Annotated in this window: 56 protein-coding genes (1 of these 56 running past the window's edge); 36 read left to right on the top strand and 20 right to left on the bottom strand. The window is 73.4% G+C overall.

The annotated features are described in order from the left end of the window. Positions 1–187: 187 nt before the first annotated feature. Positions 188–1,396 (bottom strand): DUF349 domain-containing protein, encoded by a 1,209-nt coding sequence (locus ACGF4F_RS21480; RefSeq protein ID WP_357433423.1) that lies wholly within the window; start codon positions 1,394–1,396, stop codon positions 188–190. A gap of 201 nt (positions 1,397–1,597) precedes the next feature. On the opposite strand from ACGF4F_RS21480, the gene ACGF4F_RS21475 reads away from it, so the two are divergent. The 3 genes from ACGF4F_RS21475 to dapF are packed head-to-tail and all read left to right on the top strand — an operon-like array spanning position 1,598 to position 4,084. Then, the gene (locus ACGF4F_RS21475) at positions 1,598–2,323 is read left to right on the top strand and encodes a hypothetical protein (protein ID WP_393079526.1); all 726 of its coding nucleotides are present in this window, start codon (positions 1,598–1,600) and stop codon (positions 2,321–2,323) included. Further along, a complete protein-coding gene (miaA, locus tag ACGF4F_RS21470) occupies positions 2,302–3,231 on the top strand; it encodes a tRNA (adenosine(37)-N6)-dimethylallyltransferase MiaA (RefSeq protein ID WP_393079837.1) in 930 nt (309 codons plus the stop codon). The genes ACGF4F_RS21475 and miaA overlap by 22 nt, the downstream gene beginning before the upstream one ends. Positions 3,232–3,238: 7 nt before the next feature. Then, positions 3,239–4,084 (top strand): diaminopimelate epimerase, encoded by an 846-nt coding sequence (dapF, locus tag ACGF4F_RS21465; protein ID WP_393079523.1) that lies wholly within the window; start codon positions 3,239–3,241, stop codon positions 4,082–4,084. Between the two features lie 236 nt (positions 4,085–4,320). Here the strand turns inward: dapF and ACGF4F_RS21460 are convergent, their stop codons facing one another. Next, on the bottom strand, positions 4,321–5,793 hold the full coding sequence (locus ACGF4F_RS21460; protein WP_073832656.1) for an NAD-dependent malic enzyme: 1,473 nt from the start codon (positions 5,791–5,793) through the stop codon (positions 4,321–4,323). Between the two features lie 194 nt (positions 5,794–5,987). Between ACGF4F_RS21460 and hflX the strand changes: the two genes are divergently transcribed. Further along, a complete protein-coding gene (gene hflX, locus ACGF4F_RS21455) occupies positions 5,988–7,451 on the top strand; it encodes a GTPase HflX (protein ID WP_393079520.1) in 1,464 nt (487 codons plus the stop codon). A 50-nt stretch (positions 7,452–7,501) separates the two neighbouring features. Beyond that, a complete protein-coding gene (locus ACGF4F_RS21450) occupies positions 7,502–9,163 on the top strand; it encodes a hypothetical protein (protein WP_393079517.1) in 1,662 nt (553 codons plus the stop codon). A 44-nt stretch (positions 9,164–9,207) separates the two neighbouring features. On the opposite strand, the gene lexA is transcribed toward ACGF4F_RS21450, so the two are convergent. After that, positions 9,208–9,993 (bottom strand): transcriptional repressor LexA, encoded by a 786-nt coding sequence (lexA, locus tag ACGF4F_RS21445; RefSeq protein ID WP_357433411.1) that lies wholly within the window; start codon positions 9,991–9,993, stop codon positions 9,208–9,210. A 562-nt stretch (positions 9,994–10,555) separates the two neighbouring features. Between lexA and nrdR the strand changes: the two genes are divergently transcribed. From nrdR to ACGF4F_RS21425, 4 genes are all read left to right on the top strand, one after another. Then, a complete protein-coding gene (gene nrdR, locus ACGF4F_RS21440) occupies positions 10,556–11,050 on the top strand; it encodes a transcriptional regulator NrdR (protein ID WP_393079514.1) in 495 nt (164 codons plus the stop codon). Positions 11,051–11,117: 67 nt separating this feature from the next. Next, positions 11,118–13,973 carry a vitamin B12-dependent ribonucleotide reductase gene (locus ACGF4F_RS21435; protein ID WP_393079512.1) on the top strand — a complete coding sequence of 952 codons (2,856 nt, stop codon included), beginning with the start codon at positions 11,118–11,120 and terminating at the stop codon, positions 13,971–13,973. 350 nt (positions 13,974–14,323) lie between these two features. After that, positions 14,324–15,052, top strand: a complete 729-nt coding sequence (locus tag ACGF4F_RS21430; RefSeq protein ID WP_393079509.1) for a nucleotidyltransferase domain-containing protein — start codon at positions 14,324–14,326, stop codon at positions 15,050–15,052. Further along, entirely contained in the window at positions 15,049–15,984 is a 936-nt protein-coding gene (locus tag ACGF4F_RS21425; protein WP_393079507.1) for a DUF2332 domain-containing protein, read from the top strand. The genes ACGF4F_RS21430 and ACGF4F_RS21425 overlap by 4 nt, the downstream gene beginning before the upstream one ends. Here ACGF4F_RS21425 and ACGF4F_RS21420 read toward each other — a convergent pair. Beyond that, positions 15,968–16,423, bottom strand: a complete 456-nt coding sequence (locus tag ACGF4F_RS21420; RefSeq protein WP_393079504.1) for a DUF6010 family protein — start codon at positions 16,421–16,423, stop codon at positions 15,968–15,970. The genes ACGF4F_RS21425 and ACGF4F_RS21420 overlap by 17 nt on opposite strands. A gap of 83 nt (positions 16,424–16,506) precedes the next feature. Between ACGF4F_RS21420 and ACGF4F_RS21415 the strand changes: the two genes are divergently transcribed. After that, positions 16,507–17,499, top strand: coding sequence for a GlxA family transcriptional regulator (locus ACGF4F_RS21415; RefSeq protein ID WP_393079501.1), 993 nt, complete (start codon positions 16,507–16,509; stop codon positions 17,497–17,499). Here ACGF4F_RS21415 and ACGF4F_RS21410 read toward each other — a convergent pair. Then, the gene (locus ACGF4F_RS21410) at positions 17,412–18,644 is read right to left on the bottom strand and encodes an RNA polymerase sigma factor (protein WP_393079834.1); all 1,233 of its coding nucleotides are present in this window, start codon (positions 18,642–18,644) and stop codon (positions 17,412–17,414) included. The two genes, ACGF4F_RS21415 and ACGF4F_RS21410, sit on opposite strands and share 88 nt — an antisense overlap. A gap of 65 nt (positions 18,645–18,709) precedes the next feature. Beyond that, the gene (locus ACGF4F_RS21405; protein ID WP_393079498.1) at positions 18,710–19,051 is read right to left on the bottom strand and encodes a YciI family protein; all 342 of its coding nucleotides are present in this window, start codon (positions 19,049–19,051) and stop codon (positions 18,710–18,712) included. Between the two features lie 183 nt (positions 19,052–19,234). Here ACGF4F_RS21405 and ACGF4F_RS21400 point away from each other — a divergent pair, with 183 nt between their 5' ends. The 6 genes from ACGF4F_RS21400 to ACGF4F_RS21375 all read left to right on the top strand — a co-directional run bounded on the left by ACGF4F_RS21400 (position 19,235) and on the right by ACGF4F_RS21375 (position 24,182). After that, entirely contained in the window at positions 19,235–20,023 is a 789-nt protein-coding gene (locus ACGF4F_RS21400) for a hypothetical protein (protein ID WP_393079495.1), read from the top strand. 126 nt (positions 20,024–20,149) lie between these two features. Further along, the gene (locus ACGF4F_RS21395) at positions 20,150–21,577 is read left to right on the top strand and encodes an alpha/beta fold hydrolase (protein WP_393079492.1); all 1,428 of its coding nucleotides are present in this window, start codon (positions 20,150–20,152) and stop codon (positions 21,575–21,577) included. 11 nt (positions 21,578–21,588) lie between these two features. Beyond that, positions 21,589–22,278 (top strand): class I SAM-dependent DNA methyltransferase, encoded by a 690-nt coding sequence (locus ACGF4F_RS21390; RefSeq protein ID WP_393079489.1) that lies wholly within the window; start codon positions 21,589–21,591, stop codon positions 22,276–22,278. Further along, positions 22,275–23,252, top strand: a complete 978-nt coding sequence (locus ACGF4F_RS21385; RefSeq protein WP_393079486.1) for an asparaginase — start codon at positions 22,275–22,277, stop codon at positions 23,250–23,252. The genes ACGF4F_RS21390 and ACGF4F_RS21385 overlap by 4 nt, the downstream gene beginning before the upstream one ends. 55 nt (positions 23,253–23,307) lie before the next feature. Continuing rightward, a complete protein-coding gene (locus ACGF4F_RS21380; RefSeq protein WP_073835349.1) occupies positions 23,308–23,550 on the top strand; it encodes a DUF5522 domain-containing protein in 243 nt (80 codons plus the stop codon). Between the two features lie 83 nt (positions 23,551–23,633). Further along, positions 23,634–24,182 (top strand): hypothetical protein, encoded by a 549-nt coding sequence (locus ACGF4F_RS21375; protein ID WP_393079484.1) that lies wholly within the window; start codon positions 23,634–23,636, stop codon positions 24,180–24,182. 33 nt (positions 24,183–24,215) lie between these two features. On the opposite strand, the gene ACGF4F_RS21370 is transcribed toward ACGF4F_RS21375, so the two are convergent. Continuing rightward, positions 24,216–24,902: a metal-dependent transcriptional regulator gene (locus tag ACGF4F_RS21370; protein WP_393079481.1), complete on the bottom strand. Its 687-nt coding sequence runs from the start codon at positions 24,900–24,902 to the stop codon at positions 24,216–24,218. 98 nt (positions 24,903–25,000) lie between these two features. Here ACGF4F_RS21370 and ACGF4F_RS21365 point away from each other — a divergent pair, with 98 nt between their 5' ends. The 3 genes from ACGF4F_RS21365 to ACGF4F_RS21355 are packed head-to-tail and all read left to right on the top strand — an operon-like array spanning position 25,001 to position 29,667. Next, complete coding sequence (locus ACGF4F_RS21365; protein ID WP_393079478.1) at positions 25,001–25,858, top strand: sulfurtransferase; 858 nt, start codon at positions 25,001–25,003, stop codon at positions 25,856–25,858. A 47-nt stretch (positions 25,859–25,905) separates the two neighbouring features. Further along, positions 25,906–27,087, top strand: coding sequence for an acetoin utilization protein AcuC (locus ACGF4F_RS21360; RefSeq protein ID WP_393079475.1), 1,182 nt, complete (start codon positions 25,906–25,908; stop codon positions 27,085–27,087). 24 nt (positions 27,088–27,111) lie between these two features. After that, entirely contained in the window at positions 27,112–29,667 is a 2,556-nt protein-coding gene (locus ACGF4F_RS21355) for a GNAT family N-acetyltransferase (RefSeq protein ID WP_393079472.1), read from the top strand. A gap of 90 nt (positions 29,668–29,757) precedes the next feature. Here the strand turns inward: ACGF4F_RS21355 and sigB are convergent, their stop codons facing one another. Next, on the bottom strand, positions 29,758–30,774 hold the full coding sequence (sigB, locus tag ACGF4F_RS21350; RefSeq protein WP_387276525.1) for an RNA polymerase sigma factor SigB: 1,017 nt from the start codon (positions 30,772–30,774) through the stop codon (positions 29,758–29,760). 221 nt (positions 30,775–30,995) lie between these two features. Here sigB and ACGF4F_RS21345 point away from each other — a divergent pair, with 221 nt between their 5' ends. Beyond that, positions 30,996–31,784: a sporulation protein gene (locus ACGF4F_RS21345; protein WP_393079831.1), complete on the top strand. Its 789-nt coding sequence runs from the start codon at positions 30,996–30,998 to the stop codon at positions 31,782–31,784. 84 nt (positions 31,785–31,868) lie between these two features. Here ACGF4F_RS21345 and dtd read toward each other — a convergent pair whose 3' ends face one another. Next, a complete protein-coding gene (gene dtd / locus ACGF4F_RS21340) occupies positions 31,869–32,291 on the bottom strand; it encodes a D-aminoacyl-tRNA deacylase (protein WP_393079469.1) in 423 nt (140 codons plus the stop codon). Next, complete coding sequence (locus ACGF4F_RS21335; RefSeq protein ID WP_393079466.1) at positions 32,291–33,775, bottom strand: methyltransferase; 1,485 nt, start codon at positions 33,773–33,775, stop codon at positions 32,291–32,293. Before ACGF4F_RS21335 ends, dtd begins: the two co-directional genes overlap by 1 nt. A 178-nt stretch (positions 33,776–33,953) precedes the next feature. Between ACGF4F_RS21335 and ACGF4F_RS21330 the strand changes: the two genes are divergently transcribed. Together ACGF4F_RS21330 and ACGF4F_RS21325 are read left to right on the top strand one after the other, a co-directional pair. Further along, entirely contained in the window at positions 33,954–35,174 is a 1,221-nt protein-coding gene (locus ACGF4F_RS21330) for a S8 family serine peptidase (protein WP_393079463.1), read from the top strand. Between the two features lie 109 nt (positions 35,175–35,283). After that, positions 35,284–35,859, top strand: a complete 576-nt coding sequence (locus tag ACGF4F_RS21325; RefSeq protein WP_357433372.1) for an HhH-GPD-type base excision DNA repair protein — start codon at positions 35,284–35,286, stop codon at positions 35,857–35,859. A 104-nt stretch (positions 35,860–35,963) separates the two neighbouring features. Here ACGF4F_RS21325 and ACGF4F_RS21320 read toward each other — a convergent pair whose 3' ends face one another. Together ACGF4F_RS21320 and ACGF4F_RS21315 are read right to left on the bottom strand one after the other, a co-directional pair. Beyond that, positions 35,964–36,275: a hypothetical protein gene (locus ACGF4F_RS21320; protein ID WP_387276537.1), complete on the bottom strand. Its 312-nt coding sequence runs from the start codon at positions 36,273–36,275 to the stop codon at positions 35,964–35,966. Next, the gene (locus ACGF4F_RS21315) at positions 36,265–36,576 is read right to left on the bottom strand and encodes a hypothetical protein (RefSeq protein WP_357433368.1); all 312 of its coding nucleotides are present in this window, start codon (positions 36,574–36,576) and stop codon (positions 36,265–36,267) included. Before ACGF4F_RS21315 ends, ACGF4F_RS21320 begins: the two co-directional genes overlap by 11 nt. 105 nt (positions 36,577–36,681) lie before the next feature. On the opposite strand from ACGF4F_RS21315, the gene ACGF4F_RS21310 reads away from it, so the two are divergent. Further along, positions 36,682–37,032 carry a DUF3099 domain-containing protein gene (locus ACGF4F_RS21310; RefSeq protein WP_357433366.1) on the top strand — a complete coding sequence of 117 codons (351 nt, stop codon included), beginning with the start codon at positions 36,682–36,684 and terminating at the stop codon, positions 37,030–37,032. Positions 37,033–37,067: 35 nt separating this feature from the next. Here the strand turns inward: ACGF4F_RS21310 and ACGF4F_RS21305 are convergent, their stop codons facing one another. Both ACGF4F_RS21305 and ACGF4F_RS21300 read right to left on the bottom strand, forming a co-directional pair. After that, positions 37,068–37,967: a carbohydrate kinase family protein gene (locus ACGF4F_RS21305; protein WP_393079458.1), complete on the bottom strand. Its 900-nt coding sequence runs from the start codon at positions 37,965–37,967 to the stop codon at positions 37,068–37,070. A 13-nt stretch (positions 37,968–37,980) separates the two neighbouring features. Beyond that, positions 37,981–38,916 carry a pseudouridine-5'-phosphate glycosidase gene (locus tag ACGF4F_RS21300; protein ID WP_393079455.1) on the bottom strand — a complete coding sequence of 312 codons (936 nt, stop codon included), beginning with the start codon at positions 38,914–38,916 and terminating at the stop codon, positions 37,981–37,983. Positions 38,917–39,003: 87 nt separating this feature from the next. On the opposite strand from ACGF4F_RS21300, the gene ACGF4F_RS21295 reads away from it, so the two are divergent. The 3 genes from ACGF4F_RS21295 to ACGF4F_RS21285 all read left to right on the top strand — a co-directional run bounded on the left by ACGF4F_RS21295 (position 39,004) and on the right by ACGF4F_RS21285 (position 41,818). After that, positions 39,004–39,222 carry a DUF3039 domain-containing protein gene (locus tag ACGF4F_RS21295; RefSeq protein WP_357433360.1) on the top strand — a complete coding sequence of 73 codons (219 nt, stop codon included), beginning with the start codon at positions 39,004–39,006 and terminating at the stop codon, positions 39,220–39,222. A gap of 40 nt (positions 39,223–39,262) precedes the next feature. Continuing rightward, complete coding sequence (locus ACGF4F_RS21290) at positions 39,263–39,913, top strand: trimeric intracellular cation channel family protein (RefSeq protein ID WP_357433358.1); 651 nt, start codon at positions 39,263–39,265, stop codon at positions 39,911–39,913. A gap of 180 nt (positions 39,914–40,093) precedes the next feature. Then, positions 40,094–41,818: a DEAD/DEAH box helicase gene (locus ACGF4F_RS21285; protein ID WP_357433356.1), complete on the top strand. Its 1,725-nt coding sequence runs from the start codon at positions 40,094–40,096 to the stop codon at positions 41,816–41,818. Between the two features lie 299 nt (positions 41,819–42,117). Here the strand turns inward: ACGF4F_RS21285 and ACGF4F_RS21280 are convergent, their stop codons facing one another. Beyond that, positions 42,118–42,351 (bottom strand): hypothetical protein, encoded by a 234-nt coding sequence (locus tag ACGF4F_RS21280; RefSeq protein WP_073835435.1) that lies wholly within the window; start codon positions 42,349–42,351, stop codon positions 42,118–42,120. 247 nt (positions 42,352–42,598) lie between these two features. Then, the gene (locus ACGF4F_RS21275; protein WP_357433354.1) at positions 42,599–44,209 is read right to left on the bottom strand and encodes an RNA polymerase sigma factor; all 1,611 of its coding nucleotides are present in this window, start codon (positions 44,207–44,209) and stop codon (positions 42,599–42,601) included. A 285-nt stretch (positions 44,210–44,494) separates the two neighbouring features. Between ACGF4F_RS21275 and ACGF4F_RS21270 the strand changes: the two genes are divergently transcribed. Beyond that, positions 44,495–45,316 carry an inositol monophosphatase family protein gene (locus tag ACGF4F_RS21270; RefSeq protein ID WP_393079450.1) on the top strand — a complete coding sequence of 274 codons (822 nt, stop codon included), beginning with the start codon at positions 44,495–44,497 and terminating at the stop codon, positions 45,314–45,316. Here ACGF4F_RS21270 and ACGF4F_RS21265 read toward each other — a convergent pair whose 3' ends face one another. Further along, a complete protein-coding gene (locus ACGF4F_RS21265; RefSeq protein WP_357434283.1) occupies positions 45,317–45,835 on the bottom strand; it encodes a LytR C-terminal domain-containing protein in 519 nt (172 codons plus the stop codon). Positions 45,836–46,269: 434 nt separating this feature from the next. On the opposite strand from ACGF4F_RS21265, the gene ACGF4F_RS21260 reads away from it, so the two are divergent. Together ACGF4F_RS21260 and ACGF4F_RS21255 are read left to right on the top strand one after the other, a co-directional pair. Further along, positions 46,270–46,566 carry a DUF4193 domain-containing protein gene (locus tag ACGF4F_RS21260; RefSeq protein ID WP_073835372.1) on the top strand — a complete coding sequence of 99 codons (297 nt, stop codon included), beginning with the start codon at positions 46,270–46,272 and terminating at the stop codon, positions 46,564–46,566. Positions 46,567–46,699: 133 nt separating this feature from the next. Continuing rightward, on the top strand, positions 46,700–47,590 hold the full coding sequence (locus ACGF4F_RS21255) for a hypothetical protein (RefSeq protein WP_393079447.1): 891 nt from the start codon (positions 46,700–46,702) through the stop codon (positions 47,588–47,590). Between the two features lie 112 nt (positions 47,591–47,702). Here ACGF4F_RS21255 and ACGF4F_RS21250 read toward each other — a convergent pair whose 3' ends face one another. Continuing rightward, the gene (locus ACGF4F_RS21250) at positions 47,703–48,197 is read right to left on the bottom strand and encodes a DUF3093 domain-containing protein (protein ID WP_357434281.1); all 495 of its coding nucleotides are present in this window, start codon (positions 48,195–48,197) and stop codon (positions 47,703–47,705) included. 92 nt (positions 48,198–48,289) lie between these two features. Here ACGF4F_RS21250 and dut point away from each other — a divergent pair, with 92 nt between their 5' ends. The 4 genes from dut (at position 48,290) to ACGF4F_RS21230 (ending at position 50,750) form a co-directional block, all read left to right on the top strand. Next, positions 48,290–48,787 carry a dUTP diphosphatase gene (gene dut, locus ACGF4F_RS21245; protein ID WP_393079444.1) on the top strand — a complete coding sequence of 166 codons (498 nt, stop codon included), beginning with the start codon at positions 48,290–48,292 and terminating at the stop codon, positions 48,785–48,787. A gap of 25 nt (positions 48,788–48,812) precedes the next feature. Further along, complete coding sequence (locus ACGF4F_RS21240; RefSeq protein ID WP_393079442.1) at positions 48,813–49,496, top strand: DUF3710 domain-containing protein; 684 nt, start codon at positions 48,813–48,815, stop codon at positions 49,494–49,496. A gap of 193 nt (positions 49,497–49,689) precedes the next feature. Next, entirely contained in the window at positions 49,690–50,070 is a 381-nt protein-coding gene (locus ACGF4F_RS21235; RefSeq protein ID WP_357433347.1) for an OB-fold nucleic acid binding domain-containing protein, read from the top strand. Next, the gene (locus tag ACGF4F_RS21230) at positions 50,067–50,750 is read left to right on the top strand and encodes a DUF3159 domain-containing protein (protein ID WP_073835376.1); all 684 of its coding nucleotides are present in this window, start codon (positions 50,067–50,069) and stop codon (positions 50,748–50,750) included. Before ACGF4F_RS21235 ends, ACGF4F_RS21230 begins: the two co-directional genes overlap by 4 nt. A gap of 50 nt (positions 50,751–50,800) precedes the next feature. Here the strand turns inward: ACGF4F_RS21230 and ACGF4F_RS21225 are convergent, their stop codons facing one another. Further along, positions 50,801–51,490 (bottom strand): TrkA family potassium uptake protein, encoded by a 690-nt coding sequence (locus tag ACGF4F_RS21225; protein ID WP_073835377.1) that lies wholly within the window; start codon positions 51,488–51,490, stop codon positions 50,801–50,803. A 3-nt stretch (positions 51,491–51,493) separates the two neighbouring features. After that, positions 51,494–52,159, bottom strand: a complete 666-nt coding sequence (locus ACGF4F_RS21220; RefSeq protein ID WP_357433344.1) for a TrkA family potassium uptake protein — start codon at positions 52,157–52,159, stop codon at positions 51,494–51,496. Positions 52,160–52,317: 158 nt separating this feature from the next. Between ACGF4F_RS21220 and ACGF4F_RS21215 the strand changes: the two genes are divergently transcribed. From ACGF4F_RS21215 to dxs, 3 genes are all read left to right on the top strand, one after another. Next, on the top strand, positions 52,318–54,372 hold the full coding sequence (locus ACGF4F_RS21215; RefSeq protein ID WP_357433342.1) for an APC family permease: 2,055 nt from the start codon (positions 52,318–52,320) through the stop codon (positions 54,370–54,372). After that, positions 54,369–55,610: a class I SAM-dependent RNA methyltransferase gene (locus tag ACGF4F_RS21210; protein WP_393079439.1), complete on the top strand. Its 1,242-nt coding sequence runs from the start codon at positions 54,369–54,371 to the stop codon at positions 55,608–55,610. The genes ACGF4F_RS21215 and ACGF4F_RS21210 overlap by 4 nt, the downstream gene beginning before the upstream one ends. Positions 55,611–55,728: 118 nt before the next feature. Continuing rightward, a protein-coding gene (dxs, locus tag ACGF4F_RS21205) for a 1-deoxy-D-xylulose-5-phosphate synthase (RefSeq protein WP_357433338.1) crosses the window boundary here: on the top strand, positions 55,729–55,933 show its beginning. The gene runs 1,742 nt beyond the window's last position; the window shows 205 of its 1,947 coding nt (coding positions 1–205); it begins with the start codon at positions 55,729–55,731; its stop codon lies beyond the right edge, outside the window.

The following is a 55,933-nucleotide window of genomic DNA, read 5'->3' as shown; positions in this document are numbered from 1 at the left end:
CGCGGCGTTCCATCCGCAAGATCGCGCTCGATCCTGGATCGAGTGGCCTCCGGCTCGCGTTGATGCCACTACTTCCCGGTTCGAGCATGGTCTTGGCGCGGGGCGCGGGGCGCGTGGCGCGGGGGGACCGGGATATGCGGAAGCCCCCGGTCCCGTGGCGGGACCGGGGGCTTCCGGGTGGCTCAGCTCAGCTTGCCTGCTCGGCCAGCTGGAGGAACTGCCGCTTCGAGGCGAGCGCCTGCTCGGCCTCCTTGATCCGCCGGGTGTCGCCGGCGGCCTGCGCCCGGGCCAGCCGCTCCTCGGCCTCGGCGACCTGCGTACGCATCTGGGCCAGCAGCGGGCTGTCCTCCTTGGTGGTACGCCGCCACGCCGAGTCCATCACCTCGCGGACCTTCTCGTCCACGACGCGCAGCCGGCGCTCCAGGCCGGCGGCGGCCTCCCGGGGCACCCGGCCGGCCTCGTGCCACTGCGCCTGGATGTCCCGCAGCTTCGCCTGGGCACCCTTGGGGTCGCCGTCGATGTCGAGCCCCTCGGCCTCGGCGAGCAGGGCCTGCTTGCGTTCCAGGTTGGCGCGCTGCTCGTTGTCCCGCGCCGAGAAGACCTCACTACGCCGGGTGAAGAACTCGTCCTGCGCCGCCCGGAACCGTTCCCAGAGCTTCTGCTCGGCCTCCTTGGACGCCCGCGGTGCGGACTTCCACCGGGCCATCAGGTCCTTGAGCTGGTTGGCGGTGACGCCCCAGTCGGTGGATTCCTTGAGCTTCTCGGCCTCGGTGACCAGCTCCTCCTTGATCGACTGCGCCTGCTTGCGCTGCTGGTCGAGGGAGGCGAAGTGGGCGCCCCGCCGGCGGGTGAAGCCGTCCCGGGCGGCGGCGAACCGCTTCCACAGCTCACCGTCGGTCTTCTTGTCGACCCCGCGGATGGTCTTCCACTCGTCGAGGATCTCCTTGAGCCGGTCCCCGGCGGTCTTCCAGCCGGTCGACTCGGCGGCCAGCTTCTCCGCCTCGTCCACCAGGGCGGTCTTGCGGGCCAGCGCCTCGCTCCGGGCGGCGTCCCGGGCCGCCCTGGCCTCGCCGGCCTTCTCCTCGGCCGTCGCGGCCAGCTTGTCCAGGCGCGCGGCCAGCGCGTCGATGTCGCCGACCACGTGTGCCTCGGCCAGCGAGGCGCGGATCCGCTTGATCGTGGTCAGCGAGTGGCCGGCGTCCGCCGCGCCCGAGTTGAGCCGGGCCTCGGTCAGGTCCACCTCCGTCACCAGATCAGCGAACCGCCGGGCGAAGTGGGCCAGCCCCTCCTCCGGGGCTCCCGCCTGCCAGGATCCGACCACCCGCTCGCCCTCGGCGGTCTTGACGTAGACGGTGCCGTCCTCGTCCACCCGTCCGAAGGCAGTCCAGTCGCTCATGTGCCCATCCTCGTTCTCCCGGCGTCGACGGGAGGTCCCGCGATCGCCGCCACGGCGCAGCAAAGTTACTTCCGGCATTGTCACAGGTCCGACCCGGTCCGTGTCGAGCGCCTGTCGTCGACCGTGACCATACGGTGTCGTAGGGCCCCGATGACCGGATCGGCGCGGGGACGCACCGGGGGGTACGGATAGGTTGGACCCGTGCCTCTGGTCGCCGCCGCCGTGTGCCCCCATCCGCCCCTGATCGTGCCCGAACTGGCCGGCGCCGCCGCCGGTGAGCTGGACGACCTCCGCGCCGCGGCCGACGGCGCCCTGGCCCGGCTGCTCGCCGCCGCTCCCGAGGTGATCCTGCTGGTGGGCGGCGGGCCGGAGAGCAGGGTCTTCGGCTCCGCCGACTCGGGGTCGCTGCGCGGCTACGGCCTCGACCGGCCGGTGCGGTTGTGGAAGACGGCCTGCTCCGGGGCGGAGGTCCTGCCGTTGAGCCTCACCGTCGGCGCGTGGCTGGTCGGCCGGACCGGCACCGAGCTGCCCCGGCTGGCCCGGTCCGTCGCCGAGGGCGCGACGCCGGCGGAGTGCGCCGAGCTCGGGGCGGCCCTCGCCGGCGAGACCGAGCGGCGTGCCGCGGTGTTGGTGCTGGGGGACGGGTCGGCGTGCCGGGGCACCGGGGCGCCCGGCTACGACGACCCGCGCGCCGAGGCGTACGACGACGGGGTGGCCCGGGCCCTGGCCGGCGCGGACGCCGCGGCCCTGCTCGGCCTGGATCCGGTACGGTCCGCGGAGCTGAAGGTCGCCGGGCGGGCGCCCTGGCAGGTGCTGGCCGGCGCGGTCCGCGGGGCCGGCGGCGACTGGCGCGGTGACCTGGGCTACTACCGGGCCCCCTACGGGGTCTCCTACTTCGTGGCGAACTGGGACCGGGAGCAGCGGTGACCGGCCCGGTGGTGGCCGTGGTCGGTCCGACCGCGGCCGGGAAGTCGGCGCTGAGCATCGCTCTCGCGCACGCCCTCGACGGCGAGGTGGTCAACGCCGACTCGATGCAGCTCTATCGGGGCATGGACATCGGCACCGCCAAGCTGACCCTGGCCGAGCGCGACGGCGTGCCGCACCACCTGCTCGACATCTGGGAGGTGACCGAGCCGGCCAGCGTCGCCGAGTATCAGCGGCTGGCCCGCGCCGCGGTCGACGACATCCTGGCCCGGGGGAAGGTGCCGCTGCTGGTCGGCGGCTCCGGCCTGTACGTGCGGGCGGTGCTGGAGCAGTTCGAGTTCCCCGGCACCGACCCGGCGGTGCGGGAGCGGCTGGAGGCCGAGCTGGTGGTGGCCGGCCCGGCCCCGCTCTACGCCCGGCTGCAGGCGGCCGACCCGGTGGCGGCGGCCGGCATCCTGCCGACCAACGGGCGGCGGATCGTCCGGGCACTCGAAGTGATCGAGTTGACGGGGGCGCCGTTCACCGCCTCGCTGCCCGAGCCCACGCCGTACTACCCGTCGGTGCAACTCGGCGTGGACCTGGACACCGCGCTGCTGGACGAGCGGATCGCGTTGCGGGTCGACCGGATGTGGGCCGACGGGCTGGTGGCCGAGACGCAGACGCTGGTCGGCCGCGGCCTGCCCGAGGGGCGTACGGCCAGCCGGGCCCTCGGCTACCAGCAGGTGCTGCGGTTCCTGGCCGGGGAGCTGACCGAGGCCGAGGCGCACGCCGAGACGATCCGGGCCACCCGCCGGTTCGTCCGGCGGCAGCGGTCCTGGTTCCGGCGCGACCCGCGGATCCACTGGCTGGACTCGGCCTCGCCTTCGTTTCTCGACACTGCGCTGCGGGTGGTCGCCGAGCATCGGCAATGATGGGGGCGTGGAGTTCACCAAGGGCCACGGCACCGGCAACGACTTCGTCATCCTGCCCGACCCGGACGGGGCGCTCGACCTGACGCCGGGCCTGGTCGCCGCGCTCTGCGACCGGCGGCGCGGGATCGGCGGGGACGGCGTGCTGCGGGTGGTGCGGGCCGCCAAGCACCCGGAGGGCGCGGCCCTGGCCGGTGACGCCGAGTGGTTCATGGACTACTGGAACTCCGACGGCTCGTTCGCGGAGATGTGCGGCAACGGCGCCCGGGTCTTCGTGCGCTACCTGCTGGAGACCGGGCTGGCCACCCCGTCGGGTGCGGCGCTGCCGGTGGCCACCCGGGCCGGCGTCGTGCACGCGCGGGTCGAGGGGGAGGCCATCGCCGTCGAGATGCCCCGCCCCCGGGTGTACGACACCTCCACCGCCGCCCTGGGCGGACTGACCCTGACCGGCGCGGCGGTGGACGTGGGCAACCCGCACCTGGTCTGCGCCCTGCCCGCCGCCCTGGAGCTGGCCGGCCTGGATCTCACCCGGGCGCCCGACGTGGATCCGGCGGTCTTCCCCGCCGGGGTGAACGTCGAGTTCACCGCCCCCGGCGAGCCGGTCGCCGGCACCGACGGGCACGTGCGGATGCGGGTCTACGAGCGGGGCTCCGCCGAGACGCTCTCCTGCGGCACCGGAGCCTGTGCCGTGGCGGCGGTGGCCCTGCGGGACGCCGGCCGGGACACCGGCACCATGGCCGTGGACGTCCCCGGTGGCCGCCTCACGGTGACCGTGACCGACGACTCCTGCTGGCTCTCCGGCCCCGCCGTGCTCGTCGCCACCGGCACTGTCACCCTCTCCACCCTGCTCCCCTGACCGCCCCCGCCTCGCCCCACCGCCCAGGTCGGGTTGATCAAGAAGTTTGCGTCCCGATCCCGCGCCCTGACGACCCAAACCCCTTGGTCAACACGGCCGCAGTCGACGATCATGAGGTTGGCTGAGGGTTTTGTCCGGATTGGTGCGGCCAAGGTCATGATCGGCGGCCGGTGGCGCGTCTTGGGTGCGTTGGTTGTCGCGTAGCGGCAACCAACGCACCCAAGAGGGCGGGTCGGTCAGGGGATGGCGCTGGCCTCGGCGGCGATCTCGGGGAGGTCGGCGGGACCCGGGTCGGCGGCCGGGGGCGGCGTGGCGCCCGGGTTCTGCGCGGCGGCGCGGACGGCTGCCGCCACGGCCGGGGCGACGCGGGCGTCGAAGACGCTCGGCACGATCACCGTCGGGTTGATCTTGTCCTCGCCGACCACGTCCGCGATGGCCCGGGCCGCCGCGATCGCCATCTCCTCGGTGAACTCCTCCGCGTGCGCGTCCAGCATGCCGCGGAAGACGCCCGGGAAGGCGAGCACGTTGTTGATCTGGTTCGGCTGGTCGGAGCGACCGGTGGCGACCACCGCGGCGTACTTGCGCGCCTCCCGCGGGTCCACCTCCGGGTCCGGGTTGGCCAGCGCGAAGACGATGGCGTCCTTGGCCATGGTGGCGATGTCGTCGCCGGTGAGCAGGTTCGGCGCGCTCACCCCGATGAACACGTCCGCGCCCTCGACCGCCCCGCGCAGGTCGCCCGCGTAGTTGTCCTTGTTGGTGTGCTCGGCCAGCCACTGCCAGGCCGGGTTGAGGTCGGCCAGCCCGCGGTGCAGGGCGCCCTGGCGGTCGTACGCGATGATGTCGCCCACCCCCTGCCGGAGCAGCAGCTTCATGATCGCCGTGCCGGCCGCGCCGGCGCCGGAGACGACCACCCGGACGTCCGCGAGCTGCTTGCCCACGACGCGCAGCGCGTTGGTCAGCGCGGCGAGCACGCAGATCGCGGTGCCGTGCTGGTCGTCGTGGAAGACCGGGATGTCCAGCGCCTCGCGCAGCCGGGCCTCGATCTCGAAGCAGCGCGGCGCGGCGATGTCCTCCAGGTTGATCCCGCCGTACGCGGGCGCGATCGCCTTGACGATCGCCACGATCTCGTCGGTGTCCTGGGTGTCCAGGACCACCGGCCAGGCGTCCACCCCGCCGAAGCGCTTGAACAGCGCCGCCTTGCCCTCCATCACCGGCAGCGAGGCGGCCGGCCCGAGGTTGCCCAGGCCGAGCACGGCCGAGCCGTCGCTGACCACGGCGACCGTGTTGCGCTTGATGGTGAGCCGGCGGGCGTCGGCCGGGTTCTCGGCGATCGCCTGGCAGACCCGGGCCACCCCCGGGGTGTACGCGCGGGACAGCTCGTCGCGGGTGCGCAGCGCCACCTTCGAGCTGACCTCGATCTTGCCGCCGAGGTGCAGCAGGAACGTCCGGTCGGAGACCTTGCGGACATCCACCCCCTCCAGTGCGGTCAGCGCCTCGACCACCTGGTCGGCGTGGTTGGCGTCGGCGGTGTCGCAGGTGAGGTCGACGATCACGTGCGCCGGGTCGGAGTCGACCACGTCGAGCGCGGTGACGATGGCGCCGGCCTCGCCCGCCGCGGTGGTCAATCGGCCGATGGAGGAGGCGTCGGCGGGTACCGCGATCCGGATCGTTATCGAGAATCCGGCACTCGGCAGTCGGCTGATGGCCACGAAAACTCCTCCGTCATCACTGCGGTTCGCCAGGCATTTCTACTCGCTCGTCGAGTTTGCCCGGCAGCCGGCCCCGCTACTGGTGGGTACGGCCACGGGCATATAGCAGGTGCATCCGGCGTTGCCACATGTCAGGATTGCTCGTACGCGCCGAAAATCCCTCGGCAGCGGACAGAACGGACAGGAGACGCAGTTTGCGAGACCAGGAGACCTACGTACCCTTCGAGGACGACGAGCTCGACGCCACCACCGGCGAGTACGAGCTGTCGGAGCGGCAGGCGCTGCGGCGGGTCCCCGGCCTCTCCACCGAGCTCACCGACATCACCGAGGTCGAATACCGCCAGCTGCGGCTGGAGCGGGTCGTCCTGGTGGGCGTCTGGACCGAGGGGACCCAGGAGGACGCGGAGAACAGCCTCACCGAGCTGGCGGCGCTGGCCGAGACGGCCGGCTCGCAGGTCCTCGAGGGGCTGATCCAGCGCCGCAACCGGCCCGACCCGGCCACGTACGTCGGTCGGGGCAAGGTCGACGACCTGGGCGCGGTGGTGCTCTCCACCGGCGCCGACACGGTGATCTGCGACGGTGAGCTGTCCCCGTCGCAGCTGCGCAACCTGGAGCAGCGCACCAAGGTCAAGGTGGTCGACCGGACGGCGCTGATCCTCGACATCTTCGCCCAGCACGCCAAGAGCCGCGAAGGTAAGGCCCAGGTCGAGCTGGCCCAGCTCGAATACCTGCTGCCGCGACTGCGCGGTTGGGGTGAGACGCTCTCCCGGCAGACCGGTGGTAGCGGCCGCGGTGGCGGCGCCGGCGGTGGCGTGGGCCTGCGCGGCCCCGGTGAGACCAAGCTCGAGACCGACCGGCGCCGGATCCGGCACCGGATCGCCCGGCTGCGCCGCGAGATCAAGAGCATGACCACGGTACGCCAGACCAAGCGCGCCCGCCGGACGCGCAACGCGGTGCCCGCCGTGGCCATCGCCGGCTACACCAACGCCGGCAAGTCCAGCCTGCTCAACCGGCTCACGGGCGCGGGCGTGCTGGTGGAGAACGCACTGTTCGCCACCCTGGACCCGACCACCCGCCGGGCCACCACCTCCGACGGCCGGCTCTACACCCTCTCCGACACCGTCGGGTTCGTCCGGCACCTGCCGCACCAGATCGTCGAGGCGTTCCGCTCGACGCTGGAGGAGGTCGCCGACGCCGACCTGGTGGTGCACGTGGTCGACGGCACCCACCCGAACCCGGAGGAGCAGGTGCGGGCGGTCCGCGAGGTGCTCGCCGAGGTGGGCGCCGACCGGCTGCCCGAGCTGCTGGTGGTCAACAAGACCGACGCGGCCGACGAGGAGACCCTGCTGCGGCTCAAGCGGATCTGGCCCGAGGCGGTCCTCGTCTCCGCGCACACCGGGGGCGGGATCGAGGGGCTGCGCGAGACGATCGAGCAGCGGCTGCCGCGCCCGGCGGTCGAGGTCCGCGCGGTGCTCCCGTACGACCGGGGTGACCTGGTGGCCCGGCTGCACCGGCAGGGCGAGGTGCTGAGCACCTCCCACCTGCCCGAGGGCACGCTGCTGCACGTACGGGTCAACGAGGCGCTCGCCGCCGAACTGGCGCCGTACCGGGCGGGGGAGCGGCTCGCCAGCGGAGAGCGGGTCGGCGTCGGCCGGTGAGCCGTCCGGCGTCACCCGCCCGTAACCCGAGGCGTGCGACACTTGGCGCCATGCGGCATGCTGTCTCCTCGGTCACGATCGCGCTCGGCCTGGTCGGCGCGGTCGTGGCGCCGACCGGGGTCGCCCTGGCGGCTCCCGTCACGGCCTCCGCGCTGGCCGCGGCTCCCAAGAAGAAGTGCACGATCGAGGACAAGCGGCTGCGTGAGCTGTCCGGCCTCGTCGCCACCACCAGCGGCTACGTGGTGATCAACGACGGCAGCGAGCAGGACAGCCTCAAGAAGGTCTTCTACCTCGACGCCAAGTGCAAGATCGCGAAGGAGCCGGTCCGCTACTCGGGCGACGGGCCGTTCGACACCGAGGACCTCGCGCTCGGGCCGGACGGCAAGACCCTCTGGATCGCCGACACCGGCGACAACGTCACCAGCAAGACCCGCCGGGAGCGGGTCGCCGTCTGGACCATGCCGCTCGACGGGTCCAAGAGGCCGGTCCTGCACCGCCTGTCCTACCCGGGTAACGAGCCGCACGACGCCGAGGCGCTGCTGATCGGTGACGACAACCTGCCGTTGATCATTACCAAGGACACCTCGGGCAAGTCGGAGATCTTCACGCCGGAGGCGAAGCTCAAGAGCGGCGACACCGACCCGGTGCCGATGAAGAAGGTCGGCGAGGTGACCCTGCCCACGACTAACACTGAGAACAAGTATGGCCGCGCGGGCCGGTTGCTGGTCACCGGTGCCGCCCGCTCGGCCGACGGCACCAAGGTCGTCCTGCGCACCTACGCGGACGCCTTCGAGTTCGACGTGGCCGGCGGCGACATCGTCAAGGCGATCACCACCGGCAAGCCCCGGGTCACCCCGCTCGCCGACCCGTTCGGCGAGGCCATCTCCTACACCCCGGACGGCAAGCTCTTCGTCACCGTCTCCGACGCCGGCCTCCTCGACGCCTCCGATCCGGTCGACATCCTCAGCTACACCCCGTCGATTAAGGGCGTGGAGGCGCTGCCGAACCCTGGCAAGGAGGTGACCAAGGCGACCGCCGAGAAGTCCTGGCTCGACGGGCTGACGCTTGACCAGATCACCTACCTGATCGCCGCGGTCGGCGTGATCGGCGCGCTGATGGTCGGCGCCGGCATCGTCGGCATCCTGCGCGCCCGCCGTAAGCCCGCGAAGGCCGAGGAGCCGGCCGAAGAACGCGGCGACGAGTCCTTCCCGCCCGGCAACCGGCCGGACAGCGCGCCGCGCGGCGGCGGGGTCTACGGCGGGGGCGCCAGCGGCGGGGTCTACGGCGGCGGTGGCGGCCACGGCGGTGGCGGTGGTGTCTACGGCGGCGGTCCGGGGAACGGCGCTCCGGGCCGACCGGCGGGCGGCGGCGTGTACGGCGGTGGCCGGCCCCAGGAGGGCGGCGGCGGTCGTGGTGGCGGCGTCTACGGCGGGGGCCAGCGGGGCGGTGGCCGCCCGCAGGGTGGCAGCGCCTACGGTGGCGGCCCGCAGCAGGGCGGTGGCGGGTACGGCCGCCCGCCGCAGGGACGCGGCGGCCACGGCGGCGGACCCCAGGGCGGGGGCGGGTATGGCGGCGGCCGTGCCGAGCCGCCCCGAGGCGAGCCGGACTACCGGGACCCGCGCAACGGCCGGGGCCACGGCGGCTACGACGAGCGGGGCCAGTACGGGCCGGTGTCCGGCGGCGGCCGGGAGTATCGGGGCGACCGCTACTGATGTGGCACGGGTGACCGCCGCGGTGGCGGTCACCCGTTCGGAGGTCAGATCCGGCGCAGCACGGCGACCACGCGACCCATGATGGTGGCGTCGTCGCCCGGGATCGGGTCGAAGGCCGGGTTCTGCGGCATCAGCCAGACGTGCCCGTCGCGGCGCCGGTAGGTCTTCACCGTCGCCTCGCCGTCGAGCATGGCCGCCACGATGTCGCCGGCCTCGGCGTTCGGCTGCTGCCGGACGACCACCCAGTCGCCGTCGCAGATCGCGGCGTCGAGCATCGAGTCGCCCTTGACCTGGAGCATGAAGACCTCGCCCTCGCCCACCAGCTCGCGGGGGAGGGGGAAGATGTCCTCCACCGCCTGCTCGGCGAGGATCGGGCCACCGGCGGCGATCCGGCCCAGCATCGGCACGTACGCCGGGGCGGGCCGCTGCGCGCGGGCGGTCTCGTCGTCGAGCACGTCACCGGGGGCGCGGACGTCCACCGCGCGCGGCCGGTTCGGGTCGCGGCGCAGGAAGCCCTTCTTCTCCAGCTCCTTGAGCTGGTAGGCGACGCTGGACGGCGAGACCAGGCCGACCGCCTCGCCGATCTCGCGCACGCTCGGCGGGTAGCCGTGGCGCTCCACCCAGGTGCGGATGAACTCCAGGATCCGGCGCTGCCGGGCGGTCAGGTCGACCGTGGTCGGGTCGGGGAAGGTGCTGACCACCGGCGTGACCGGACGCACGGCGGGCTGGGCGGCCCGGGTGCGCGCGGTGCGGGGTCGACGGGTCGCCGGCGGACCCGCCCCGTCGATCGGCTGCGGGTTCTTCTGCCGGCTGGCCCGGTCCTCGGTCACGTCCGTCCTCCCTGGTCGGCGCTGGGTGCCTTGGCGGCTCGTGGTGCGTACTCGGGTGGTGCTGGTGCTGGCGACCGGCTCGACGCGACACGCCGTGTCCGGTCGTTGTTGACCGTATAGGTGAGATCAGCCATTTTCAAACATCTGTACGACCTGTTGTCGGCGTGTCGTGGCGAAATCCTGGATTTCCGAACGCCTGTTCTGGTAAATGGTACGTCGCTGTCGAACGCGTGTTCCAATGAACGCGACGGTTCAGGGCCGGGCGGTAACCCTCCGAGGTGTCGGCCGTTGGGCTTTCGGCGACCTGGGAAGGGTGGGGCGGGTGAGTGATTCTGATGACGCGCGCGACACGCGCGCCAACTTGACCTCGCTAGGGCGACGGCATACGGTCGACCCCTAGATGTAGTAGTCACACGGGCGTAAGTCGCCTACAGGTTGGGTTCAACTACCGAACGCACTCCCGTACCGTCAACCCGGCGTCAGCCATCCGACATGGCTTCGTCGCGGTGACGCGTGCCCGGAGCCGGTCGGGGTGCCCGCGGTCGATGAAGGAGGTCAGGCGATGCGGTGTCCGTACTGCCGGCACGCCGACTCTCGGGTGGTCGACTCGCGGGAGGCCGACGACGGCCAGCTCATCCGGCGGCGGCGGTCCTGCCCGGAGTGCGGCAAGCGGTTCACCACCGTCGAGGAGGCGGTGCTCGCGGTGGTCAAGCGCAGTGGGGTGACCGAGCCGTTCAGCCGCACCAAGATCATCGGCGGGGTGCGCAAGGCGTGCCAGGGCCGGCCGGTCGACGACGACTCCATCGCGCTGCTGGCGCAGAAGGTCGAGGAGACCGTGCGGGCCAAGGGGGCCGCCGAGCTCCCCAGCCACGAGGTGGGGCTGGCCATCCTGGGGCCGCTGCGCGACCTGGACGAGGTGGCCTACCTGCGGTTCGCCAGCGTCTACCGGTCGTTCGACTCGCTCGCCGACTTCGAGCGCGAGATCGAGACGCTGCGCGCGGCCGCGCGGGCCCGGGCCGGCGACGAGCCGGTCGAGGCCGCCGGCCTGACCAGCTGAAGTCTTTCGGATTACTGACAGATTTGGAACGCGCGGTGGGTGACCGCGCGCAGACGAGGGGGGCGGCGTGACGACCAGCAAGTCACGGAACAAGGCCGGGACAGGGCTGAAGATCGAGCGCGTCTGGACGACCGAGGGGGTGCATCCCTACGACGAGGTCACCTGGGAGCGCCGCGACGTCGTGATGACGAACTGGCGGGATGGCTCGATCAACTTCGAGCAGCGCGGGGTGGAGTACCCGGAGTCCTGGTCCGTCAACGCGGCCAACATCGTGACCACCAAGTACTTCCGGGGCGCGGTGGGGACCCCGGAGCGCGAGTGGTCGCTCAAGCAGCTGATCGACCGGGTGGTCGGCACCTACCGCACCGCCGGTGAGGAGTACGGCTACTTCGCCACTCCGGCCGACGCGGAGGTCTTCGCGCACGAACTGACCTGGATGCTGCTGCACCAGGTGTTCAGCTTCAACTCGCCGGTCTGGTTCAACGTGGGCACGCCGTCGCCGCAGCAGGTCAGCGCGTGCTTCATCCTGGCCGTCGACGACTCGATGGACTCCATCCTCGACTGGTACAAGGAGGAGGGGCTGATCTTCAAGGGCGGCTCCGGCTCCGGCGTGAACCTGTCCCGGATCCGCTCCTCCAGGGAACTGCTCTCCTCCGGCGGCACCGCCTCCGGCCCGGTTAGCTTCATGCGCGGCGCGGACGCGTCCGCGGGGACCATAAAGTCCGGCGGCGCCACCCGGCGCGCGGCCAAGATGGTCATCCTCGACGTGGACCACCCGGACATCGAGGAGTTCGTGGTCACCAAGGCGCGCGAGGAGGACAAGATCCGCGCGCTGCGGGACGCCGGCTTCGACATGGACCTGGGCGGCGCCGACATCGTCAGCGTGCAGTACCAGAACGCCAACAACTCGGTCCGGGTCTCCGACGAGTTCATGACCGCGGTGGAGAACGGCGGCGGCTTCGACCTGCGCGGCCGGCTCGACGGGCAGACCATCGAGACGATCGACGCCAAGAAGCTGTTCCGGACCATCTCACAGGCCGCCTGGGAGTGCGCCGACCCCGGCCTGCAGTACGACGACACCATCAACGACTGGCACACCTGCCCGGAGACCGGGCGGATCACCGCGTCGAATCCGTGCTCGGAATACCTGCACCTGGACAACTCCTCGTGCAACCTGGCCTCGCTGAACCTGATGAAGTTCATGCGCGCCGACGGCAGCTTCGAGGTGGCGAAGTTCGTCAAGTCGGTCGAGCTGGTTATCACCGCGATGGACATCTCGATCTGCTTCGCCGACTTCCCGACCGAGAAGATCGGCGAGACCACCCGCGCCTACCGGCAGCTCGGCATCGGATACGCCAACCTGGGCGCGCTGCTGATGGCCTCCGGCCTGCCGTACGACTCGGCGCAGGGCCGGGAGGTCGCCGCGGCGATCACCTCGCTGATGACCGGCACGGCGTACCGCCGCTCGGCCGAGCTGGCCGGCATCGTCGGCGCGTACGACGGCTACGCCCGCAACGCCGAGGCGCACAAGCGGGTCATGCGCAAGCACGCCGCCGCCAACGACGCGATCAAGCCGGCCGGCACGGTCGCCACCGCCATCCAGCGGGAGGCCACGAAGCAGTGGACCCTGGGCAACAAGGTCGGTGACAAGAACGGCTGGCGGAACTCGCAGGCCAGCGTGCTCGCCCCGACCGGCACCATCGGTCTGATGATGGACTGCGACACCACCGGTGTCGAGCCGGACCTGGCCCTGGTCAAGTTCAAGAAGCTGGTCGGCGGCGGCTCGATGCAGATCGTCAACCAGACCGTGCCGCGCGCCCTGCGCAGCCTCGGCTACCCCGAGGAGCAGGTCGAGGCGATCGTCGAGCACATCGCCGACCACGGCCACGTGGTCGACGCCCCCGGCCTCAAGCCGGAGCACTACCCGGTCTTCGACTGCGCCATGGGCGAGCGGTCCATCGCGCCGATGGGCCACGTGCGGATGATGGCGGCCGTCCAGCCGTTCATCTCCGGGGCCATCTCCAAGACGGTCAACATGCCGGAGCAGGCGACCGTCGAGGACGTCGAGAAGATCTACTTCGAGGGCTGGAAGCTCGGCCTCAAGGCGCTGGCGATCTACCGGGACAACTGCAAGGTGGGCCAGCCGCTGTCGGCCGCCAAGCCGAACAAGGCCGCCGCGTCGACCGAGGCCCCGGCCCAGGTCGAAAAGGTGGTGGAGAAGGTCGTCGAGTACCGGCCGGTGCGCAAGCGGCTGCCGAAGAAGCGCCCGTCGGAGACCATCTCCTTCTCGGTCGGCGGCGCCGAGGGCTACCTCACCGCCTCGTCGTACCCCGATGACGGCCTCGGCGAGGTCTTCCTCAAGATGTCGAAGCAGGGCTCGACCCTGGCCGGCGTGATGGACGCCTTCTCGGTGGCCATCTCCATCGGTCTCCAGTACGGCGTCCCGCTGGAGACGTACGTCAGCAAGTTCACCAACATGCGCTTCGAGCCGGCCGGCATGACCGACGACCCGGACGTGCGGATGGCGGCCTCGGTGATGGACTACATCTTCCGTCGCCTGGCCCTGGACTTCCTGCCGTACGAGCGCCGCGCGGAGCTGGGCATCTTCACCGCCAAGGAGCGGGCCGCCCAGCTCCAGGCCGAGGCGGAGGCGGAGGCGAACGGTGCGGACCTCACCGCGATGGCCGCCTCCGCCCCGGTCGAGGCGCCGGAGCCGAAGGCGGTCGTCCAGCCGAAGCAGGAGGTCGCGGAGGTCGCCGCCGTCAAGCCGGCGCCGTCGGTGGGCTCCAGCACCGAGCTGCTGGAGGCCGTGATCGGCAAGGCCGCCGACGCGCCGCTCTGCTTCACCTGCGGTACGAAGATGCGGCCGGCCGGTAGCTGCTACGTCTGCGAGGGCTGCGGCTCCACCAGCGGCTGCAGCTGACGTTTCACCGTCTCGCGAGCGCGGCAGGGCTGCCTGCCGCGCTCGCGGCGTTTCTGGTTGGGCGTCGGGCGCCACGGCCCCACGCGTGCCGGGCAGCCTGACCGATGGTGGTTCGCACGCTATGGACCTGACGTCGCAAACGATTCAGCTGCGGCTCCAGCTGCTCCCGGCGTCACCCCGACTTCGACCAGGAAGTCTGGGATGCGATGGTCCGCCAGCACCAGAGCCAGCACCTGGCGGAGATCTCGCGGCGGCGTAGGTCCCGCCAGCCGAGCGAGGGTGCTGGATGATGGCGACGCTCACACCGACACAGGGCAGGTTGCGGCGCGGAAGCTCCATAGACTGCCGTCATGGTGACGTCACCGCCCGTCGTCGAGGAGTTCGGCCGGGAACTCGCGGCACTCGGCTGGGTCGGCGGGCTCCTGGTCGCCGGATCGCTGGCGACCGGCGACTACCTACCCCGGGTCAGCGACCTCGACCTGGTCGCCCTGGTCGACGGCCCGGTCGACGCGGCCCGGCAGGCCACGCTCGCCGATCTGCACCGGCGCCTCGACGCCGGCACCGGCTCAGGGCTGCACCTCGGCTGCGTCTACGTCGACACCGCGTTGGCGCTCGACGTCGGGGTGCGGCATCCGACCTGGACCCACGGGCAGCTTGTCCAGCGCATCCTCTCCGGGATCACCCGGGCCGAGCTGGTGCGACACGGGTACCCGATCTTCGGCCCCGTGCCCCGCGACGTCTTCCCGCCGATGAGCGCCGACGACGTGCGCGCGGCGGCCCGTGCCGAGCTCACCGGCTACTGGGCCTGGGCCGCCCGGCGTCCGTGGCTGTGGTGGGATCCCGTCATCGCCGACCTCGGTCTCACCTCGATGGCCCGGGGGCGCCACGCGCTCGGCGCCGGCGAACTGCTCACCAAGTCCGGAGCCGTCCAGCAGGCCGCCGCCCCGGCCTGGCTGATCGACCAGCTCGCCGCCCGGCGTCGCGGGGAGAGCGTCTCCTCGCCCCGGCTCCGCACCGCCCTGATCGCCTGGCGGGACGCCCGGCGGACCGTCGCCCGGGCACGAAGGGAGGGGCAATGACCACCGCGGCCACCTACGCGAGGTTCGGCGCCCGCGAGGCGCACGGTTTGTCACCCGCGTACGAGCGGCTGGCCCTGGCGGTGTCCCAGGACGGTGAGTTGCTCGCCCTGCTGGAGGCGCTCCCACCCGCCAAGCGGCAGCCGAACCTGCTGTTCGCCGTGGTCCGCCTCCTCGGCGGGCCGGTCGAGGATCCGGCCGCGTTCCACGCCTACACGTTGGCGAACTGGCCGGCGATCGAGGCGGAGCTGCGTGCCCGGTCGACCCAGACGAACGAGGCCGGACGGTGCGCCGTACTGCTGCCGGTGCTCGCCGCGCTGCCGCAGCCGCTCGCGTTGCTGGAGGTCGGCGCGTCCGCCGGCCTGTGCCTCTACCCGGATCGCTACGCCTACCGCTACGGCGAGCACCTGCTCGGCGGGGGCGAGCCGGTCCTCGACTGCGTGGCCACCGGGATGGCGCCGCCGACCCGCCGGCCGGAGGTGGTGTGGCGGGCCGGCCTGGATCTGAACCCGCTCGACGTGACGGACCCGGCGGACGTGGCATGGCTGGACGCGCTCATCTGGCCCGAGCACACCCACCGTCGTACCCGGTTGCGGGCTGCGGCGGCGGTCGCCGCGGCCGACCCGCCGCTGCTCGTCCGGGGCGACCTGGTGGACGACCTGCCGGCCCTGGCCGCGCAGGCACCGGCCGGCGCCACCCTGGTGGTGTTCCACACCTCGGTGCTGTACCTGGTGCCGGAGTCCCGCCGGGCCGCGTTCGCGGAGGTGGTGCGCGCGCTGCCCGGCCACTGGATCGCGAACGAGGCGCCGGACGTGCTGCGCTACGACGCGCTGCCGGCGCCGCCGACCGAGGTGCATCACAACGTGCTCGCGCTGGATGGCAGGCCGCTTGCCTGGACCCGCGGGCACGGCCAGGCGATCACCTGGTTCGGGTAGCGCCTCCGACGCCCGGGCCGGCGGCCGTCGCGTCGCCCGGCGACGAAGACGGCAGCAGCCGTCGCACCAGGTCCGCCACCGACCAGCCGCCGGTGAGGGCCCAGACGGCGATGACCGGGTCGCAGATGGCGCAGCCGTGCGAGGAGCCGGGCAGGAACGGGATGATCGGCGCCCCCTTCAGATGGTGGACGACGTCCCAGGCGGTGTGCAGCAGCCAGCCGATGCCGATCCAGGTCCACGACTGCAGGCCCCGCCAGGCCACGTACGTCATCAGCGCGACGAAGGGGAACTCCCAGACCCCGAGGCCGCCGCCGCTGAGGTACGCCGCCCCGGCCCCACCCACCATGATCGCGTTGACGGTGCGGCGGTGCGGTTCGCGGATGAACGCGTTGAGGCATACGTACAGGAGGCCGATGAGCACTGGCGCGAGGATGGTCATGGTGGCCGATTCTGGGGCTCGGCCGGGGCGCCCGGCAGGGGCCGGCGTGCCAACCGTCGACGGATTCCCGCCAGGATGGACGCATGCATCAGGTGGTGGTCCTCGCCTACGACGGCGTCGTCCCGTTCGACCTGTCCGTGCCGGTCGAGGTGTTCGGCCGGGCGCGCCGGGCGGACGGTAGCCCGGCCTACGGGGTGCGGGTCTGCGCCGGCACGGACGAGGTGCGGGCCGGAGCGGTCAGCCTCCGGGCGCCGCACGATCTGTCCGCGCTGGCCGAGGCCGACACGGTCGTCGTACCGGGGGTGGCCGACCTCGACGCGGCGCTGCCCGCGGCGGTCCTCGACGCGCTCGCCGCCATCCCGGCCCGGCTGGTGTCGATCTGCACCGGCGCCTTCGTGCTGGTCGCCGCGGGGCGGCTGGACGGCCGGCGGGCCACCACGTACTGGGCCGCCGCGGCCGAGTTGGCCCGCCGCCACCCCACCGTCACCGTCGACCCCGACGTGCTGTTCGTCACGGACGGGCCGGTGCTGACGTCGGCCGGCGCGGCGGCCGGGCTCGACCTGTGCCTGCACGTCGTACGCAGCGACCACGGCGCGGCGGTGGCCGCGGACACCGCGCGCAGCTGCGTCATGCCGCTGGAGCGCGCCGGTGGTCAGGCCCAGTTCATCGCGTACGAGCCGCCCGCGCCGGCCGGGCTCAGCCTGCAACCGCTGCTGGTGTGGCTGACCGACAACCTGCACCGCCCGCTCACCCTGGCCGACATCGCCGCGCACGCCGCGATGAGTACGCGCAGCCTCAGCCGGCACTTCCGAGACCAGACCGGCACCACACCCGTGCAGTGGCTCAACCGGCAGCGGATCCGCCGTGCCCAGCAGCTGCTGGAACGCACCGACCAGCCGGTGGAACGGGTCGGCACGCTCGTCGGCTTCGCCTCCCCGACCGCCTTCCGCGAGTGCTTCCGCCAGTTCGTCGGCGTCCCACCCCGCGCCTACCGCGCCGCCTTCCCGCCCGCGCCGCGCGCCGGCCGCTCCTCGCCCTCGTCGGGAGTGAGGGAGGCGAGGCGGGTGGCGAGGTAGGCGTGTTCGGTGTCGTTGTCGACCAGGGCCAGGGCCGTCCGGTACGCCTCCGCCGCCTCCTGATGGCGGTCGAGGCGGCGGAGCAGGTCGGCACGGATCGCCGGCAGGTAGTGGTAGCCGGCCAGCCGGGCGTCCCGCGCCAGCGCGTCGACCTCGACCAGGGCGGCCGCGGGGCCGTCGGCCATCGACACCGCCACGGCCCGGTTGAGCGCCACGACCGGCGACGGCCAGCGCTTCAGCAGCTCGTCGTAGAGGCGTACCACCTGGGGCCAGTCGGTTGCGGCGTAGCTGGGCGCGACGGCGTGCAGTGAGGCGATGGCCGCCTGGAGCGCGTACCGGCCGACGTGGCCGGTCCGGAACGCGCCGAGGACCAGGCGGTTGCCCTCCTCGATGGCGGCCCGGTCCCAGGCGGACCGGTCCTGCTCCGCCAGCACCAGCAGCCGCCCCTCGGCGTCGGTACGGGTGGCCCGCCGGGCGTCGGTGAGCAGCAGCAGCGCGAGCAGCCCGCGTACCTCCGGCTCGTCGGGCATGAGGGCCAGCAGCATGCGGGTCAGGTGCAGCGCCCGGTCCACCAGGTCGGCCCGGACCAGCTCGGTGCCGGAGGGGGCGGTGTGCCCGGCCGTGTAGAGCAGGTGGATGACGGTCAGCGCCGCGTCCAGCCGCTCGGGCAGCTCGGCGGCCTCCGGCACCCGGTAGGGGATCCGGGCGGCGGCGATCTTCTTCTTGGCCCGGGTGACCCGGGCGGCCATGGTCGACTCGGAGACGAGGAACGCCCGGGCGATGTCGCCGGTGCTCACCCCGCAGACCAGGCGCAGGGTCAGCGCGACCTGGGCCTCCCGGGCGAGCGCCGGGTGGCAACAGGTGAAGACCAGCCGTAGCCGGTCGTCGGGCACCGCGTCCTCGCCGGGCTCGTCCGCCACCTCGGCCTCCGCCGGCTCCACCAGCAGCGGCAGCTTGGACCGGAACACCTTCTGCCGCCGCAGCACGTCGAGGGCCCTGCGCTTCGCGGTCGCGGTCAGCCAGGCGCCCGGCTTGTGGGGTACGCCGTCCCGCGCCCAGGCGTCCAGCGCGGCCAGGTACGCGTCCTGCACGCACTCCTCGGCGACGTCGAGGTCACCGGCGACGCGCGCCGTCGCGGCGAGCACGAAGGCCCACTCGCGACGGTGCGCGTCCGCCACGGCACGTTCGGCCGCGGTCGTGCCGGCGTCGGTCACTCGGCCGGCGGGACGAACAGCGGCCGGACCTCGACGCCGCCGTCGATGGTTGCCGGGTTCAGCTTGGCGATCTTCAGGGCGACGTCCAGGTCGGGCGCCTCCAGGACGAAGAACCCGGCGACGACCTCCTTGGCCTCGATGAACGGGCCGTCGGTGACGAGGTCACCGCGGACCGCCGTGGCGGTGGTGCTGGACTGCAGCGCGAACCCCGTGACGATCCTGCCGCCCAGCTCCTCGACCTGGGCCGGGTACCGATCGAGCAGTGCCAGGTAGTCGAGCGTGATCTCCATCGGGTCGGCCGGCGCGGGCGAGTAGATCAGGACTGCGTACTGGGTCATCGGAATCTCCTCAGGTGGTCGTTTCCCTCAGCTGCCTCACCGACGGACGGGTCCCGCCCGATTCGACAACACCCCGGGGAAATTTTCTTGCCCGTGCTCTGCGGCGGGTGCGGGGGCCGCCGGGGCAGCGGATGATCACGTACCATCCCGTCCGGCGCGTCCGACGACAAGGCGAAGGCGGCTATGGCGATCAATGATGGGCTCGGCCGGCGCCGGGTCACCGTTGTGGCAGTAGCGGTCACCGTAACCCTCGCACTCACCAGCGGTTGTTCTCTCCACCGACCTGCGGCCGACCAGGCGGCACCCCGAACCTCGACAGCCGCGGCGGCGCCGCCGGATGCGCCTGCCACGCTGCCCTGGGTGTCGGCGATGGTGGCGCGAAATGGCACCGACATCACCGTGTACAGCGGCCCGGGCGACGTTCGATGCAAGGAGCTCTGGCAACCGCAGGCCACGATCACTGAGCAGAAGGACGCCCAGGTGATCATCTCGGTGAACGCTCGCGTCATTGATGCGGTCGACTGCGCCGTCAGCGGTGGCGCCGTTCCCATCGTCGTCTCACTGCCGAAGCCGCTCGGTGGCCGGGTGCTCCGCGACGCCGCCACCGGACTGACCCCGCCGATCTACCTCGAGCGGGATCTGCCGGACCTGCGCTCGGACAAGCGGTGGCGTCCGTTCTCGTCACACTGGATGTCGACCGACGAGGGCTGGCATCAGGGCTACAACGGCGCCGGAGGCTCAGTGCTGCTCGTGACCGCGCAGCGCACTGCGGGAGTGGACCTCCCCGACCGTGTCGGGACCCTCTCGATCGGCTCGCGTCACGGCACCGTCACCGGTGATCCAAGAAGGTCATGGACGATGTGGTGGGAGGTCGGGACGGTGACCTACTCCCTGCGGCTGGAGCCAGCCGAGGGTGGCACCTTCACGCTGAAGCAGTTCAAGCAGGAAATCGCCAGTTTGCGCTGGAGCTAATTCCGGGGCGGATCGGACACCACCCGTGATCGGGGGACCACGCGGAGCGCCGGCAGTGACTAGTGTGGACGGTCGGGCGACGACGGGAGGTCCGGTATGCCGCTCCGCCACCAGACAGTCCGCTCGGTGCTCGCGCTCCTGCCGCCGGCGGCGTGGGGCCTGATCGCCGGGTGGTGGACCCCGCGCGGCCCCGGCACCGCCGGTACCGCCCTGGTCTCGATCGGGATCAGCCTCGCCGTCGGGCTGGCGGCCGGCCGGTTGAGCCGCTCGCGGTGGGCGATGCTCGCCGCGCCCGTGCTCTTCGCGGCCGCCGTCGAGCTGGTCCGGATCCGTCTGCGCGGGCCGAGCGTCGACCGACCGCACCTGAGCGGCTTCGGTGTGGTGGCCCTGCTCGCCGGGCGTGGGGTGCACGGGCTGCTCACCCTGCTGCCGCTGCTGGTGGGCGCGGCCTACGGGGCCGGGATCGCCCGCCGGGTCGCCGGTGTCGCGCCGCGCGAGCCGGTCGTGCGGTGGCTCGGCCGGGGCGCCGTCGGCCTGCTCGCCGCCGTCCTCGCCCTGGTCACCGTCGGTGCGGCGGTGCCGGCGCGGACCGCACCGATCCCGGGCGGGATCGCCCGGTTCGACTCGGTCACCTCCGCCGGCCGCCACCTTGGCCTGCTGATCCGCGGTACGGACCCGGCGGCGCCGGTGCTGCTCGTGGTGCCCGGCCCGCCCGGCGGCTCGGAGATCGCCTCGGTACGCCGGCACCTGGCCGCCCTGGAGCAGCGCTTCGTGGTCGTCACCTGGGACCGTGCCGCCGGCCCCCGATCCTGGTCCGCGTTCCGGTCCCCGGCCGCGTGGACACTGGAGGACGAGGTGACCGACCTGCTCGCGGTGACCCGGCACCTACGCGAGCGGTTCGGCCGGGACCGGATCCACCTGCTCGCGCACTCGGGCGGCACCATCCCCGGCCTGCTCGCCGCGCAGCGCCACCCCGAGCTGTTCGCCGCGTACGTGGGGGTCGGGCAGGTGGTGAGCCTGCGCGAGGCCGACCGCAGCCAGTACGCCGACACCCTGGCCTGGGCCCGCCGTACCGGCCGGACCGGACTCGCCGACCGGATGGCCGCCCAGGGCCCACCGCCGTACCCGGACATCTGGGCGTACGAGCCGTTGCTGACCAACGAGGCCGGCGCCTTCGCGTTCGACCGAACCGGCGCCGGCGAGGACGAGACCGGCATGGTGGGCAGCCTCGGGGTGCCGGAGCAGAGCCCGCTGGAGACCGCCCACGTCTTCGGTTTCCTCGACGGCTGGGACGTGCTCTATCCCCGGTTGCAGGAGCTGGACTTCCGCCGCGACGTGCGGCAGCTCCAGGTGCCGGCGTACTTCGTGGACGGTGCAAACGAGGTGCCGGGCCGGCTGCGCCTGTTCGACGAGTGGTACGCGCGGCTCCAGGCCCCGCGCAAGGACCACCTGGTCATCCCGGACGCCGGGCACCGGTCGCTGTTCGAGCGGCCGGAGCCGTTCGTCGCGTACCTGGCCCGGCTCGGGGCCGGGACGGATCCGGCCGGCGACTAGGGTTTCCGGTCGTGACCGAACCGACCTGGCTGACCGAGACCCGCGCCGCGTACGACACGGTCGCGGTGGACTACGCCCGGCTGCTTCCCGAGGTGGTGGAGGGCCCGCTCGACCGGGGCATGCTGACCGCGTTCGCCGAGCAGGTCGGGCCCGGCCGACCGGTGCTGGAGGTGGGCTGCGGGACCGGCCGGGTCACCGCCCACCTGCGGGACCTCGGGCTGGACGTGGCCGGCGTCGACCTCTCGCCCGGCATGGTCGAGGTGGCCCGCCGGACGTACCCGGAGCTGCGCTTCGACGTCGGCTCGATGACCGACCTGGCGCTGCCGGACGCCGGGCTGGCCGGGCTCGTCGCCTGGTACTCGATCATCCACCTGCCGCCCGAACTGCTGCCCGTCGTGTTCGCCGAGTTCCACCGGGTGCTCGCGCCGGGCGGGCACCTGCTGCTCGCGGTCAAGGCCGGCGACCAGCGGATCCGCCTCGAGCAGGCGTACGGCCACACCGTCTCGTACGACGTGCACTGGCTGCCGCCGGACCGGCTCGCCGACCAGTTGGCCGAGGTCGGGCTGACCGTGCGGGCCACGCTGGTCAGGGCGGCGGAGGGGCACCTCCGCGAGCGGGGGCCACAGGCGTTCCTCCTGGCCACTCGACCGGCGCCGCTCGTCGGATCCGACCCGGTCGGTGACGGCGGGGCGGACCGATGACCGTCGCGCTGTTCACCCTCGGCGGCACGATCGCCATGGCCGGGACCAGCGGCCAGGGGGTGGTCAACCGGCTCACCGGGGCCGAACTCACCGCCGCCGTGCCGGGGCTCGCCGACGTCCCGCTCGACGTCCACGACGTGCAGGCGGTGCCGAGCGCCGCGCTGACGTACCGGCAGGTCCTGGACCTGGTGGACGCGGCCGGCGCGGCGGTGGCGGCTGGAGCGACCGGCGCGGTGGTCACCCAGGGCACCGACAGCCTGGAGGAGACCGCCTTCCTGGCCGACCTGGTCTGGCCGCACCCGGCGCCGCTGGTGCTCACCGGCGCGATGCGCAACCCCACCCTGGCCGGCCCGGACGGTCCGGCGAACCTGCTCGCCGCCGCCCGGGTCGCTGCCGCGCCGGCCGCGCGTGACCTCGGCGTGCTGGTCGCGTTCAACGACGAGATCCACGCCGCGCGGCACGTCCGCAAGACCCACAGCACCAGTACGGCCACCTTTGCCTCGCCCAACGCCGGCCCGCTCGGCCACGTCATCGAGGGAGAGGTACGGCTGCTCACCCGGCCGCTCCGGCGCGCCCCGTTGCCGCCGGTGGACGCCGACCGGCTCGCCGCCACCCGGGTGGCGCTGCACACCGTCACCCTCGACGACGACGTGGCGCTGCTCGACGCGGTGGCCCGCAGTCTCGACGGGCTGGTGGTCGCCGGCTTCGGGGTGGGGCACGTGCCGCCGGACTTCGCCCCGGCGCTCGGCGCGTTGGCGGAACGGATGCCGGTGGTGCTCACCTCCCGGACCGGGGCCGGTTCGGTGCTGCGGCACACGTACGGGGCGGTCGGCTCGGAGACCGACCTGCTCCGGCGGGGGCTGGTCTGCGGCGGGCTGCTCGACCCGTACAAGGCGAAGGTGCTGCTCCGGCTCGTGCTGGCCGGCGGCGCCGACCGCGCCGGGGTCCGCGCCGCCTTCCACCGGTACGGGTGATCCCGCGCCGAACCGCCTGGGACGGGCGCGGAGCGGCTCTCCGTAGACTCGCCCGGTGAGCGGAGAGCGACGACCCTTGGCGGCGCGGCCGTTGACCGAGCCGCACCCGTCCCGGCTGTCGCCCGAGCACCCGCATCGGGAACGGATCCTGGCCGCCCACGCGGCGGCGCTGGCCGCCGGGGAGGCCGGCTACCTCGATCCGGAGAGCGGGCTCTTCGTGCTCAGCGCCGGGTTCCTCGCCCGGCGGGGCACCTGCTGTGGCCGTGGCTGCCGGCACTGTCCGTACGTGGACGATTGAGGACTTCCCTCCCACGCGGGCACGCCGTACGGTGTCCGACGGACATCCGGTGGGCATCCCGCCGGCGAGGGTGGGGGGATGACGTGGGCGCCCGGACCTGGCTGGCCGCTTCGGCCGTACTGCTGACCGCCGGCTGTGCCGCGGAGGCCACCCCGGTGGCGCTGCCGCCCGCGGCACCGGCGCCGGTGGAGGTGGCGGCGGCGTCCTCGGGCGGCGCGTGCCGGCTGCTCGACTTCGGGGTGATCGCCAAGCACACCGGGGTGCACTTCGACGTGGCCGCCGCCGTGGAGCAGGGGGACACGCACGTCTGCGTGGTACGCGCCGAGCGGAAGCTCCTGCCGGAGTTGACCCTCACGGTCACCGAAACGTCGATCGACACGTCGGGGTTCACCCAGGACGTGCTGCCCCGGGGTGCCACGAAGGTCAGCAAGCTGGGGAAGATCGCCTACCGGCAGAAGCTGCCGAAGAGCGGCAAGACCGGCCCGGGGGCGGAGGTGGGCTGGCTCGCCACCGAGGGGCGGCTGGCCACCCTGCGTTGGACCTGCCCGGCGGGGACGGACCCGGCGGAGGCCGAGCAGCTGACCGGCAAGCTGGTCAACCTGGCCAAGGCGGTGGACACCCGCCGGCTGTGACCGGCGGGGTCGGTGAAGATCCTGACCGGCGGGTCAACGGGCCGCGACGAACACCCGGGAGGCCACCTCGCGGGGGAGCCGGACCCGGTCGCCGGAGCGGTCGATCGAGACGCCGTCGCGCTCCTGGGCCACGGTCACCGTGGCGCCCGGGTCGACGCCGGCCGCGTGCAGCTGCCGGAGCACGTCCGCGTCGGTCTGCACGCTCTCGCAGATCCGCCGCACCACCACCGGGCCGGCGAGGCCGGGGAAGGCGAGGTTGCGCTCGGTCTCGGTGGGCTCGGCCTCCGGCTGGCCCGGCTCGCCCAGCTCCGCCAGCCCGGGGATCGGGTTTCCGTACGGCGAGCGGGTGGGGCGGTTGAGCAGGTCGTAGACCCGCTTCTCCACCGCGTCGCTCATCACGTGCTCCCATCGGCAGGCCTCGTCGTGGGCCTCCTCGTAGGGCATCCCGATCACGTTCACCAGCAGCAGTTCGGCCAGCCGGTGCTTGCGCATGACCGACACCGCGGTGCCGCGGCCCAGCGGGGTGAGCGCCAGGTGCCGGTCGCCCTCGACGGTGAGCAGGCCGTCCCGCTCCATCCGGGCGACGGTCTGGCTGACGGTGGGGCCGCTCTGCTTCAGCCGCTCCGCGATCCGGGCGCGCAGCGGCGGCACCCCCTCCTCTTCCAGCTCGAGGATGGTGCGCAGGTACATCTCGGTCGTGTCGACCAGGTCATGCTTCACGTCAGCGGCCTCCCGGTGATCGATGTTACCCCGGAGCTGCGACGATCGGCCGACGCCGAACCGTGGGGTCGATGCCCGGATGGTGTTGACTGGACCGCATGTCCGGAACCGATGACCTGCTGATCGAGCCCGACCGGCTCGCCGCCGAGCTCGACCGCGCCGACCCGCCCACCCTGCTCGACGTCCGGTGGCGGCTCGTCGGGCCGCCCGGCCGGGACGACTACGCGGCCGGCCACCTGCCGGGCGCGGTCTTCGTCGACCTGGACACCGAGCTGTGCGGCCGACCGGGTGCCGCCGGCCGGCACCCGCTGCCCGACCCCGCCGCGCTCCAGGCCGCGCTGCGGGCCGCCGGGGTCCGCGCCGGTCACCCCGTCGTCGTGTACGACGGCGGCGACGGCATGTCCGCCGCCCGGGCCTGGTGGACGCTGCGTTGGGCCGGCCACCGGGCGGTGCGGGTGTTGCACGGCGGCTTCCCCGGGTGGGTCGCCGCCGGGCTGCCCGTCTCCACCGAGGCGCCCACGCCGGCTCCGGGCGACGTCACCGTCGCGCCGGGCGCGCTGCCCGTGCTCGACGCGGGGGAGGCGGCCCGGTTGGCCGCCGCGGACGCCGGGGTGCTGCTGGACGTGCGGGCCGCCCCGCGCTACCGGGGCGAGACCGAACCGATCGACCCGGTCGCCGGGCACGTGCCGGGCGCGGTGAACCTGCCCGCCCCGGAGTACGTCACCGACGGCCGGTTCCCCGCCACGGCGGCGCTGCGCGAGCGGTTCGCCGCCGCCGGGGTTGCCGAGGATGCACCGGTCGGGGCGTACTGCGGCTCCGGGGTCACCGCCGCGCAGGCGGTGCTGGCGCTGCACCTCGCCGGCCGGCCGGATGCCGCCCTGTACGTCGGCTCGTGGAGCAACTGGGTGGCCGACCCGGACCGTCCGGTGGCCACCGGTGGGCCGTCCGGCCGCTAGCGGTCCGTGCGGTGGGCGGGGTCGGGCGTCCGTGCGACGATGAGCCCATGGCCGACGACACGGTGGTGGTGTGGGACGAGGCCCTGCTCGCCTACGACATGGGTGACCATCCGCTCGACCCGGTCCGGGTGGAGTTGACCATCGCGCTGGCCCGCGAACTCGGCGTGCTGGACCGGCCCGGGGTCCGGCTGGTCAAGCCGGAACCGGCCGACGACGAGCTGCTGAGCCGGGTGCACGACCCCCGTTACCTGGACGCGGTGCGGGCCGCCCCGCGCGATCCGCTGTTCGCCGGTTTCGGGCTGGGCACCTCGGACAATCCCGTCTTCGACGGCATGCACGAGTCGAGCGCGCTGGTCGCCGGGGCGAGCGTGGCCGCCGCCGAGGCGGTGTGGCGCGGGGAGGCCCGCCGGGCGGTCAACGTGTCCGGCGGGCTGCACCACGCCATGCCGGACCGGGCCGCCGGGTTCTGCGTCTACAACGACCCCGCCGTGGCCATCGCCCGCCTGCTCGACCTGGGCGCGGAGCGGATCGCGTACGTGGACGTGGACGTGCACCACGGCGACGGCGTGCAGGAGATCTTCTACCACGATCCGCGGGTGCTCACGGTCAGCCTGCACGAGACCCCGCTGGCCCTCTTCCCGGGCACCGGGTTTCCCGACGAGACCGGCGGGCCGGGCGCGGAGGGGACCGCGGTCAATGTGCCGCTGCCGCCGGGCGTCGGCGACGCCGGCTGGCAGCGCGCCTTCCACGCCATCGTGCCCTCGGTGTTGCGGGCGTTCCGGCCCCAGCTCCTGGTCACCCAGTGCGGGGCCGACGGCCACCGGCTCGATCCGCTGGCCGACCTGCGTCTGTCCGTGGACGGGCAGCGGGCCACCTACCTGGCGCTGCGGGCGCTCGCCGACGAGCTGTGCGACGGCCGCTGGGTGGCCACCGGCGGCGGCGGGTACGCGCTGGTCGAGGTGGTGCCCCGGGCGTGGACGCACCTGCTGGCCGTGGCCACCGGGGAGCCCCTCGACCCGGCCACGCTCACCCCGCCCGCCTGGCGGGAGTTGGCGGCGAAGCGGCGGCCCGGGCGCGAGGTGCCGCTGCGGATGACCGACGACGCCGACCCGGCGTACCAGCCGTGGCAGCCGAACGGCGAGCCGAACGCGGTGGACCGGGCCATCGCGGCCAGTCGCCGGTCGGTCTTCCCGCTGTTCGGGCTCGATCCGCACGATCCGCGCGACTGACCGGCGGTAGGGGAGGACCGACCGGTGACCACAGTCGAGCAACCGGTGGACGTGCTGCTCAGCGACGGCACGACCGTCCAGCTGCGACAGATCCGGCCCGACGACGGGCTGGGGATCGTGGCGATGCACGGGCGCTTCTCCGAGCGCACCCGCTACCTGCGCTACTTCTCGCCGTACCCGCGCATCCCGGAGCGGGACCTGCAACGCTTCGTCAACGTCGACCACCGCGACCGGGAGGCGTTCGTGGTGCTGGCCGGCGACCGGATCGTCGCGGTCGGCCGGTACGAGCGGCTCGGCCCCGGGTCGCCGGAGGCCGAGGTGGCCTTCGTGGTGGAGGACGAGTACCAGGGCCGGGGGATCGGGTCGGTGCTGCTGGAGCACCTGGCCGATACGGCCCGCCGGTTCGGCATCGTGCACTTCGTCGCCGAGGTGCTCCCGGCCAACGGGGCGATGCTGCGGGTCTTCTCCGACTTCGGCTACCAGGTCCAGCGCCAGTACGCCGACGGCGTGGTGCATCTGAGCTTCCCGATCGCCCCCACCGAGGCGACCCTGGAGGTGCAGCGCGGCCGGGAGCACCGGACCGAGGCCCGCTCGATCGCCCGGCTGCTCGCCCCGCGCGGCATCGCCGTCTACGGCGCGAGCACCACCGGGCAGGGCGTCGGCGCGGCCCTGCTCGGGCACCTGCGCGACGGCGGGTTCACCGGCGCGGTCGTCCCGGTGCACCCGACGGCGGCGACCGTGGCCGGGCTGCCCGCCTACCCGTCGGCGGCCGATGCCGGGCGCGACGTCGACCTGGCGGTGGTGGCGGTGGCCCCGGAGGCGGTGACCGAGGTGGTCGCCGACGCCGCGCGGGCCGGCGCGCACGGCCTCGTGGTGATCTCGGCCGGCTTCGCCGAGGCCGGGCCGGCGGGCGCGGCCGCCCAGCGCGCCCTGGTCCGCGCCGCGCACCTGGCCGGCATGCGGGTGATCGGCCCGAACTGCCTCGGCGTCGCCAACACCGACCCGGCGGTACGGCTCAACGCCACGCTCGCCCCGGTGCTGCCGGCCCCTGGCCGGGTCGGCGTCTTCAGCCAGTCCGGCGCGTTCGGGGTGGCCCTGCTCGCCGAGGCGTCCCGGCGCGGGCTCGGCCTGTCCAGCTTCGTCTCCGCCGGCAACCGCGCCGACGTTTCCGGCAACGACCTGCTCCAGTACTGGCAGGACGACCCCGGCACCGACGTCATCACGCTCTACCTGGAGACCTTCGGCAACCCGCGCAAGTTCGCCCGGCTGGCCCGGTGGATCGGCCGGAGCAAGCCGATCGTGGCGCTCGCCTCGCTGGCCCGCCCGCCGGGTCTCGGTGACGGGCCGGCGCTGGACGCCGCCGCGGTCAGCGCGCTCTTCGCCCAGTCCGGGGTGATCCGGGTGGACACCGTCGCCGAGCTGCTCGACGTCGGTGTGCTCCTGGCCCACCAGCCGTTGCCGGCCGGCCGCCGGGTCGCCGTGGTGGGTAACTCGTCGGCGCTGAGCGGGTTGGCCGCCACCGCGTGCGCCGCCCAGGGTCTCGCCGTGGCCGACGGCTACCCGCATGACGTCGGCCCCCGGGCCGGTGCCGGCGAGTACGCCGCCGCGCTCGCCGCCTCCGCCGCCGACGAGCGGGTGGACGCCGTGGTGGCCGTCTTCGCGCCGCCGCTGCCCGGCCAGCTCACCGACCCGGAGGCCGACTTCACCGCCGCCCTGCCCGATGCGGCGACCGTCGGCAAGCCGGTGGTGGCGACCTTCCTCGCCGGCCGGGTGCCCGTTGGGGTGCCGGCGTACCCGAGCGTGGAGGAGGCGGTCCGGGCCCTCGCCCGGGTCACCACGTACGCCGACTGGCTGCGCCGCCCGCCCGGGGTGCTGCCCGAGCTGAGCCGGGTGGACCGGGCGGCCGGGCAGGCCGCGCTGCGGGTCGACGGCGCGGATCCGGCGGCGCTGCTCGGGGCGTACGGGATCGACCTGGTGGAGTCGGTGCCGGCGCGCTCGGCCGACGAGGCGGTGGCCGCCGCCGAGCGCCTCGGCTACCCGGTCGCCCTCAAGGCCGCCGACCCGGGGCTGCGGCACCGCCTGGACCTCGGCGCGGTCCGCCTCGACCTGGCCGACCCGGCCGCGTTGCGCCGCGCCTACGCCGAGCTGGCCCCCGCCTTCGGTCTGGACGTCCTGGTGCAGCCGATGGTCCCGCCCGGCGTGGCCTGTGCGGTGGAGCTGGTGGAGGATCCGGCGTTCGGCCCGGTGGTCGGCTTCGGGCTGGGCGGCGTGGCGACTGAGCTGCTCGGCGACCGGGCCTGGCGCGCGGTGCCGCTGACCGACCGGGACGCCGCCGAGCTGGTCGACGAGCCTCGGGCGGCGCCGCTGCTGCGCGGGCACCGGGGTGGCGTGCCGGTGGACCGGGCGGCCCTGGTCGACCTGCTGGTGCGGGTCGGGCGGCTCGCCGACGAGCAGCCCCGGGTGCGCTCGCTGACCCTCAACCCGGTGCTGGCCCGCCCGGACGGCATCTCCGTGCTGCACGCCACCGTCCGCACCGGTCTCGAGGCGCCCCGTCCGGACACCGGTCCCCGCCGCTTGTAGGGAAGGCCGGGGCAAGCACCCCGGCGAACGACCGGGACAGGCAGCGGAGGCCCCGGCGAACCGCCGGGGCCTCCGCTGGGGCGGACCCGCTCAGCAGGCGTACGCCTCCAGGCGGTTGGCCCGCTCCGGCGCGCGCAGCTTCAGCAGGGTGACCTTCTCGATCTGCCGGATCCGCTCCCGGGACAGGCCGAACTCGCGACCCACCTCGTCGAGGGTGCGCTGCCGGCCGTCGTCAAGGCCGAACCGGAGCCGGATCACCGCCTGCTCCCGCTGGGACAGGGTGGCCAGCACGATCCGTACCTCGTTGCGCAGCTCACCGTTGGCGGCGGCGTCGCCCGGCTCCTCGCGCGGGTCCACCGCGGCGACGAAGTCACCGAGCGCGCTCTCGCCGTCGTCGCCGACCGCCTGGTCCAGGCTCACCGGCTCCCGGTCGTACGAGATCAGCTCGATCACCTGGAACTCGGGGATCTCCAGCGCCTGCGCCACCTCGGCGACGGTGGGCTCCCGACCCAGCGTGACCGACAGCTCGCGGCGCACCCGGACCATCCGGTTGACCTGCTCGACCATGTGCACCGGGATGCGGATGGTGCGGGCCTGGTCGGCCATGGCGCGGGTGATGGCCTGGCGGATCCACCAGGTGGCGTAGGTGGAGAACTTGTAGCCCTTGGTGTAGTCGAACTTCTCGACCGCGCGGATCAGGCCGAGGTTGCCCTCCTGGATCAGGTCGAGGAAGGCCATCCCGCGACCCGTGTAGCGCTTGGCGATGCTCACCACCAGCCGCAGGTTCGCCTCCAGCAGGTGGTCCTTGGCGGCCCGGCCCTCGGCCACGATCAGCTCCAGGTCGGCGCGCAGCTCGGCGGAGACCGGGGTGCAGGTGGCCAGCTTCTCCTCGGCGAACAGGCCGGCCTCGATGCGCTTGCTGAGCTCGACCTCCTGCGCGGCGGTGAGCAGCTTGGTGCGTCCGATGCCGTTCAGGTACGCCCGGACCAGGTCCGTGGAGACGCCGCGCTCGTCGGTGGCGTCCAGGTCGGTCAGCGTGTCGGTGCCGTGCTCGGCGTCGATGGTGGCAGCCGGGCGGGTCTGGTGCTCGATCATCTGCTGGGCCATCTCTGTCTCTCCCCGTGTCCTTCGTGCCGTACCGGTTCCGTGCCGCGGGCCGCGGCGGTGCCGGTACGAAACAGCTTGGCGGTCGGGGCGTGAAACGGGAGTGAGGCGATCGGGGAACCGACAGCAATCCGTGCGGAACGTCCGGTGTCGGTTGTCCGACCCGGTTACCGTGCCAGCGGCCGGCCACCGGGGCCCGGCAGCGCAGGCGATCGGAGGACATGGTGGTCTTCAAGCGGCTCATGCAGGCGATGGGCGTGGGCGGTCCGTCGGTGGAGACGGTGCTGGCCAACCCGAACTGCCGCCCCGGCGGGCAGCTGGAGGGCCGGATCCAGGTGGTCGGCGGGGACCACCCGGTGGACGTCACGTACGCGGCGCTTGGCCTGGTCACCCGGGTCGAGGTGGAGAGCGGCGACAACGAGTACGACACCACTCAGGAGTTCGGCCGCCGGCAGGTGACCGGCGCGTTCCGGCTGGACCCGGGGCAGCGGTACGAGGTGCCGTTCCGCTTCGAGGTGCCCTGGGAGACCCCGCTGACCGACCTGTACGGCCAGCACCTGCACGGCATGACGATGGGGCTGCGTACCGAGCTGGAGGTGGCCCGGGCGGTGGACAAGGGTGACCTGGACCCGGTGGCGGTGCACCCGCTGCCGGCCCAGGAGCGGTTGTTGGCGGCCTTGCTGCGGCTGGGCTTCCGGTTCGCCCGGGCGGACGTCGAGCGCGGGCACCTCTACGGCGTGCACCAGCGCCTGCCGTTCTACCAGGAGATCGAGTTCCACCCGGCGCCGCAGTACGCGCACGCGATCAACCAGTTGGAGGTCACCTTCGTGACGGATCCGCACCAGGTGCAGGTGGTGCTGGAGCTCGACAAACGGGGCGGCCTGTTCACCGAGGGCCGGGACGCCTTCGGCCGCTTCACCGTCGAGCACGCCACCGTGGACCGCACCGACTGGACCGCCCAGCTCGACGCCTGGCTCCGCCAGTCCCTCCGCCGCCGCGGCCTCTTCTCCTGACCCGCTCAGAGCCGCGTTGATCAAGGAGTTTGCGTCTCGGGAAGTCAGATCTCAGACGCAAACTCCTTGATCAACCTGCCAGGGCTAGAGATCCAGGAGGATGGTGCGGGGGCCCACGTTGACGCTCTCGACCAGCATGTGCGCGCGGAACCGGCCGGTCTCGACCTTGGCGCCCCGGGCGCGCAGCTCCTCCTCGACCGCGGTCACCAGGGGTTCGGCCTGCTCGGCGGGGGCGGCCGCCGTCCAGGTCGGCCGCCGGCCCTTGCGGGCGTCCCCGTACAGGGTGAACTGGCTGACCACGAGGATGGGTGCACCGGTGTCCGCGGCGCTGCGCTCGTCGTCCAGGATGCGCAGCTCGTGGATCTTGCGGGCCATGGTGGCCGCCACCTGTCGGGTGTCGGTGTGGGTGACCCCGAGCAGCACCAGCAGACCGTCGGCGATCTCGCCGACCACCTCGCCGTCGACGGTCACGCCGGCCCGGCTGACCGTCTGCACCACCGCCCGCATCAGGCCACCACCGGCTCGATGATGCCGCGCTCGACCAGGTGCGCCACGATCGGGCCGGCCGCCTCGGCCAGCTCGTCCGGGGTGACGTCGTGCGCGGCGGCGAGCAGGGCGAGCTGGTCCCGCAGCGGCAGCTTGCCGTCCGCGCCGCCGACCAGGGCGAGCACCAGCGGATCGATCTCCTCGGACCAGCGCAGCCCGTGCGGCATGGCGAGGACCTGCCGGTCCACCGCCCAGCCCTCGTCGCCCATGGTCGCCTCCTGCCGCAGCTGGAGCCCCTCGGCGGCCCGGTAGCGGGCGGCCAGCAGCCCGTCGGTGTCGCGGGTCCGCAGCCAGTCCTGGCGGTCGAACCACTCGGCGATCCGGTCGCCCATCGGCGGCTCCACCCGCTGGCGCAGGTCCTCCACCCGGACGATCGGCTGGTCGTGGCCCGCGCGGCGCAGCGAGACGATGCCGAAGCCGATCGCCTCCACCTTGTGCGCGTCGAACCAGTCCAACCAGGCCGCCATCCGGTGCGGGTCGGCGGCCTCCCCGACGTCGGTGAGCCACAGGTTGACGTACGCCATCGGGTCGGCCACCTCCCGCTGGATCACCCAGGCGTCCAGCCCGGTGCCGGCGAACCAGCCGGCCACCCGTTCGTCCCACGCCTCGCCGGTGACGTGCACCCAGTTGGCCAGGTACTGCATCGTCCCGCCCTCGGTGAGCAGGTGCGGGGCGGCGGCGGCCAGCTCGGCGCCGATCGCGTCGCCGACCCGCCCCGAGTCCCGGTAGACGTGGGTGGTGGTGCCGGGCCCGACCACGAACGGCGGGTTGCTGACCACCAGGTCGAACCGGCGCCCGGCCACCGGGGCCACCAGGTCGCCCTGGAGCAGCTCCCAGTCCTGCCCGTTGAGGGCGGCAGTGGTGGCGGCGAAGCGCAGCGCCCGCGGCGCGACGTCGGTGGCGGTGACCTTCCGGGCGTGGGTGGACAGGTGCAGTGCCTGGACGCCGGAGCCGGTGCCCAGGTCCAGCGCGGTCTCCACCGGACGGCGGACGGTCGCGCCGATCAGCGTCTGGGTGGCCCCGCCGATGCCGAGCACGTGCTCGGCGTGCAGCGGCTTGCCGGGCCGGGCGCTGGCCGGCACGTCGGCGAGCACCCACCACTCGTCCCCGTACGGCTCCAGGTCGACGCCGGCACGCAGGCCGTCGCCGTGCCGCTCGACGATCCCGCCGGCGACGGCCTCCTCGACGGGCAGCGGGGCGAGCGCGGCGGCCACCGCCGGCTCCGGCTCGGTCTGGTCGCAGATGAAGACCCGGATCAGGGTGGCGAGCGGGTCCTGGTCCTCGGTGGCGCGCAGCGCCGCCCGGAAGTCGTTGCGGGCCACGCCGCCGGTGGCCTGCGGGCCGAGCCGGTCGGCGATGCCGTTGGCGGTGAAACGCGCCCGGGTCAGCGCGGTGCGCAGCGCGTCGACGCCCGCGGGGGAGAGCAGCATGTCATGACGGTCCACGTCGCCATCCTGCCTCCCCGGCGGCGCCGATCGCCCGGCACCCACGAGATCCATACCGCGCGACGAATTGATTGGAGGTTATCTCTTTCATGACTGTCGATGCCTGGCTACGATCTCCCCCAACATCTTCGATGGGTGCCCGGGTCGCGAGCGCGGGCGCCCGGTAGGGAGCCAGACGATGTCCGACGTGTCCGTTCCTCGGCGTCGCGCGCTGCGCGCGCTCGCCGTCACGGCCGCCGCCGCGGCCCTCGCCGCCGCCGCCTCCACCCCCGCCCTCGCCGCGCCGACCGGCGACGTTCGCTACGCCGGCGCCCCGGACGCCATCAGCGGCAGCTACCTGGTGGTGCTCAAGGGCGACGCGGTCGGCGTCGCCAACAGCCTCGCCGCCCGCTCCGCGGTCCCGGACCGCGCCGCCGCCCTGGCGAAGCGCTACGGGGGCAACGTCGGCACGGTCTGGAGCGCCGCGCTGACCGGCTACAGCGCGACGATGAGCGCCGCGCAGGCCCGCCGGCTCGCCGCCGACCCGGCCGTGGCGTACGTCGAGCAGGACCGGGTGGTGACCACCCAGGGTACCCAGACCGGCGCGACGTGGGGGCTGGACCGGATCGACCAGCGCAACCTGCCGCTGAACAGCACCTACACCTACCCGAACACGGCCACCAACGTGCGGGCGTACATCATCGACACCGGCATCCGGATCACGCACAGCGACTTCGGCGGCCGGGCCAGCTGGGGCACCAACACGGTGGACACCAACAACACCGACTGCAACGGCCACGGCACGCACGTCGCCGGCACGGTCGGCGGCAACACCTACGGCGTCGCCAAGGGCGTCCGCCTGGTCGCGGTGAAGGTGCTCAACTGCGCCGGCAGCGGCAGCACCACCGGCGTGGTGAGCGGCGTCAACTGGGTGACCGCGAACGCGGTCAAGCCGGCCGTGGCCAACATGAGCCTCGGCGGCGGCGCCAGCACCAGCCTCGACAACGCGGTGGCCAACTCGATCGCCTCCGGCGTCACGTACGCCATCGCGGCCGGCAACTCCAGCGCCAACGCGTGCAGCTACTCGCCGGCCCGGGTCGCCTCGGCGATCACCGTCGGCGCCACCACCAGCACCGATGCCCGCGCCTCGTACTCCAACTACGGCTCCTGCCTGGACATCTTCGCGCCTGGCTCGTCGATCACCTCGGACTGGAGCACCAGCGACACGGCCACCAACACGATCAGCGGCACCTCGATGGCCACGCCGCACGTGGCCGGCGCGGCGGCGCTCGTGCTCAGCGCCAACCCGTCGTACACCCCGGCGCAGGTGACCAGCTACCTGACCACCAACTCCACCGCCAGCAAGGTGACCAACCCCGGCTCCGGCTCGCCGAACCGACTGCTGTTCGTCGTCAACTGACGACCCGCCCGCCCGCGGCCCGGTGGACCTCACCCCTGTCCACCGGGCCGCGTCGCGTGGCGCGGGGAGTCGGCTCGGCGCGCGGCGGCCCGACCGGCAGGATGGAGGCATGACGCTCTCCCTGCCCATCGACCCGCAGGCCAACGAACTGCTGGCCCGCAGCCCGCTCGCGCTGCTCCTCGGCATGGTGCTCGACCAGCAGGTGCCGATGGAGAAGGCGTTCTCCTCCCCGTACGTCCTCGCGCAGCGGCTGGGCCACGAGCCGGACGCCCGGGAGCTGGCCGGGTACGCCCCGGAGGCCCTGGTCGCCCTCTTCGCCCAGCCGCCGGCCCTGCACCGGTTCCCCAAGGCCATGGCGGCCCGGGTCCAGGAGGTGTGCCAGGTCCTGGTCGACCGGTACGACGGCGACCCGGCCCGGCTCTGGTCCGACGTGACCGACGGCCGGGAGCTGCTGCGCCGGGTCGGCGAGCTGCCCGGCTTCGGCAAGCAGAAGGCGCAGATCTTCGTGGCCCTGCTCGGTAAGCGGTTCGGCATCACCCCGGACGGCTGGCGGGAGGCCGCCGGCGGGTACGGCGACGCGGAGGCGTACCGGTCGGTGGCCGACGTGACCGATCCCGAGTCGCTGCGCCGGGTCCGGGAGTACAAGCAGCGGATGAAGGCGGAGGCGAAGGCGGCGAAGAGCTGACGCGGGGCCGGCCGCCGGAGCAGCCCGCGCCGCCGATCTGACGGCCGGCCGCACCGGCCGCGTCAGGCAGCGTCGGGGACGTGGTCAGGCGGGCCGGACGGCGGTCAGGCGGCGGTCGGGCGGGAGAGCGCGGCGAGCGCCCGCCGGACGTCGGCCAGGGAGACCGTCGCCGAGTCGTCCAGGTCGGCCAGGCCGGCCTCGATCCACTGCCGCATCAGCGTGGTCACGCCGATGCCGCGCGCCTCGGCGGCCGTCCGGACCCGTTCGTACGTCTCCAGCGGAAGGCGTACCGAGCGGCTGACCATCGGCACGTCGGTGTCGGGGGTGGGCAGCTCCGCCGGCTGTGTCTCGTCGATCAGGTCGGCGAGGGCGTCGCCGCCGTCGTGGAACCGCTTGGTCGCCTCGTTACGGTGCATCGTGACCGCCTCCTCGTCGGCGTGATCTCCGTACCGCCTCGTCGTAGCGCTTGGCCTCGACGTCGCTCAGTTCGCGGGCGGAGAGGATGTCCCAGTCGTTGTCGGTGCCGTCCGCCTCGGCCAGCAGCACGGCGAGGCGTCGCCCCCGGTGGTCGGTCGCGTAGACCACCATCACGTCGTCCCCGAGGTGCCGGATGACCCGTCGCGTGCTGTGCAGGGCCTCCCAGACTTCCCCGGGCGTGACGTCGTAGACCCGCAGGTTGGCCAGCGCCTCGTCGGTGAAGCTGAACCGGTTGGCCATGGCCCGAGCGTACCACGCGCGTAACACGCGCCCGGCTCCAGGCGATTTTCGCCGATCATCCGCCCGGAGTGACAGGATGAGGGGTAACCCCTTGAGGAGGTCGTGGTGAAGCGTCAGGCGTACGAGCCGATCCTGATCACCGACGCCGCGCGCAGCCAGGACGACCAGCTCAACAGCCGGCAGAAGCGCTACGTGCTGATGATGGGCATCCGCGTCGCATGCCTGGTGGCCGGTGCGATCCTGGTCGGCGCGAAGGCACCCCTGCTCTGGCTCTGGCTGCCGCTGTGCGGCCTCGGGATGGTGCTCATTCCGTGGCTGGCGGTGCTGCTCGCCAACGACCGCCCGCCGAAGGAGCAGCACCGGCTCGCCAACAAGCTGCACGCCCGGCACGAGACACCGCCGATGGCGCTCCCGGCCGAGGAACGTCCGCACAAGGTCATCGACGCCGAGCCCTGACCGGTCCAGGCGCCCACACCCGGACCGGCCCGCCGTCAGGGGGTGGGGCGGGCGCCGACCGAGGAGACGGCGAGCGCGCCGAGGTCGCCGGCCCGGGACAGGGCCGCCCGCGGTTCGGCACCGCCCAGCCAGGCGAGGAGCAGCCCGGAGGCGAACGCGTCCCCGGCTCCGGTGACGTCCACCACGGGCACGCCGCGCGCGGGCGCCGTCTCCACGCGCCCGGTCCGGTCCACCCAGACCGCCCCGGCCGCGCCCCGCTTGACCACCACCCGGTGGGCCACCGCGGTCAGCGCCCGCGCCTGCGCCGCCGGGTCCAGCCCGCCGGCCAGCACGGTCGCCTCGTCCCTGTTGACCAGCAGCAGGTCGACGTCGCGTACCCAGGCCAGGAAGGCCGCCGCACCGACGCGCCGCAGCGGTGCCGCGGAGGCCGCGTCGACGCTGGTGGTCAGCCCGCGCTCGCGGGCGACGGCCAGCGCCCGCAGTCCCGCGCCGCGCGACCCGGCGTCGAGCAGGGGGTACGCGGACAGGTGCAGGTGCCCGGCGTCGGGCGCCGCCGCCAGGGCCCGGTCGACGTGCCCGGCGGTCAGCCGCAGGTTCGCCCCGCGCTGGCTGACCATGGTGCGGTCCCCGTCGTGGGCGAGCACGATCACGGTGCCGGTCGGGTAACCCTCGTGGCGCTCGACCGCGCAGGTCACCCCGACCCGTGCCAACTCGGCGACCCGGTCCCGGCCCGCCTCGTCGTCGCCGGTCGCGGCCACCAGCGTGACGTCGGCACCCTGACCGGCCAGCCAGGCGGCGGTGTTGGCCGCCTGCCCGCCGCCGCTGAACCGGATCGCGGCCGCGGTGTCCGAGCCGGTCGCCAGGGGTCCGGAGAGCACCGCGACCACGTCGGTGATCACGTCGCCGACGACGACGATGCCGGGTGCCCGGCTCATGCCGCCACCTCGCTCATGCCGGGGAATCGGTACGCCGGGCCGCCGCGGCGACCGCGATCCGTGCCGCCAGGTCGGCGTTGCGCAGGATGATCCGCACGTTCACCGCCAGGCTGGCGCCCTCGGTGGCCGAGTGGAAATGGGCGAGCAGGAACGGCGTGACGGCCTTGCCGGTCACCCCCTCGCGGGCCAGCATGGCCAGCCCCTCGGCGAGGGTACGGTCGTGCAGCGCCGGGTTGAGCTGCTGGTTGACCGGGAGCGGGTTCGCCACGATCAGCCCGCCCTGGTGCACGCCCTGCCGTTCCCGGGCGACGAGCACGTCGGCCACCTGCTCCGGCGACTCCACCGACCAGTCCAGGTCGAAGCCGGCGTCGGTGAGGTAGAAGCCGGGGAAGCGGCGGGTCCGGTAGCCGACCACGCTCACGCCCAGGGTCTCCAGCCGCTCCAGCGTGGCGCCCACGTCGAGGATCGACTTCACGCCGGCGCAGACCACCGCGATCGGCGTCCGGGCCAGGGTGACCAGGTCGGCGGACTCGTCGAAGGTCTGGGCCGCCTCTCGGTGCACCCCGCCGAGGCCACCGGTGGCGAACACCCCGATCCCGGCCGCCGCGGCCACCGCGCTGGTGGCGGCCACCGTGGTGGCACCGTCCGCGCCGGTCGCGGCGGCCACCGCGAGATCGCGTACGGACAGTTTGCTCACCCCGTCGACCGTGGCGAGCCGGGTCAGTTGCGCGTCATCCAGGCCGACGATCAGCTCGCCGGCGACCATGCCGATGGTGGCCGGGACGGCGCCCGCGTCCCGGACGGCCTGCTCGATCTGCCGCGCCACCAGCAGGTTGTCGGGCCGGGGCAGGCCGTGCGAGACGATGGTGCTCTCCAGGGCGACGATCGGGCGTCCGGCGCGCAGGGCGTCGGCCACTTCGGTCCCGAAATGGATGTGAAAGTTGGTCACTTCCGTTACGGTACGGGCCGCTCTTCGGTGACCTGCGGTGGACCGGCCCCGGAGAAGCTGCCAAACTGGAAATTTGGAGGTGTAGCAGTGAGCACACAGGTTCTCGAGCGTCCCGAGGTGAAGGACGCCGACACCGGCCCGGAGATGTTCCACTACGTCCGCAAGGACAAGATCGCCGAGAGCGCGGTCATGGGCACGTTCGTCATCGCGCTGTGCGGGGAGACCTTCCCGGTCACCAAGGCGGCCAAGCCGGGTTCGCCGGTCTGCCCGAAGTGCAAGGAGATCTACGACTCCTGGGGCGAGTGACCGCGGGCGGCTCCGCCGCCCGCCCACGTAACCTTCGCCGGTGACCACCTCCACCGCCCTGCTCGTCGCCGACCTCACCGGGGTTGCGGTCTTCGCCGCCTCCGGGGCCTCGGCGGCCGTGGCAAAACGACTCGACCTCTTCGGGGTGGCCTTCGTCGGCGTCGTCGCCGCCCTCGGCGGCGGGATCTTCCGGGACCTGGTCATCAATGAGGTCCCGCCCCTGGCCTTCGCCGACTGGCGGTACGCGGTCACCGCGACGGCCACCGCCGCCGCCGTCTTCTGGCTGCACCCGCAGCTCGCCCGGCTGCGCACCACCGTGCTGGTGCTCGACGCGGCCGGTCTCGGGCTGTTCACCGTCACCGGCACGCTCAAGGCCCTCGACGCGCACGTCCCGGCGGTCGGCGCCTGCATGATCGGCATGCTCACCGCGATCGGCGGCGGTCTGGGGCGCGACCTGCTCACCGGCGAGATCCCGGTGGTGCTGCGCCGGGAGATCTACGCCCTCGCCGCGCTGGCCGGGTCGATCGTGGTGGCGCTGCTGTCGGCGTACGGACAGGCGCACACGGCCGGGCTGATCGTCGCGGCCGCCTTCGTCTTCGTGCTACGGCTGGTCTCGCTGCGGCGGCGCTGGTCCGCCCCGGTCGCCGCACTGCGCCCGCCCCGCACCGGCACCCGCGGCCCGCAGGGCTGAGCCGCCACCGCGCGGGGTGGGCGGATGTGACCAGCGTGGCGTCGAGTGGGGAGAAAGGGCCCCGCTGGTTATGCTGAGTCGGCCTTCGCGGCTCGTTCTGCGCGGAGGCGTTTTCATGGGCGGCGGAACCCGTGGCCCTCGGCCGGGGCCCGCCGTCGTGCGGTCGGAGAGGAGCTACGCGTGGCACCGCGGTTGCCGGCGCTCGAGACGTTCCCGCCCCTGCGTGCCTGGCAACGCAAGGCGATGGTGGAGTACCTGCGCCGGCGCACCGAGGACTTCACCGCGGTCGCCACGCCCGGTGCCGGCAAGACCACCTTCGCCCTGCGGATCGCCGCCGAGCTGCTGAACGACGGCACCGTCGAGGCCGTCACCGTGGTCGCCCCGACCGAGCACCTGAAGACCCAGTGGGCGCAGGCCGCCGCCCGGGTCGGCATCCAGCTCGACGCCGCCTTCCGCAACGCCGACCTGCACTCCGCCGCCGACTTCCACGGCGCCGTCGTCACGTACGCCCAGGTCGGCATGGCACCGCAGGTGCACCGGCGGCGCACCATGACCCGGCGCACGCTGATCATCCTGGACGAGATCCATCACGCCGGCGACTCCCGGACCTGGGGCGACGGCGTCAAGGCGGCCTTCGAGCCCGCCGTACGCCGGCTGATGCTCACCGGCACGCCGTTCCGCTCCGACGACAACCCGATCCCGTTCGTCGCCTACGAGCGGGGCGGGGACGGCCTGCTCCGATCCCGCGCCGACTCCGTCTACGGCTACTCCGACGCGCTGCGCGACGGCGTGGTCCGGCCGGTGCTGTTCCTGGCCTACTCCGGGGAGACCCGGTGGCGCACCAACGCCGGTGAGGAGCTGGCCGCCCGGCTGGGCGAGCCGATGACCCAGGACCTCGTCGCGCAGGCCTGGCGTACCGCGCTGGACCCGGCCGGCGACTGGATGCCGCAGGTGCTGCGGGCCGCCGATGCCCGGCTGACCGTGCTGCGCAACGCCGGCATGCCCGACGCGGGCGGGTTGGTGATCGCCAGCGACCAGCAGACCGCCCGCTCGTACGCGAAGCTGATCGAGCAGGTGACCGGCGAGCGGGCCGCCGTGGTGCTCTCCGACGACCAGGGGGCGTCCGCGCGGATCGCGACATTCGCGGCGTCCGAGCAGCGCTGGCTGGTCGCGGTCCGGATGGTCTCCGAGGGGGTCGACATCCCCCGGCTGGCCGTGGGCGTGTACGCGACCAGCGCCAGCACCCCGCTCTACTTCGCGCAGGCCATCGGCCGGTTCGTCCGGGCCCGGCGGCCCGGCGAGACCGCCTCGGTCTTCCTGCCCAGCGTGCCGCACCTGCTGGGGCTGGCCAGCGAGATGGAGGCCGAGCGGGACCACGTGCTCGGCAAGGCGAAGGACCCCGACGGCTTCGACGACGACCTGCTGGAGCGCGCCCAGCGGGACGACCAGGCCAGCGGCGAGCTGGAGAAGCGGTTCGCGGCGCTCTCCGCGACCGCCGAGCTGGACCAGGTGATCTTCGACGGCGCGTCGTTCGGCACCGCCGCCCAGGCCGGCACCCCCGAGGAGGAGGAATATCTCGGCCTCCCCGGGCTGCTCTCCGCGGATCAGGTCGCGATGCTGCTGAGCAAGCGGCAGGCCGAGCAGTTGGCCGCGCAGCGGCGCAAGGCCGCCCAGCGGACCGCTGAGCCGGCCGCCGAGGCGCCCGCGCCGTCGATGAGCGCCGCCCAGCGCCGGGTCGCGCTCCGGCGGCAGTTGAACGCGCTGGTGGCCGCCCAGCACCACCGGACCGGGCAGCCGCACGGCAAGATCCACGCCGAGCTGCGCCGGATCTGCGGCGGCCCGCCGAGCGCCCAGGCCACCATCGAGCAGCTCGAAGAGCGCATCGCCACCGTCCAAACCCTCTAACAACCACCGAGGCGACACTTTCGGGGAAAGTGGCCCATCAGGGCGCCGCGAGGGCCCACTCTCGGCGAAAGCGCGCCTTGAGCACACGCCCGGCGGACCGAAGACAGGCCAGCCAGGACCGGCGCGACCAGGGCGAGCCTTTAGCCCGTACCCCGAGGCACGAGTCACGCAGCCCGCCGTGTGGGTAGCGCGACAGCCGGGACATCGGGTCCAGGTGCGGACATCGGGCCGAAAAAGCCGGCCGGAGGCACCTTTCGGTGCCTCCGGCCGGCTTATGTCGAGTTGCGGATTCCTCGGACTCAGTTCGCCATCAGATCGGCGCCACGCCAGCTGAACTCCGGGTCCGTCGCGTACCGCACGGTGATCTTCACGAGATCCTCCGCGTACTTGTTCGCGTGGTGCCCACAGAACACCAGCTCGCTCCCACCCGCCAGAGTGATCCGGAGCTTGCCGGCAGCATTGCAGCGGTCGCACCGTTCATCGGCGGCCGGGGGGCTCACCGTCTCGGGCGGCGGCGTGAGGGTCGGGGTCATCGCCTTCCTCCTCTGGTCGTCACCGATGAACACTCTCTTCGGTCCTTGCTCACCTATCGTGCAACACCTAGCTCGGGCCCTGCCTTCCCTGTGTGCCCGCGGGGGACCGAGGTCACACCTGGCGCGGAAGACAGTGTGCCGTGCTTCAAGGGTGCCACGTCAACGATCACAAACAGGCAACCGACCGATCACCAATGAGTGTTCTACGGCTGGTGATCAAACCGACACGACTGGTTGACGCGTGCGGTCAGTCCAGGTAGTCGCGGAGCACCTGCGAACGCGAGGGATGCCGCAACTTGGACATGGTCTTGGATTCGATCTGCCGGATCCGCTCCCGGGTCACGCCGTACACCTGGCCGATCTCGTCCAGGGTGCGCGGCTGGCCGTCGGTGAGGCCGAAGCGGAGGCGTACCACGCCGGCCTCACGCTCGGACAGCGTCTGCAGGACCTGCTGGAGCTGGTCCTGCAGCAGCGAGAACGAGACCGCGTCGACCGCGACCACGGCCTCCGAGTCCTCGATGAAGTCACCGAGCTGGCTGTCACCCTCGTCGCCGATGGTCTGGTCCAGCGAGATGGGCTCCCGGGCGTACTGCTGGATCTCCAGCACCTTCTCCGGTGTGATGTCCATCTCCTTGGCCAGCTCCTCCGGGGTGGGCTCGCGGCCCAGGTCCTGGAGCAGCTCGCGCTGGATCCGACCGAGCTTGTTGATCACCTCGACCATGTGCACCGGGATGCGGATGGTGCGGGCCTGGTCGGCCATGGCGCGGGTGATGGCCTGGCGGATCCACCAGGTGGCGTAGGTGGAGAACTTGTAGCCCTTGGTGTAGTCGAACTTCTCGACCGCGCGGATCAGGCCGAGGTTGCCCTCCTGGATCAGGTCGAGGAAGGCCATCCCGCGACCCGTGTAGCGCTTGGCCAGCGAGACGACCAGTCGGAGGTTCGCCTCCAGCAGGTGGTTCTTGGCCCGCTCGCCGTCCCGCGAGATCCAGAGCAGGTCGCGCTGCATGTCCCGGGTGAGCTTCTCCTCGCCCTCCTCGGCGGCGCGCAGCCGCTCGGCGGCGTAGAGGCCGGCCTCGATCCGCTTGGCGAGCTCGACCTCCTGCTCCGCGTTGAGCAGGGGCACCTTGCCGATCTGCTTCAGGTAGGCCCGCACGGAGTCGGCGGAGGCGGTCAGCTCGGCGTCGCGACGCGCCTGCTTGAGCGCCTCGGACTCCTCGTCGTCCCACTCGAAGTCGTTGTCGTTGGCGGAGTTGGCCGCGTCGGCCTCGGCGGCCTGGGTCAGCTCGGCCGGCTCGTCGACCACCACGTCCTCGATCTCGGCGGCCAACTCCTCCGGGTCGATGTCGCCCTCAGGGCCCTCGCCCTTCGACCCGGCCTTCGCCGGCTTTGCGGCAGCGGTCTTCGCCGCCACGGTTGCCTTGGTGGCCCGGGTCGCCTTGGTGGCCTTCGCCGGGGCGGCGGCGTTGGCGGCCACCTCCGCGGTGGTGCCGGCGGCCTTGCGCGCGGTCGCCTTCCGCGGGGCGGGCGTCGGGACCTCCTCGGCGGCCGGTGCCTGCTTCGGGGCGGGCGCGGCGGCCTTCTTGGTGGTCTTGGCGGTGGTGGCCCGGGAAGCCGGCGTGGCGGACCGGGCGGCGGCCACCCGGCGGCGGGTGCTGGCAGAGCCGTCCACGACCACCGTCACTCCCGCCTCGGAGAGCGCACGCAGGATCTTCTTGGCCTGGGCCGGGGTCACCTCAGCGGACTCGACGGTGCGCGCGAGCTGGGCCGACGTGAGCTGGCCGCCGGCGCTCTGCGCGTGGGCGATCAGGGTGTCGGTGAGCGAGCGAACGTCGGCGCCGGTCTGGCGGGGTTCTGTCACGAATGACCTTCCGGAGGCGAAGAGCGAGCACGGCCGGGTCGTCCGGCGCAGCACGGAACGCCGTGCCGGGCGAGTCGTTGAGGGACCCCCGTGTCCCGGGCCGGCCGGTCGCTGGCGGTCCGTGGCGCGTGGGCAGGGTGAATTGTAACGCCGTCTGCGGCGATCATCCCGCGCCGCACGGCGTATCGGCGGTATGGACCGCCGATTCGGCGCAGATGTGGACTTTGTAAGGATGATACCCGCGCTCGACCGGGCCGGTCCTGGTCGTGCGGGAAGGGGACGAACATGATCGGCTCGGCGCCCACTCCGCCGGAACTGCTGGAGATCGCGATCACGGTGGCCCGGGACGCCGCCGCCACCGCGCACCGGATGCGGGCCGAGGGGGTGTCGGTCGCCGCGACCAAGAGCACGGTCACCGACGTGGTCACCGCCGCCGACCGGGCCGTCGAGCGCCAGGTGCTGGCCGCCCTGGGTACGCACCGCCCCGGCGACGCGGTACTCGGCGAGGAGTACGGCGCGGGGGAGACCGGGCCAGCCGCCGACGGCGGGGTGCGCTGGATCGTCGACCCGATCGACGGCACGGTCAACTACCTGTACGGGCTGCCGTACTGCGCGGTGTCGCTGGCCGCCGAGGTGGCCGGCGAGGTGGTGGCCGGGGTGGTGCGCAACGTCGCCACCGGGGAGGAGTGGACGGCCACCGCGGGCGGCGGCGCCTGGCGGGACGGGGAGCGGCTGCGCTGCTCCGCGGAGACCGACCTGGGGCAGGCGCTGGTGGCCACCGGGTTCGGCTACGACGCCGGCCGCCGGGCGCACCAGGCCCGGGTGGTCGCCGAGCTGATCCCGCACGTCCGGGACATCCGCCGGATGGGCGCCGCGGCACTGGACCTCTGCCTGGCCGCCGAGGGGCGGGTCGACGCCTACTACGAGAAGGGGCTGGCCGCCTGGGACCTGGCGGCGGGCGGCCTGGTGGCGCGCGAGGCGGGACTGCGGGTGACCGGTCTGTCCGGGCGGCCGCCCGGACCGGACCTGGTGATCGCCGCGCCGCCGGCGCTCTTCGAGCCGCTGCACACCCGGCTCGCCGCCCTGGACGCCTCCGGCGGCCCCTGACTACTTGTCCTTCTCCGACGTCGGGCAGGTGCCGGTCGGGGCCTCCGGGGAGCCGAGGTCGCCGAGGGACTGGTTGACCTCGGTGGTCGTGGCGAGCTGCTGGAAGGCGTTGCCGAGGATCACGTCGACCGTGTCGTCCGTGCGCTTCGCGTCGTACTGCTGCTCGGCGTTGTCGAGGAAGTAGGCCCGCAGCAGGTGCGCGGAGCCGACTCCCTTCGGGCCGAACCGCAGCACGGCGACTTCGTCCACGGCCTTGGGGGCGTTGCCGACCTTCTTGACCTGGAACTTGCGGTTGCGGAAGTCGTCCGCGACGCTGCCGGCCCGGCCGACCTCGTCGGTTCCGTTGTAGACGTTGATCTTGACGTCCTTCGGCTCGCGCAGCGTGACGTCCGCCAGTGGCCAGCCCTTCGGGCAGCCCGCGGCGGTGCCCGCCTTGCCCTGGGTGTCGCGGACCATCGCGACGATGACGAAGACCAGGGCGACGACCGCCAGCAGACCGACGACAACGAGTGCGCGCACTCGTGCAAAGCTCATCTGGCGCTCCCCGGTACAGAGATTGGGTGGTGGCCGTCGGCGGTCGGTCCGCCCCGCCGGCCGTCAAGTACGCCGCTGAGGTTAACGGTTGTCCGGCCGTGGCGTGGAAACAGCCCGACATGCCGGCGCGCCACCGAGGGAACGGGTAGTACTACCCCTATCTTCGTGTCGCCTGAGTCACATTGGGAACAACTTCGGGCGCAGGGGCGTACATCTCTGCCACGAGGGCGGTATACATGCCTCGCCCAATGGGGGGGTAAGGTTCCGCGCTCGCTGGGGTGTTCTTCTCTGGCGGACTCGGCCCACCGGTCGTCGGGTCGGGTGACCGACACAAAGTGGTGGCCGGCCAGTGGAACCGAAACAGCGTCCTCCGGCGTTACACCCGGAAGTGACCATATCGATATGGGAGAGTGAAACCGATGGCCACCGACTACGACGCCCCGCGTCGCGACGAGGTCGACCTCGGCGAGGACAGCCTCGAAGAGCTCAAGGCCCGGCGGGTCGACTCACAGTCGGGCGCCGTGGACGTCGATGAGGCCGAGGTGGCGGAGAGCTTCGAGCTGCCCGGCGCCGACCTGGCCGACGAGGAGCTCACGGTCAAGGTGCTGCCGATGCAGCAGGACGAGTTCCGTTGCGCCCGGTGCTTCCTGGTCCACCACCGCAGCCAGTTGGCGGTCGAGCGCAACGGCGAGCTGATCTGCCGCGAGTGCGCCTGATCACGACGTGTCCACCGGCGGCGGCCTCCTCGATGGGGCCGCCGCGGTCCGAGCCGCCGTGCGGCGGTGGCGGGAAGCTGCTTGACTCGTAACCGGCGGCTGTCACGCCGCCCAGAGACGGGAGGGCGGACGGGTGAGCGAGCACAGCGGGCGGGCCGGGGCACCGGACGCCGCCGGGACGGGCGCCCAGGGACCGACCGACCGGCCCGCCGAGCCGTCCGCGCCGGCCGTCGGGGGAGCGGCCGAGCCCTCCGCGCCGGCGGCCGGGGGCGGTGACGCGGAGCAGCTCGGCGCGACCGTCGCCGCGCTGACCGCGGACGACATCGCCCCGGCCCGGCGCCGGCAGCTGCTCACCCGACTGGTCGGCCAGGCCCGTGCCCGTGGCCTCGCCGACCTGTTCAAGCCCAAGGCTGCGATCCGCTGGATCACGGACACGGTCGCCGAGGTCGCCCCGCACGTGCCGGTCCGCGACCTGGCCACGCTCCGGCGGCACTTCCCCGGTCTGACCGACGACGAGCTGGCCGAGCGGCTGATCCGCAACGCCGCCCGGGCCACCGCCGGGGTCGGCGCGGCCGGCGGCGGGGTCGCCGCGGTCGAGTGGACGGTCACCCCGACCCTGCTCACCGCCCCGGTGCTGCTGGCCGCCGAGACGGTGGCCGTGGTCGCGATCGAGCTGAAGCTGGTCGGCGAGCTGCACGAGATCCACCGGGTGCCGCTGCCCACCGGCGGCACCCAGCGGGCCGTGGCCCTGATCCAGTCCTGGTCCAGCCAGCGGGGGATCAATCCGATGCTGCCCGGGGTCGGGGTGGGCGCGGTACTGGGCACCGCCGCCCGCCGGGAGCTGCGGGACAGGCTGCTGCGCCGCTTCGGCCGCAACCTGACCACGCTCGGTCCGTTCCTGACCGGTGCCGCCGTGGCCGGCTACCTCAACCGCCGGGCCACCCGGTCCCTCGCCGAGCAGCTCCGCAAGGACCTCCGCCGAAAGAGCCGGGAACTCCCCGGCTCCCGCCCCGCCCTGCCCTGAGCGCGCCGCGCCCGCGTGCCGCCCGGTCCGGCACCTCAGGCGCGGAAAGCGGGGCTCTCCGGCGGGGCACAGCCACTTGTTCCGGGAATCTGCCCGCAGCAGGGGCGGTGGGTCAGGCGGCGTCGCGGGCGGCGAGGATCGCCGTGGCCAGCTCGACCGGGTGCCGGGTGCTGACCACCCAGAACGGGGTCGGGTCGGCCGGGTCGTCCAGCACCACCTGCACCGCGCCGCCGATCCACGGGCGCTGCACCACGAAGGCCAGCGGGTCCGACCCGACGCCGAGCACCTCGCGCCGGCCGGCGGCGTCCAGCGGGATCACGTCGGCGACGTACCGCACCGGGAGGCGGGCGTCGTCCACCCGCAGCTCGCCGTCGCGGATCGCGACCCGGATCCGGCCCAGCCACCAGAGAGCGACCAGGACCGCCGGGATCAGCAGCGCGAACGGCAGCCAGGACCGGACGCCCGTGGCACCCATCCAGAGCTCGGTGGCGAGCAGCCCGGCGACGGCGAGGCCGGCGGGCCAGGCCCACCACGGCAGCCCGAGCCGCTCCGCGTACTCGCGGGTGGCGGCCACCGGCGGGGTCGCGGCGGACGAGGACGACGACAGGCTCACAGTCCGAGGGTACGGCGCACGACCGGCCGGCCAACCGGCAGGATGGCAGGGTCACCCCCGCAAGGACCGGACGGAAGAGGAAGACCGTGACAGACGTCGTACCCGTGCCCGTACGGCAGCTCGATCCGGAGCTGCCGCTGCCGGCGTACGCCCATCCCGGCGACGCCGGCGCGGACCTGGTGGCCGCCGCGGACGTGGAGCTGCCGCCCGGCGGGCGCGCCCTGGTGCCGACCGGCGTGGCCGTCGCGCTGCCGGAGGGGTACGTCGGGCTAGTGCACCCCCGATCGGGGCTGGCGGCCAGGCTCGGCGTGACCGTGCTCAACGCGCCCGGTACGGTCGACGCCGGCTACCGGGGTGAGATCCTGGTCAACCTGATCAACCATGATCGGGAGACCCCGGCGAAGATCAGCCGGGGTGACCGGATCGCGCAGCTCGTCGTCCAGCGGGTCGCGCGGGCCGAGTTCCAGCCGGTGGCGGAGCTGCCCGCGTCCCGGCGCGGGACCGGCGGGCACGGGTCGACCGGCGGGCACGCCGGGCTGGTCCCGGCCCCGGCGAGCGGGCAGACGGAAGAGGTGGCAGGGTGAGTGTGAGCAGCGGAGGGCGGGCGCAGTGATCTTCTCCCGAAAGCGGGCCGGCGAGGCGCGGCACGCGCGTGACGAGCGGGCCGACGAGGTCCTCGACTCCCCGGCGACCGAGGAGTCGACCGCGTCGGCGGCGTCCCGGGGCCCGTACGACGTCTCCGAGGCGCCCGACGCGCCCCGGCTGGACCTGGGCAGCCTCCAGATCCCGGCGGTGCCGGACGTCGAGGTGCGGGTGCAGGCCGACCCGCAGGGCGTGATCCAGCAGGTCGTGCTGGTGCACGGCGACAACGCGCTGCAGCTGGGCGTCTTCGCGGCGCCGCGGTCCGAGGGCATCTGGGACGAGGTGCGCGAGGAGATCCGGCAGTCGCTGTACAACGACGGCGCGGCCGCCCAGGAGGTGCAGGGGGAGTACGGCACCGAGCTGAAGGCCCGGGTCCGCACCCCGGACGGGCTGACCGACCTGCGCTTCGTCGGCATCGACGGCCCGCGCTGGATGGTCCGCGGCGTCTATCAGGGCGAGGCGGCCAACAACCCGGCCGTCGCCGGCCCGCTGGCGGCCTGTCTCGACGGCCTGGTGGTGGACCGGGGTCAGGAGGCCAAGCCGGTCCGCGAGCCGCTGCCGCTGCGGCTGCCCCGCGAGGTGGCCGAGCAGCAGGCGGCCGAGCAGCAGGCGGCCACGCAGCAGGCCGCGCCGGGGCAGCGCGAGGCCTGAGCCGTATCGCCCGGGCCCGGCCGGTCGGCTCCCGTCGACGGCGCCGGGCCCGTCGCGTGTCCGGCGCCGTCCGGGGCGGACGCCGGCTCCGCGGACCGGCCGGATCGGCGTACGCTGGCGGGACGGTTCCGCATCCCGGGGCCGAGCCAGTGCCGGCGCGGCCGGCCAGCGTGGAGAGGGTGACGCGGAGGTCATGACGACCGACGAGAGCCGGGTGTCGCTGCGACGGCTGCTGCATCGGCTCACCGCGAGCGAGGCCGAGATCGAGGCGCAGGAGCTGCGCCGGGAGAGCGCGGAGTCCGGCGGCATGCCGGCCCAGCAGTGCCTGCGGGGCCAGGTGGTGTCGATCAACGGGCGGCTCCGCACGGTGGTCTACACGCCCCGGACCAACCTGCCGACGCTGGAGGCCGACCTCTACGACGGCAGCGACGTGGTCACCCTGGTCTGGTTGGGCCGGCGGCACATCGCCGGCATCGAGCCGGGTCGGCACCTCACCGCCCGCGGCCGGCTGGCCGTCCGGGACGACCGCAAGGTGATCTACAACCCGTACTACGAGCTGGAGTCGCCGAAGTGACGACCGGACAGCATCGGTCCGCCGGGCCGGAACTCGGGCCGGAGGACGACGAGCGCCTGCCCAGTCTCGCCGAGCAGATGGCCGACCAGCTCGGCGGCTGGCGGGGCCTGGTCGAGTCGAGCATCCCCGTGGTGGTCTTCGTGATCGCCAACGTGCTGGGCGAGCTGCGCCCCGCGGTGATCGCCTCGGTGGCGGTGGCACTGCTGATCGCCGGGCTGCGCCTGGCCCAGCGTCGGCCGATCCGGCACGCGGTCAACGGGCTGGTCGGCATCGCCATCGGCGCCGCCATCGCCTGGCGGACCGGGGACGAGCGGGACTTCTACCTCCCCGGCATCCTCTACGGGATCGGCTACGGGCTGGCCCTGCTGCTGTCGGCCGCCATCAAACAGCCGCTGGTGGGCTGGATCTGGTCGGTGCTGGTCGCCCGGGGCCGCTCGGAGTGGCGGGACGACCCGCGGCTGGTGCGCACCTTCACCCAGCTGACCGTGCTCTGGGGCGTGGTGTGGCTGGCCAAGGTGGGCGTGCAGGCGGGGCTCTACCTGGCCCACCAGGACACCCTGCTGGGCGTGGCCCGGCTCGCCCTGGGCTACCCGCCGTACGCGCTGCTGCTGCTGATCACCGTCTGGGTGGTGCGCCGGGTGACCCGGGAGACCACGCGGACGCCGCTGCCGGGCGCCTGAGCCCGCCGGCCGTACCGGAACCCCCGGCCGGCGGGACCGAACGGCTGCCGTCAGGCGCCGTCGCGGGTGCGCTCGACGCTGTCCGGCCCGAGGATCACCGCCCGGACCTCGTCCTCCACCGCGGCCGTGCACACGAAGACCAGCTCGTCGCCGGCCTCGATGGGGTCGTCCGGGCTGGGCACCAGCACCCGCTTGCCGCGCAGGATCGCCACCAGCGCCGCGTCGCGGGGGATCGGCACGGCGTGGATCGGCTCACCGACGTACGGCGCGGTGGGCGGCAGGGTGATCTCGACCAGGTTCGCCTCGCCCTGCCGGAAGGTCATCAGCCGGACCAGGTCGCCGACCGTGACCGCCTCCTCCACCAGGGCGGCCATCACCCGCGGCTTGCTCACCGCGACGTCGACGCCCCACTGCTCGGTGAACAGCCACTCGTTCTCCGCCCGGTTGACCCGGGCGACCACGCGGGGCACCGCGAACTCGGTCTTGGCCAGCAGCGACACCACCAGGTTGACCTTGTCGTCACCGGTGGCGGCCACCACCACCTCGCAGCCGGCGATGTTGGCCTCCTCCAGGCTGGCCAGCTCGCAGGCGTCGGCGAGCACCCACTCGGCGGCCGGCACCCGGTCCGGCCGGAGCATCTTGGGCTGCCGCTCGATCAGCATCACCTGGTGCCCGTTGTCGATCAGCTCCTGGGCGATGGACCGGCCCACGTTGCCCGCGCCGGCGATGGCGATGCGCATGGCTCAGTGCCCCCCTTCCGGCGGCGTGGCCGCCACCGAGGTGACCGACGGGATGATGTCGTCGGTCACCAGCATGAAGACCTGGTCGCCCTCCTGCACCACGGTGGAGGCGGTGGGCAGCGTGCCGATCCCGAACCGGATCAGGTACGCGACCCGGGCCCCGACGGCCTCCTCCAGTTCCCGCAGTGACCGGCCGATCCAGTCCTTGTGCACCGGCACCTCGATGATCGACACGGTGCTCGTCGGGTCGCGGAAGATCTCGACGTTGCCCTCGGGGACCAGGTGCCGCAGCATCCGGTCGGCCGTCCACCGGACGGTGGCGACGGTGGGGATGCCCAGGCGCTCGTAGACCTGTGCCCGGCGCTGGTCGTAGATGCGGGCGGCCACCCGGGAGACGCCGAACGTCTCCCGGGCCAGCCGGGCCGAGATGATGTTGGAGTTGTCGCCGCTGGAGACCGCCGCGAAGGCGTCGGCGCGCTCGATGCCGGCCTGGCGCAGCACCTCGCCGTCGAAGCCGGCGCCGGTGACGGTGATGCCGGCGAAGTCGGGGCCGAGGCGGCGGAACGCGTCCGCGTCCTGGTCGATCACCGCCACCGAGTGCCCCCGGGACTCCAGGCTGTGGGCGAGGGTCGACCCGACCCGGCCGCAGCCCATGATCACGACATGCACGGTGTCCGCTCCTCCCACGGTCCGCCCGGCGGACCCGTCGACTGCGAGCCTGCCACGTCCCCGTTGCCGGCGGGGAGCCGACCGTACCGCGCGGACCTGCGCGAGGGTGATCAGCCATCCCCACCGCATTCCCTGGACTGGTCGTACCCTTGGCGGTTGTGGCCAGACCCACCTCGCTGCTGAAGCGACTCCTCGTCGGTCGACCGTTCCGGTCCGACCGCCTCCAGCACACCCTGCTGCCGAAGCGCATCGCGCTGCCGGTCTTCGCCTCGGACGCGCTCTCCAGCGTCGCGTACGCGCCCGACGAGATCCTCCTGACGCTCTCCATCGCCGGCGCGTCGGCGTTCTTCTTCTCGCCGTGGATCGCCCTCGCGGTCGTCGTGGTGATGCTCACCGTCGTGGCGAGCTACCGGCAGAACGTGCACGCCTACCCCTCCGGCGGTGGCGACTACGAGGTGGCCACGGTCAACCTCGGCCCCCGCGCCGGCCTGGCGGTGGCCAGCGCGCTACTGGTCGACTACGTGCTCACGGTCGCGGTCTCGATCTCCTCCGGGGTGGCCAACCTCGGCTCCGTGCTCCCGTTCGTGGCCACCCACAAGGTGCTGATCGCGGTCATCGCGGTGGCGCTGCTCACCGCGATGAACCTGCGCGGCCTGCGCGAGTCCGGCACGGCGTTCGCCATCCCCACCTACGGCTTCGTGATCGTGATCGGCGGCATGCTGCTCACCGGCCTGGTCCGGATCTTCATCCTCGGTGACGAGCTGCGCGCGCCCAGCGCCGGCCTGGAGATCCAGGCGGAGCACAGCGTCACCGGGTTCGCCCTGATCTTCCTGCTGTTGCGGACCTTCTCCTCGGGCAGCGCCGCGCTCACCGGTGTGGAGGCGATCTCCAACGGGGTGCCGGCGTTCAAGGCGCCGAAGAGCCGCAACGCGGCCACCACCCTGCTGCTGCTCGGCGTGATCGCGGTGAGCATGCTGTTCGGCATCATCTGGCTGGCCCGGCTGACCGGCCTGCAGTTCGTCGAGTCTCCGAGCCAGATCGTCGCCGGCCCGCCCGGGTACGTGCAGAAGACCGTCACCACCCAGCTCGGCGAGGCGGTCTTCGGCAACGGGGTGCTGCTCTACGTGGTCGCCGGGATGACCGCGCTGATCCTGTTCCTGGCCGCCAACACCGCCTTCAACGGCTTCCCGGTGCTCGGCTCGATCCTGGCCCAGGACCGCTACCTGCCCCGCCAGCTGCACACCCGGGGCGACCGGCTGGCCTTCTCCAACGGCATCGTCTTCCTCGCCGTCTTCGCGGTGGTGCTGATCGTCGGCTTCCAGGCCGAGGTGACCCGGCTCATCCAGCTCTACATCGTCGGCGTGTTCGTCTCGTTCACGCTCTCCCAGGCCGGCATGATCCGGCACTGGAACCGGCACCTGCGCACCGAGCGGGACCCGGAGGTGCGCCGCCGGATGGTGCGGTCCCGGGCGATCAACGCCTTCGGCATGGCGCTCACCGGCACCGTCCTGATCATCGTGCTGATCACCAAGTTCCTGCTCGGCGCCTGGATCGCGATCGCCGCGATGGCGGTGATCTACCTGCTGATGCTGGCCATCCGCCGGCACTACGACCGGGTCGCCGCCGAGCTGGAACCGACCGAGACCCGGGGTGTGCTGCCCGCCCGCAACCACGCCATCGTGCTGGTCAGCAAGCTGCACCAGCCGACGCTGCGGGCCATCGCGTACGCCCGGGCGACCCGGCCGGACACGCTGACCGCGGTGACCGTGAACGTGGACGAGAAGGACACCCGGAACCTCCAGGCCGACTGGGAGCGGCGGGAGCTGCCCGTGCCGCTGACCGTGATCGACTCCCCGTACCGGGAGATCACCCGGCCGATCCTGAACTTCGTCGCCTCCACCCGCCGCGAGTCGCCCCGCGACGTGGTCACCGTCTTCATCCCCGAGTACGTGGTGGGCCACTGGTGGGAGAACCTGCTGCACAACCAGAGCGCGCTGCGGCTCAAGGGCCGGCTGCTCTTCGAGCCGGGGGTGATGGTGACCAGCGTGCCGTGGCAGCTCGCCTCGACCGCCAACAAGAACCTGGACCGGCTGGACGCCAACCTCAGCCGTGGGCCGGCGCGCGGACCCCGGGTGGCCCCACGCAGCACCCTGCCACCCACCGTCCCGCCGGTGGCCCCCGCCCCGCCCGGCGAGAGCGGAGACCGCGCGTGACGGCGCCGGTCGACGGGCGGCGCGGGCTGGAGGAGGCCGAGCGGGTCGAACTGACCGTGGCCGCGGTCGCGCCGGGCGGGCACTGTGTGGCCCGGGTCGACGGCCAGGTGGTCTTCGTCCGGCACGCGCTGCCCGGGGAGCGGGTGGTCGCCGAGGTGACCGAGCTGCACCGGGGCTTCGCCCGGGCCGACGCGGTCGAGGTGCTGGCGGCCTCCCCGGACCGGGTCGAGCCACCCTGCCCGTACGCGAAGCCGGGCCGCTGCGGCGGCTGCGACCTTCAGCACGTCGCCCCCGACGCCCAGCTCGACTGGAAGACCGCGGTGGTGCGCGAGCAGCTCACCCGGCTCGGCGGCCTCACCGACCCGCAGGTCGACGCGCTCGGCGTCCGGGTCGAGGCGCTGCCCGGCGGGCCGCTGGGCTGGCGCTCCCGGGTCCGGTACGCCGTCGACGGCGCCGGCCGGGCCGGGCTGCTCAAGCACCGCTCGCACGAGGTGGTGCCGATCGACCGCTGCCTGATCGCCCACCCGGCGATCCAGGAGCTGCCGGTGCTCGCCCCCGCCGGGGCCCGTTGGCCGGACGCGGACGCGGTCGAGACGGTCGCCGCCTCCGGCGGGGACGTCAGCGTCACGGCGTACGCCCAGGGCGTGCCCACCCCGGTGAGCGGCCCGGCGGTGGTCCGCGAGGTGGCCGCCGGCCGGGCGTGGCGGCTCCCCGCGTCCGGTTTCTGGCAGGTCCACCCGGCCGCGGCGGACACCCTGGTCGGGGCGGTCCTCGACCTGCTCGACCCGCGCCCCGGCGAGGCCGCCTGGGACCTGTACGGCGGGGCCGGGCTGTTCGCCGCGGCCCTCGCCGGCCGGGTCGGCGCGGCCCGGGTCACCCTGGTCGAGTCCGCCGAGCCAGGCGTGGCCGCGGCCCGGGAGAACCTGGCCGACCTGCCCGCCGTGGAGGTGGTCGCGGCCCGGGTGGAGACCGCGCTGGCCCGCCGCCGGATCACCGGCCCGGTCGACCTGGTGGTCCTCGATCCGCCCCGCTCCGGCGCCGGCGCGCCGGTGGTGCGGGACATCGTCGCCGCCGGCCCGCGGGCGGTGGCGTACGTGGCCTGCGACCCGGCCGCCTTCGCCCGGGACGTGCGCACCTTCACCGGCCTGGGCTGGCGGCTGGCCGCGCTGCGCGGCTTCGACCTGTTCCCGATGACCCAGCACGTCGAGCTGGTCGGCCTGCTCCTCCCGTCGTCCTGAGCCAGGCCGGCGGGCCAGGATCCCCGCCGGCCGGCGGGGGCCTTCGCACCCCCCGATCCGGCTGCCGTGATCCACGGCCGAGCTGCGGGCTGTCGGGCGGCCGATAGACTCTTCGGTCATGAGTGTTGAAGAGGGCACGGCCAACCGCGGCCGACTGCTGGGCACCGTCCGGGGCCCGCAGGACGTGAAGCGGATGACCGCCGAGCAGCTGGACATCCTCGCCGCCGAGATCCGTGACTTCCTGATCGCCAAGGTCTCCCGCACCGGCGGGCACATCGGGCCCAACCTCGGTGTGGTGGAGCTGACCCTGGCGATGCACCGGG

It is taken from the genome of Micromonospora sp. NPDC047740 (assembly GCF_043204735.1).
Classification (GTDB): Bacteria; Actinomycetota; Actinomycetes; order Mycobacteriales; family Micromonosporaceae; genus Micromonospora.
This window is presented reverse-complemented; position numbering and strand designations above follow the sequence as displayed.

Coding starts and splice junctions, on each gene's coding strand:
- ACGF4F_RS21480 (WP_357433423.1), bottom strand. CDS start 1,396: ATGAGCGACTGGACTGCCTTCGGACGGGTGGACGAGGACGGCACCGTC.
- ACGF4F_RS21450 (WP_393079517.1), top strand. CDS start 7,502: ATGCGGCATGCTGTCTCCTCGGTCACGATCGCGCTCGGCCTGGTCGGC.
- nrdR (WP_393079514.1), top strand. CDS start 10,556: ATGCGGTGTCCGTACTGCCGGCACGCCGACTCTCGGGTGGTCGACTCG.
- ACGF4F_RS21430 (WP_393079509.1), top strand. CDS start 14,324: ATGGTGACGTCACCGCCCGTCGTCGAGGAGTTCGGCCGGGAACTCGCG.
- ACGF4F_RS21425 (WP_393079507.1), top strand. CDS start 15,049: ATGACCACCGCGGCCACCTACGCGAGGTTCGGCGCCCGCGAGGCGCAC.
- ACGF4F_RS21420 (WP_393079504.1), bottom strand. CDS start 16,423: ATGACCATCCTCGCGCCAGTGCTCATCGGCCTCCTGTACGTATGCCTC.
- ACGF4F_RS21415 (WP_393079501.1), top strand. CDS start 16,507: ATGCATCAGGTGGTGGTCCTCGCCTACGACGGCGTCGTCCCGTTCGAC.
- ACGF4F_RS21405 (WP_393079498.1), bottom strand. CDS start 19,051: ATGACCCAGTACGCAGTCCTGATCTACTCGCCCGCGCCGGCCGACCCG.
- ACGF4F_RS21400 (WP_393079495.1), top strand. CDS start 19,235: ATGGCGATCAATGATGGGCTCGGCCGGCGCCGGGTCACCGTTGTGGCA.
- ACGF4F_RS21385 (WP_393079486.1), top strand. CDS start 22,275: ATGACCGTCGCGCTGTTCACCCTCGGCGGCACGATCGCCATGGCCGGG.
- ACGF4F_RS21365 (WP_393079478.1), top strand. CDS start 25,001: ATGTCCGGAACCGATGACCTGCTGATCGAGCCCGACCGGCTCGCCGCC.
- ACGF4F_RS21360 (WP_393079475.1), top strand. CDS start 25,906: ATGGCCGACGACACGGTGGTGGTGTGGGACGAGGCCCTGCTCGCCTAC.
- sigB (WP_387276525.1), bottom strand. CDS start 30,774: ATGGCCCAGCAGATGATCGAGCACCAGACCCGCCCGGCTGCCACCATC.
- dtd (WP_393079469.1), bottom strand. CDS start 32,291: ATGCGGGCGGTGGTGCAGACGGTCAGCCGGGCCGGCGTGACCGTCGAC.
- ACGF4F_RS21330 (WP_393079463.1), top strand. CDS start 33,954: ATGTCCGACGTGTCCGTTCCTCGGCGTCGCGCGCTGCGCGCGCTCGCC.
- ACGF4F_RS21325 (WP_357433372.1), top strand. CDS start 35,284: ATGACGCTCTCCCTGCCCATCGACCCGCAGGCCAACGAACTGCTGGCC.
- ACGF4F_RS21320 (WP_387276537.1), bottom strand. CDS start 36,275: ATGCACCGTAACGAGGCGACCAAGCGGTTCCACGACGGCGGCGACGCC.
- ACGF4F_RS21315 (WP_357433368.1), bottom strand. CDS start 36,576: ATGGCCAACCGGTTCAGCTTCACCGACGAGGCGCTGGCCAACCTGCGG.
- ACGF4F_RS21305 (WP_393079458.1), bottom strand. CDS start 37,967: ATGAGCCGGGCACCCGGCATCGTCGTCGTCGGCGACGTGATCACCGAC.
- ACGF4F_RS21280 (WP_073835435.1), bottom strand. CDS start 42,351: ATGACCCCGACCCTCACGCCGCCGCCCGAGACGGTGAGCCCCCCGGCC.
- ACGF4F_RS21270 (WP_393079450.1), top strand. CDS start 44,495: ATGATCGGCTCGGCGCCCACTCCGCCGGAACTGCTGGAGATCGCGATC.
- ACGF4F_RS21260 (WP_073835372.1), top strand. CDS start 46,270: ATGGCCACCGACTACGACGCCCCGCGTCGCGACGAGGTCGACCTCGGC.
- ACGF4F_RS21235 (WP_357433347.1), top strand. CDS start 49,690: ATGACGACCGACGAGAGCCGGGTGTCGCTGCGACGGCTGCTGCATCGG.
- ACGF4F_RS21225 (WP_073835377.1), bottom strand. CDS start 51,490: ATGCGCATCGCCATCGCCGGCGCGGGCAACGTGGGCCGGTCCATCGCC.